Source organism: Bradyrhizobium sp. cir1 (genome assembly GCF_014198245.1).
Classification (GTDB): Bacteria; Pseudomonadota; Alphaproteobacteria; order Rhizobiales; family Xanthobacteraceae; genus Bradyrhizobium.
On the sequence record NZ_JACIHE010000014.1, the window covers coordinates 1 to 57,096 of the forward strand.

Annotated in this window: 49 protein-coding genes and 1 tRNA gene; 26 read left to right on the forward strand and 24 right to left on the reverse strand. The window is 63.7% G+C overall.

Annotated features, from left to right (window positions below; genetic code table 11):
- Positions 1 to 182 precede the first annotated feature (182 nt).
- The 3 genes from GGD63_RS25245 to GGD63_RS25250 all read right to left on the reverse strand — a co-directional run bounded on the left by GGD63_RS25245 (position 183) and on the right by GGD63_RS25250 (position 2,291).
- Positions 183 to 1,721, reverse strand: coding sequence for a heme peroxidase family protein (locus GGD63_RS25245; RefSeq protein ID WP_183245867.1), 1,539 nt, complete (start codon positions 1,719 to 1,721; stop codon positions 183 to 185).
- 81 nt (positions 1,722 to 1,802) lie between these two features.
- Positions 1,803 to 2,009 carry a hypothetical protein gene (locus GGD63_RS39995; RefSeq protein WP_210315965.1) on the reverse strand — a complete coding sequence of 69 codons (207 nt, stop codon included), beginning with the start codon at positions 2,007 to 2,009 and terminating at the stop codon, positions 1,803 to 1,805.
- 48 nt (positions 2,010 to 2,057) lie between these two features.
- Positions 2,058 to 2,291 (reverse strand): DUF3551 domain-containing protein, encoded by a 234-nt coding sequence (locus tag GGD63_RS25250; protein ID WP_183245868.1) that lies wholly within the window; start codon positions 2,289 to 2,291, stop codon positions 2,058 to 2,060.
- Positions 2,292 to 2,606: 315 nt separating this feature from the next.
- On the opposite strand from GGD63_RS25250, the gene GGD63_RS25255 reads away from it, so the two are divergent.
- The 7 genes from GGD63_RS25255 to GGD63_RS25285 all read left to right on the forward strand — a co-directional run bounded on the left by GGD63_RS25255 (position 2,607) and on the right by GGD63_RS25285 (position 10,090).
- Positions 2,607 to 2,939: a hypothetical protein gene (locus GGD63_RS25255; RefSeq protein ID WP_183246035.1), complete on the forward strand. Its 333-nt coding sequence runs from the start codon at positions 2,607 to 2,609 to the stop codon at positions 2,937 to 2,939.
- A gap of 240 nt (positions 2,940 to 3,179) precedes the next feature.
- Positions 3,180 to 3,662 carry a hypothetical protein gene (locus GGD63_RS25260; protein ID WP_183245869.1) on the forward strand — a complete coding sequence of 161 codons (483 nt, stop codon included), beginning with the start codon at positions 3,180 to 3,182 and terminating at the stop codon, positions 3,660 to 3,662.
- Between the two features lie 150 nt (positions 3,663 to 3,812).
- Positions 3,813 to 4,295: a transcription elongation factor GreA gene (gene greA, locus GGD63_RS25265; RefSeq protein ID WP_183245870.1), complete on the forward strand. Its 483-nt coding sequence runs from the start codon at positions 3,813 to 3,815 to the stop codon at positions 4,293 to 4,295.
- 42 nt (positions 4,296 to 4,337) lie between these two features.
- Positions 4,338 to 5,015: a hypothetical protein gene (locus GGD63_RS25270; protein ID WP_183245871.1), complete on the forward strand. Its 678-nt coding sequence runs from the start codon at positions 4,338 to 4,340 to the stop codon at positions 5,013 to 5,015.
- 148 nt (positions 5,016 to 5,163) lie between these two features.
- Entirely contained in the window at positions 5,164 to 8,742 is a 3,579-nt protein-coding gene (locus tag GGD63_RS25275; RefSeq protein ID WP_183245872.1) for a GAF domain-containing protein, read from the forward strand.
- On the forward strand, positions 8,739 to 9,128 hold the full coding sequence (locus GGD63_RS25280; RefSeq protein WP_183245873.1) for a response regulator: 390 nt from the start codon (positions 8,739 to 8,741) through the stop codon (positions 9,126 to 9,128). Before GGD63_RS25275 ends, GGD63_RS25280 begins: the two co-directional genes overlap by 4 nt.
- 122 nt (positions 9,129 to 9,250) lie before the next feature.
- Positions 9,251 to 10,090: a universal stress protein gene (locus tag GGD63_RS25285; protein WP_183245874.1), complete on the forward strand. Its 840-nt coding sequence runs from the start codon at positions 9,251 to 9,253 to the stop codon at positions 10,088 to 10,090.
- A gap of 215 nt (positions 10,091 to 10,305) precedes the next feature.
- Here the strand turns inward: GGD63_RS25285 and GGD63_RS25290 are convergent, their stop codons facing one another.
- The 4 genes from GGD63_RS25290 to GGD63_RS25305 all read right to left on the reverse strand — a co-directional run bounded on the left by GGD63_RS25290 (position 10,306) and on the right by GGD63_RS25305 (position 18,890).
- On the reverse strand, positions 10,306 to 16,245 hold the full coding sequence (locus tag GGD63_RS25290) for a DUF3320 domain-containing protein (RefSeq protein WP_183246036.1): 5,940 nt from the start codon (positions 16,243 to 16,245) through the stop codon (positions 10,306 to 10,308).
- 396 nt (positions 16,246 to 16,641) lie between these two features.
- Positions 16,642 to 16,716, reverse strand: a tRNA-Val gene (locus GGD63_RS25295).
- Positions 16,717 to 16,874: 158 nt separating this feature from the next.
- Complete coding sequence (locus GGD63_RS25300) at positions 16,875 to 18,167, reverse strand: hypothetical protein (RefSeq protein ID WP_183245875.1); 1,293 nt, start codon at positions 18,165 to 18,167, stop codon at positions 16,875 to 16,877.
- A 117-nt stretch (positions 18,168 to 18,284) separates the two neighbouring features.
- A complete protein-coding gene (locus GGD63_RS25305) occupies positions 18,285 to 18,890 on the reverse strand; it encodes a DUF1134 domain-containing protein (protein ID WP_183245876.1) in 606 nt (201 codons plus the stop codon).
- Between the two features lie 139 nt (positions 18,891 to 19,029).
- On the opposite strand from GGD63_RS25305, the gene GGD63_RS25310 reads away from it, so the two are divergent.
- The gene (locus GGD63_RS25310) at positions 19,030 to 19,515 is read left to right on the forward strand and encodes a YHS domain-containing (seleno)protein (protein ID WP_183245877.1); all 486 of its coding nucleotides are present in this window, start codon (positions 19,030 to 19,032) and stop codon (positions 19,513 to 19,515) included.
- Here the strand turns inward: GGD63_RS25310 and GGD63_RS25315 are convergent.
- Positions 19,509 to 20,336: a 3'(2'),5'-bisphosphate nucleotidase CysQ gene (locus tag GGD63_RS25315; RefSeq protein ID WP_183245878.1), complete on the reverse strand. Its 828-nt coding sequence runs from the start codon at positions 20,334 to 20,336 to the stop codon at positions 19,509 to 19,511. The two genes, GGD63_RS25310 and GGD63_RS25315, sit on opposite strands and share 7 nt — an antisense overlap.
- A 202-nt stretch (positions 20,337 to 20,538) precedes the next feature.
- Between GGD63_RS25315 and chpT the strand changes: the two genes are divergently transcribed.
- From chpT to GGD63_RS25350, 7 genes are all read left to right on the forward strand, one after another.
- Positions 20,539 to 21,192: a histidine phosphotransferase ChpT gene (gene chpT, locus GGD63_RS25320; protein ID WP_183245879.1), complete on the forward strand. Its 654-nt coding sequence runs from the start codon at positions 20,539 to 20,541 to the stop codon at positions 21,190 to 21,192.
- 199 nt (positions 21,193 to 21,391) lie between these two features.
- Positions 21,392 to 24,205, forward strand: a complete 2,814-nt coding sequence (locus GGD63_RS25325; RefSeq protein WP_183245880.1) for a hybrid sensor histidine kinase/response regulator — start codon at positions 21,392 to 21,394, stop codon at positions 24,203 to 24,205.
- A gap of 31 nt (positions 24,206 to 24,236) precedes the next feature.
- Entirely contained in the window at positions 24,237 to 24,704 is a 468-nt protein-coding gene (locus tag GGD63_RS25330) for a chemotaxis protein CheW (RefSeq protein WP_183245881.1), read from the forward strand.
- 72 nt (positions 24,705 to 24,776) lie between these two features.
- The gene (locus GGD63_RS25335) at positions 24,777 to 25,142 is read left to right on the forward strand and encodes a PleD family two-component system response regulator (protein WP_007600538.1); all 366 of its coding nucleotides are present in this window, start codon (positions 24,777 to 24,779) and stop codon (positions 25,140 to 25,142) included.
- Positions 25,143 to 25,217: 75 nt separating this feature from the next.
- Positions 25,218 to 26,417 (forward strand): chemotaxis response regulator protein-glutamate methylesterase, encoded by a 1,200-nt coding sequence (locus tag GGD63_RS25340; protein ID WP_183245882.1) that lies wholly within the window; start codon positions 25,218 to 25,220, stop codon positions 26,415 to 26,417.
- Positions 26,414 to 27,286: a protein-glutamate O-methyltransferase CheR gene (locus tag GGD63_RS25345; protein WP_183245883.1), complete on the forward strand. Its 873-nt coding sequence runs from the start codon at positions 26,414 to 26,416 to the stop codon at positions 27,284 to 27,286. The genes GGD63_RS25340 and GGD63_RS25345 overlap by 4 nt, the downstream gene beginning before the upstream one ends.
- Before the next feature lie 269 nt (positions 27,287 to 27,555).
- Positions 27,556 to 28,026, forward strand: coding sequence for a hypothetical protein (locus tag GGD63_RS25350; protein WP_183245884.1), 471 nt, complete (start codon positions 27,556 to 27,558; stop codon positions 28,024 to 28,026).
- A gap of 57 nt (positions 28,027 to 28,083) precedes the next feature.
- On the opposite strand, the gene GGD63_RS25355 is transcribed toward GGD63_RS25350, so the two are convergent.
- The 4 genes from GGD63_RS25355 to ctrA form a co-directional block, all read right to left on the reverse strand.
- Complete coding sequence (locus tag GGD63_RS25355) at positions 28,084 to 29,244, reverse strand: glutathionylspermidine synthase family protein (RefSeq protein ID WP_183245885.1); 1,161 nt, start codon at positions 29,242 to 29,244, stop codon at positions 28,084 to 28,086.
- 3 nt (positions 29,245 to 29,247) lie between these two features.
- Positions 29,248 to 29,652: a hypothetical protein gene (locus GGD63_RS25360; RefSeq protein ID WP_183245886.1), complete on the reverse strand. Its 405-nt coding sequence runs from the start codon at positions 29,650 to 29,652 to the stop codon at positions 29,248 to 29,250.
- Between the two features lies 1 nt (position 29,653).
- Positions 29,654 to 30,058 (reverse strand): DUF350 domain-containing protein, encoded by a 405-nt coding sequence (locus tag GGD63_RS25365; RefSeq protein WP_183245887.1) that lies wholly within the window; start codon positions 30,056 to 30,058, stop codon positions 29,654 to 29,656.
- Between the two features lie 428 nt (positions 30,059 to 30,486).
- The gene (ctrA, locus tag GGD63_RS25370; RefSeq protein ID WP_008138878.1) at positions 30,487 to 31,188 is read right to left on the reverse strand and encodes a response regulator transcription factor CtrA; all 702 of its coding nucleotides are present in this window, start codon (positions 31,186 to 31,188) and stop codon (positions 30,487 to 30,489) included.
- A 446-nt stretch (positions 31,189 to 31,634) separates the two neighbouring features.
- Between ctrA and fliI the strand changes: the two genes are divergently transcribed.
- From fliI to GGD63_RS25400, 6 genes are all read left to right on the forward strand, one after another.
- Complete coding sequence (gene fliI, locus GGD63_RS25375; RefSeq protein ID WP_183245888.1) at positions 31,635 to 32,960, forward strand: flagellar protein export ATPase FliI; 1,326 nt, start codon at positions 31,635 to 31,637, stop codon at positions 32,958 to 32,960.
- Between the two features lie 133 nt (positions 32,961 to 33,093).
- Positions 33,094 to 33,513: a flagellar export protein FliJ gene (gene fliJ / locus GGD63_RS25380; RefSeq protein ID WP_183245889.1), complete on the forward strand. Its 420-nt coding sequence runs from the start codon at positions 33,094 to 33,096 to the stop codon at positions 33,511 to 33,513.
- A 388-nt stretch (positions 33,514 to 33,901) separates the two neighbouring features.
- Positions 33,902 to 34,447: a sigma-70 family RNA polymerase sigma factor gene (locus GGD63_RS25385; protein WP_183245890.1), complete on the forward strand. Its 546-nt coding sequence runs from the start codon at positions 33,902 to 33,904 to the stop codon at positions 34,445 to 34,447.
- A 182-nt stretch (positions 34,448 to 34,629) separates the two neighbouring features.
- Entirely contained in the window at positions 34,630 to 35,694 is a 1,065-nt protein-coding gene (locus tag GGD63_RS25390; RefSeq protein WP_183245891.1) for an anti-sigma factor domain-containing protein, read from the forward strand.
- 248 nt (positions 35,695 to 35,942) lie between these two features.
- Positions 35,943 to 36,902 (forward strand): AraC family transcriptional regulator, encoded by a 960-nt coding sequence (locus GGD63_RS25395; protein ID WP_183245892.1) that lies wholly within the window; start codon positions 35,943 to 35,945, stop codon positions 36,900 to 36,902.
- Positions 36,903 to 37,020: 118 nt separating this feature from the next.
- A complete protein-coding gene (locus GGD63_RS25400) occupies positions 37,021 to 38,241 on the forward strand; it encodes an NAD(P)/FAD-dependent oxidoreductase (protein WP_183245893.1) in 1,221 nt (406 codons plus the stop codon).
- Between the two features lie 303 nt (positions 38,242 to 38,544).
- Here GGD63_RS25400 and GGD63_RS25405 read toward each other — a convergent pair whose 3' ends face one another.
- The 9 genes from GGD63_RS25405 to GGD63_RS25445 all read right to left on the reverse strand — a co-directional run bounded on the left by GGD63_RS25405 (position 38,545) and on the right by GGD63_RS25445 (position 47,592).
- On the reverse strand, positions 38,545 to 38,745 hold the full coding sequence (locus GGD63_RS25405; protein WP_183245894.1) for a hypothetical protein: 201 nt from the start codon (positions 38,743 to 38,745) through the stop codon (positions 38,545 to 38,547).
- A 295-nt stretch (positions 38,746 to 39,040) separates the two neighbouring features.
- On the reverse strand, positions 39,041 to 41,182 hold the full coding sequence (gene flhA, locus GGD63_RS25410) for a flagellar biosynthesis protein FlhA (RefSeq protein ID WP_183245895.1): 2,142 nt from the start codon (positions 41,180 to 41,182) through the stop codon (positions 39,041 to 39,043).
- A gap of 710 nt (positions 41,183 to 41,892) precedes the next feature.
- Positions 41,893 to 42,669 (reverse strand): hypothetical protein, encoded by a 777-nt coding sequence (locus GGD63_RS25415; RefSeq protein ID WP_183245896.1) that lies wholly within the window; start codon positions 42,667 to 42,669, stop codon positions 41,893 to 41,895.
- A gap of 521 nt (positions 42,670 to 43,190) precedes the next feature.
- On the reverse strand, positions 43,191 to 43,493 hold the full coding sequence (locus GGD63_RS25420; protein ID WP_183245897.1) for a copper-binding protein: 303 nt from the start codon (positions 43,491 to 43,493) through the stop codon (positions 43,191 to 43,193).
- Positions 43,494 to 43,508: 15 nt separating this feature from the next.
- Positions 43,509 to 43,964, reverse strand: a complete 456-nt coding sequence (locus GGD63_RS25425; protein WP_183245898.1) for a cupredoxin domain-containing protein — start codon at positions 43,962 to 43,964, stop codon at positions 43,509 to 43,511.
- A 32-nt stretch (positions 43,965 to 43,996) separates the two neighbouring features.
- Positions 43,997 to 45,334: a multicopper oxidase family protein gene (locus GGD63_RS25430; RefSeq protein ID WP_183245899.1), complete on the reverse strand. Its 1,338-nt coding sequence runs from the start codon at positions 45,332 to 45,334 to the stop codon at positions 43,997 to 43,999.
- A gap of 13 nt (positions 45,335 to 45,347) precedes the next feature.
- Complete coding sequence (locus GGD63_RS25435; protein WP_183245900.1) at positions 45,348 to 46,787, reverse strand: TolC family protein; 1,440 nt, start codon at positions 46,785 to 46,787, stop codon at positions 45,348 to 45,350.
- 9 nt (positions 46,788 to 46,796) lie between these two features.
- Complete coding sequence (locus GGD63_RS25440; protein WP_183245901.1) at positions 46,797 to 47,078, reverse strand: hypothetical protein; 282 nt, start codon at positions 47,076 to 47,078, stop codon at positions 46,797 to 46,799.
- Between the two features lie 73 nt (positions 47,079 to 47,151).
- Complete coding sequence (locus tag GGD63_RS25445; protein ID WP_183245902.1) at positions 47,152 to 47,592, reverse strand: hypothetical protein; 441 nt, start codon at positions 47,590 to 47,592, stop codon at positions 47,152 to 47,154.
- A gap of 150 nt (positions 47,593 to 47,742) precedes the next feature.
- Between GGD63_RS25445 and GGD63_RS25450 the strand changes: the two genes are divergently transcribed.
- The gene (locus GGD63_RS25450) at positions 47,743 to 49,008 is read left to right on the forward strand and encodes an MFS transporter (protein WP_183245903.1); all 1,266 of its coding nucleotides are present in this window, start codon (positions 47,743 to 47,745) and stop codon (positions 49,006 to 49,008) included.
- Here the strand turns inward: GGD63_RS25450 and GGD63_RS25455 are convergent.
- Positions 49,005 to 49,409, reverse strand: a complete 405-nt coding sequence (locus GGD63_RS25455) for a DUF4864 domain-containing protein (protein ID WP_183245904.1) — start codon at positions 49,407 to 49,409, stop codon at positions 49,005 to 49,007. The genes GGD63_RS25450 and GGD63_RS25455 overlap by 4 nt on opposite strands.
- A 345-nt stretch (positions 49,410 to 49,754) precedes the next feature.
- On the opposite strand from GGD63_RS25455, the gene GGD63_RS25460 reads away from it, so the two are divergent.
- Positions 49,755 to 50,606: a dienelactone hydrolase family protein gene (locus tag GGD63_RS25460; RefSeq protein ID WP_183245905.1), complete on the forward strand. Its 852-nt coding sequence runs from the start codon at positions 49,755 to 49,757 to the stop codon at positions 50,604 to 50,606.
- Positions 50,607 to 50,759: 153 nt separating this feature from the next.
- On the opposite strand, the gene GGD63_RS25465 is transcribed toward GGD63_RS25460, so the two are convergent.
- Entirely contained in the window at positions 50,760 to 51,398 is a 639-nt protein-coding gene (locus tag GGD63_RS25465) for a TetR/AcrR family transcriptional regulator (RefSeq protein WP_183246037.1), read from the reverse strand.
- 240 nt (positions 51,399 to 51,638) lie between these two features.
- Here GGD63_RS25465 and GGD63_RS25470 point away from each other — a divergent pair, with 240 nt between their 5' ends.
- Genes GGD63_RS25470 through GGD63_RS25480 form a run of 3 tightly spaced genes read left to right on the forward strand, consistent with a single transcriptional unit; the run spans position 51,639 to position 55,442 of the window.
- Positions 51,639 to 52,136, forward strand: a complete 498-nt coding sequence (locus tag GGD63_RS25470) for a (2Fe-2S)-binding protein (RefSeq protein WP_008140891.1) — start codon at positions 51,639 to 51,641, stop codon at positions 52,134 to 52,136.
- Positions 52,133 to 53,188, forward strand: a complete 1,056-nt coding sequence (locus GGD63_RS25475; protein ID WP_183245906.1) for a xanthine dehydrogenase family protein subunit M — start codon at positions 52,133 to 52,135, stop codon at positions 53,186 to 53,188. Before GGD63_RS25470 ends, GGD63_RS25475 begins: the two co-directional genes overlap by 4 nt.
- Positions 53,181 to 55,442 (forward strand): xanthine dehydrogenase family protein molybdopterin-binding subunit, encoded by a 2,262-nt coding sequence (locus GGD63_RS25480; RefSeq protein ID WP_183245907.1) that lies wholly within the window; start codon positions 53,181 to 53,183, stop codon positions 55,440 to 55,442. Before GGD63_RS25475 ends, GGD63_RS25480 begins: the two co-directional genes overlap by 8 nt.
- 78 nt (positions 55,443 to 55,520) lie before the next feature.
- Here GGD63_RS25480 and GGD63_RS25485 read toward each other — a convergent pair whose 3' ends face one another.
- Positions 55,521 to 57,032, reverse strand: coding sequence for a lysozyme inhibitor LprI family protein (locus GGD63_RS25485; RefSeq protein ID WP_183245908.1), 1,512 nt, complete (start codon positions 57,030 to 57,032; stop codon positions 55,521 to 55,523).
- Positions 57,033 to 57,096 lie beyond the last annotated feature (64 nt).

Sequence of the window (57,096 nt, forward strand, 5' to 3'; positions counted from 1 at the left end):
TCTCTCGCCAAGGCATCGGCTGGTCCTCCCAGCCGACAGAGAACTGTCACCCATCCATCCGGTCTACTGTGTTACCTCTCTATCCGGTCTGGACACCTCGGTTCACCTCTCCCCGTCGGGGAGAGGTGGACCACAAGGCCGCCCGTGCAACGCGGACGGCCTTCGTGTCACCCCTCACGCGCTCAGTGCAGCGGATCGCCCTGACCGAGCGCGTAGGCGACGAGGTCCTTCAGCGCGAAGCCTGAGCCGGTCACCGGCGTCCATTGCGGGTCGAGCGACAGCACGGAGGAATTGTCGCCGAACAGCATGCCCAGGAAGACCTCGGCGACGATGCGGCCACCGACGGGGCCGAGCTGCGGCGTGTTGATTCCGCCTGCCGGCGCGCCGGTGGCGGGGATGGTCACGGCGGTCTGGAACTGTCGCGCCTCGGCCAGGATGTAGGTCCAGAGCGGGCAGTTGCCGGCGAACACGCCGTTCGCGATGGTCGCGATCGGCACCTGCGGATCGTCAGGGCCAGGCTCGTCGACGGCCTTGCCGATGAGGATCTGATCGTCGGCGAGCGGCGTCAGGTTCATCGCCCTGGCGACCGCCTGGCCCGAGGGCAGGCCGAGCCGCCAGCCGCGCTCGAGATTGCGCAGCGCCAGCGACGCCGGATTGGAGGCGACCTCCGGCGGCAGCTTGCGCAGCGGATCGACCAGCGAGGTGTCGATGCGATAGGCGAACTGCAGCCGCCGCTTGTTGTCGGGATTGGTGTCGTCGTCCTCGACGCCGTAAGCGCGCGTGTCGAGATCGATGAAGCGGCCCCAGTCGATGGCGCGTCCCGGGCCCATGGCACGGAAGCCGGTCAGTGCGTTGTGATCGGGATTGTTCGGATCGGGGAAGATCTGCAGCAGCATGTTGTCCGCATCGTTCAGCCGATAGCCGGGGCGGATCATGGAGTGCCCGAGCCGGTAGGCCGCGACCGAGAACTCGACCGGCATGAACGGATAGGTCTTCCAGTGGTAGTGGGCGAGCTTGCTGCGGTCGTAGTGCCCTGAGGTCTTCAATTCGTCCAGCACGCTGGCGTGAACGATGCGCGGCAGGAAGTCGTTCAGCACGACGTATTGATAATGGAAGCGGACGCGCTGCTGCACCTCCTCGAACGACAGGCTGTCATTGTCGTCGACCATGCGGTTGTGAAAGCGCAGCATCAGGGCCTGGAACTGCGAGACGATGCTGTTCTCGTCGTTGCGGGGATCGCCGATCAGCGCGCGGCCCTTGAAGCGCGGCAGGTCGCTGGTGTCGGCTACGCCCGTGCCGCTCAGCTTCTCGCCGAGGCGGAACTTGATGCCGTCATACATGTAGGGCTGGTCGTTCGGCCCGCGGCCGTAGACGTTGTCCAGGTCGAACGACGGCGTGCGGAAGTCGACGAGCCCGTCGGGATCCTGCTGCCTGGTCAGCGAGCTGACCGGGTCGAAGGTGATGTCGTGGTCGATGAACTGGCCGAAATAGGTGTAGAGCGAGGGAATGCCGCTCTCCTCCGCGTCCGGTCCGTCCTTGGGCGCATCGAACTTGCCAACCATCTTGTCGGCCAGCGCCGAAAGGTTGGCGATGTTGGCGGAGTCGCTGGCGCCGAATTTTGCCGGCGTGAGCTTGCGGAACATGCGGCCGAAGCGGCCTTGCGAAAGCGGCGAACGGGTTGCGTTCAGACCGCGCGGAACAATTGCGTGGCGGCTGCTCATTGAAAACACCTCCATGAAAAAGTCACGACGGGACGAATAAAGCTAAAGTTGTTCGCAACAGAATATGCAGGCAAAGCTAGATCAGGGATTTTGGCGCGCCACAAGCCGCAGCTTCACACTGTGCGCGATGTCGATGCTGTTCCGAAGCGGAGGGGCGTGAGCAAGCTGCGGCAGCGCTTTGCAAAATTTTCCCGGAGCGGTGACGAATAACATTCTCGTCATCGACGCGCGCGAGCCGCGGATGAGGTGTCGACTCGCCGCGCCGTCGGTGCGGCGGATCGTCTTCACGTGAAAATTGTGGCGGCGCGCGCGTCACGCGCGCACGCCGCAACCACGTCAGTAATAGCGCTGCTGCGAGAACGCGTAGCGCGGATTGATGCCGCAATAGGCCGACGTGCCGGAGGCGGAGGCCTGGCACTGCTGATAGGTCGCGAACTGGCAGTTGCCGGGATAGCCCCAGATGCGGCCCTGCAGGCAATATCGATCGTTTGCAGGATGCGCCTGGGCTGCCGGGGATGCTACGGCGATCAGCGCTGCGAACGATGCGAGAGTGAGGATGGTGCGACGCATTTCAGTCTCCTTCGAGAATGGTGGGATGAGGAACACGAGCTCAATCTGCGTGTTCCCCGACTTGTCCGACACTTTGTCGTGCTCGTCTTGGTGTCCGCAGTGGGCGGCGCGTTCAACATGCGTCTATGATGAAGCAAGCCGCGGCGAGCAATGTGATCTCGGCCACAGTTCGCCACTTGGTTCCGACCTATCGTGAGCGCACTTGCGTGAGCGGACTTGCCTTTAACGGACTTGCCGTCGGCGGACTTGCACGCGCCACTCCCGAAAGCCTACGCTTTTCCTCATTCGGGTCAGGGTCAATTTTTGGAGGTTATGATGCAAAGGTCATATTTGCTGGCTGCGACAGCAGCGCTGGCGCTTCTTGCGCAATCATCGTTCGCTCTGGCGCAGAACGCACCGGCCGCCGGCGGGACCGCTGCGCCTGCGGCGACAACCACTGCGCCAGCCGCGACGACAGCGCCGGGAGCCACCACCGATACCAGCCAGCCATCCGACTCCAAGAAGAGCGCATCGAAGAAGCCGGCAAAGAAGAAGATGACCCGGCAGCAGGAGATCGATCATTCGATCGACAGCGGCACCGTGCCCGCGCGCTATCGCAGCTCGGTACCGAAGCAGTACCAGCAATATATCCCGTTCGAGAAGCAGTGACGGATGGCATGGCCTGCATGGTTCGAGACGCCCGCTTTGGCGGGCTCCTCACCATCAGGGTCTGACATCTCGCCGCAAGACGTGACCTCATCCTGAGGGCCCGCCGCAGGCGGGCGTCTCGAAGGATGGACCGCAGGCGAGCTGGCTTGGTCAAGCAAAGGCGGACTGCATAACCATTGTGGCGGTCTGCCGGAGCGGTGCTAAAGTAAGCCAAGGCCGAGGGGAGTGCCGGGGGACGTAATGAGCGACGACGTGAAGGATGCTGGCCTCGTGGCCATGATCAGCAGCATCCTGGGAGGCAACAAGCGCGCAGACATCGTTGCTCCGCCGCCGCTCACCGAGGTTCCACCGACCGCCCCGACGCATGGATCTGAGCCGGTCGCGGTGTCCGTCCCCGACGCGGCACCGGCCCAGCCTCCGGCTTCCGATGCCGTACCCGCTGCCGCTAAGCCGGCCGAACCGCCCATGAAGATCGCCACGACGCCGGACGGCAGGAAATTGCTGCCGGCGGAAGCGATCGCCGATCTCGTGCTCGGCGAATTGCGCAAGATGGAGGATTTTCCCGCGACCGGCGCGTCCGTCACGGTCTACGGTTACCGGCACTGGAACGCGATGATCACCTTTGCGCCGTTCTCCACTTCGTTCCAGAACGCGACGCGGTTCCGCCAAGCCATGCCGGACCTGGTCTTCAAGCTCCGCCGTTTCGTCGCACTTGAGATATAAAGCGTTTTCAAGCGAAGTGGAAACCGGTTCGCGTCAAGAAAACGCGTTAAACTAAAGAAGCTAGAGCCCCGTTCCGATTCCATCGGAAAGGGGCTCTAGTCTCAGGTCATCGGCGCCGTGCGGCGTCGCTACGTAGACAGGATTCTTGAATTGAGCGTCGCCTTTACCAAGGAAGAAAGCGCCGAGACCGCGTCCGAGACGCTGTTGCCGGAACGCCCGATCTCGCCCCATCCGAACCTCGTGACCGAAGCCGGCCTGCAGGCCTTGCAGACGCAGCTTCAACAAGCGCGCGAGGCCTATGAGGCCGCGCAAGCCATCGACGACGTCAACGAGAAGCGCCGCCAGTCGGCCGTGCCCTTGCGTGACGTCCGCTATCTGACCGAACGCCTGCGCACGGCGCAGGTGATGCCGAATCCGGCCTCGACCGACATCGTCGCCTTCGGCAGCACGGTGACCTTTAGCCGCCCGGACGGCCGCGTGCAGACCTACCGCATCGTGGGCGAGGACGAAGCCGATCCGAAGGCCGGCTCGATCTCGTTCGTCTCGCCGGTGGCGAGGTCGCTGATGGGGAAGGCGGTGGGGGATGTCGTGGGGGCAGGCGCGCAGGAGATCGAGATTGTATCGATTGCGTAAGATGCTCTCCGCAGTGCCCGCCAAACAAAGCGCGATGATTGGATGAGACGGTTTCTGTCGGGAGCCTTGCCGTTCTACGCGCTGGCGGGCCTCGCCATGTGCATGTATCTCGTCCTGTACAGGACGAGCTTGTTCGACTTGAACGCCATCGTTCAGGGTGCGACCGGTTCATGGTGGTTTCCGGTCTTCATGTTCGCCTGCGTGCTCCTGGAGTCGGTCTTCCCGTATTTTGGTTATTTTCCCGGAACCGCCCTTATCCTGATGTCCGTGGCGCTCAATCCGAAGCCCGCGGATGTCTCCGTTTTTGTCGTGGCCTGGCTCGCCATCATCGTAGGCGCCGTCTTGAGTTACGGACAGGCCCGCTTCTTCAGGCCGCTCCTGCAGCGGGTCGCCTCAAAAGCGGCACTGAGCCGATGCGAGTCCCTGCTCGACACCTACGGTCCTTACGCGCGCGTTGCCTTGTTCGTGCACCCCAACGCTTGCGCGATGTATTTTACGGCACTCGGGCTTCTCGGCCGCAGCCTGACGCGAGAGCTCGCCCATCTCAGCGTGGGCGCAGCGGCCTCTGTGGGCGTTTTGTTCGTCGTCGTGACCAGGTTAGTGTCGTCCGTCGGCGCCACCGATGACGGGGAATTGCAGGTGCTGCTGGCGGCAGCCCTGGTCGTCATCGGGACCCTCGTCGGTCTCTACGCGGCCTGGCGGCCGGGCCAGCCCGCCTAAGCCTGCCCGGGGCTGACGCGCAGTTGGTCGAAAAATCAACTCCCGATACGTCTGGTCGGAAGGACCCGGGAGTGGAATAATTCCCGATGTTTTCTTGATCATATTTTGACGCCGGCCCCCGAACCGGCTGGCGACGTGGATTTTCATCATGGCCGCGCTTCCTCAGGACGTGGTGGCGGATTTGCAGCAAGAGAACGCGCGGCTCCTGGCCGAATTGCGCGCCGCACAAGATCGCGAGAGCGCCACCACGGACATTCTCAAGATCATCGCCAGTTCGCCATCAGAGGTGAAGCCGGTATTCGAGGCAATCGCGAAGCGGGCCAATGCCTTGCTCGGCGGTTTTTCGACGACCGTATTCCGATTCATCGACGGCACTGCCCATTTGGTTGCATTCACGCCGACGAATTCTGCCGCCGATGAGGCTCTGAGCAATATGTTTCCGAGGCCGATTGCCGATTTTGAGAGTTTCGGACAAGTCCACGCGGGTAAGGTGGTACCGACCCCCGACACTGAAGCGCTGACGAACGAAATCAAATTTGTCGCGCGCGCCCGCGGCTTTCGCAGCATGTTGTTCGTTCCGCTCACGACCGGGGGCGTGGTGATCGGCATGATCAGCGTAACGCGAGTCGAGCCCGGTACCTTCGCTCCACATCATGTGCAACTTCTGCAGACCTTCGCCGATCAGGCCGTGATCGCCATTGAGAATGCGCGGCTGTTCAATCAGGTTCAGCAACGCACCAATGACCTGAGTGAGGCTCTGAAACAGCAGACCGCGACCGCCGATGTGTTGAAGGTGATCAGCCGGTCGACGTTCGACCTGCAAAAGGTTCTCGACACGCTGACAGAATCAGCGGCGTGGCTGTGTGGTGCCGATATGGCGGCAATCGTCCGGCAGGACGCCGACGGCGCCTACCATCATGCAACTCGGTACAATTTCTCGCCCGAGTGGGCCGAGGTCTCGGCGGGCATTCGACTCAATGCCGGACGCGGCAGTGTCGTGGGGCGCGTCCTGCTGTGCGGCAAAGCCGTCCAGATTGAGGATGTCCTGGTCGATCCCGAATACGCCTATCCCGAGCAGCAGAGGGCCGGCGGTTATCGCACCCTCCTGGGCGTACCCTTGCTTCGGTCCGGGGAAACGATCGGCGTGCTGTTCCTGGGTCGCAAGGTCGTGAACTCGTTCACGGACAAGCAGATCGACCTGGTCTCCACTTTCGCCGATCAAGCCGTGATCGCGATTGAGAATGTCCGGCTGTTTGATGAGGTCCAGGCGAAGACGCGCGATCTCGCCGAATCGCTTCAGCAGCAAACAGCGACTGCCGATGTGCTGAAGGTGATCAGCCGCTCGACCTTCGACCTGCAAACCGTGCTCAACACGCTGGTCGATTCGGCGGCGCGGCTGTGCGAAGCGGAGATGGCATTCATCATGCGCCGCGAGGGCGATGAATATCTGGCCGGAGCAGCGGTAGGGTTCTCCGAGGAATACATCGAGTTTCTGCGGGGGCATCCGATTACCCCCGGACAGAGCACGGTCACAGGTCGGGCCGTGCTCGAGCGCCGTCCGGTGCAAGTCCTCGATGTCGCAGCCGATCCCGAATACGGCCTGCGCGAGTCCGTTACCATGGCTGGTCAGCGCACGGCGCTCGGTGTTCCCCTCCTGCGCGAGAATGAGCCGATCGGCGCGATCGTGATCGCTCGCAGGCGTGTGCAGCCTTTCACGGAAAAGCAGATCGAACTCGTCGCGACGTTTGCCGACCAGGCCGTGATCGCCATCGAGAATGTACGGCTCTTCGAACAATTGCAGACCAGGACGCGAGACCTGTCGGAGGCGCTGACGTACCAGACCGGAAGCGCCAATATCCTGCGGGTTATCGCGTCCTCCCCGACCGAGGTCGGCCCGGTGCTCAAGGCCATCGTGGAAAGCGCATGCGGACTTTGCGAGGCATATGATGCGCTGGTCGTTCTGAGGGACGGAGACGATATCGTCATCCAGGCGCACCATGGACAAGTTCCCGTGGTGTGGAGCCGACGATTGCTCACTGTCAAATCGCCCACCGGCCGCGCCATAATCGATCGCCGCACCGTTCATGTGTACGACCTGCTCGGGCCCGAAGGGGAGGAATTCCCGACAGGACGCGAATATGCGCGTCGCTCCAGCGTTCGGACCGTTCTGAGCGTGCCGCTCATGCGCGATGGCGAGAGCATGGGCGCGATCGTGCTCCGTCGCACCGAGGTTCGCCCATTTGACGAGAAGCAGATCGCCCTGCTTCAGACTTTTGCAGATCAAGCCGTTATCGCTATCGATAATGTGCGTCTGTTCGAGCAATTGAACGAATCGCTGGAGCGACAGACTGCAACGTCCGAGGTCCTGGAAATCATAAGCGCTTCATCGGGCGCATTGACACCGGTCTTCTCCAAAATGCTGGAGAATGCGACCCGGATCTGTGGCGCCGGCTTCGGCACCATGAATCTCTACGAGGATGGCGGCTTTCGCACGGTCGCGCTGCACAACGCGCCGCAAGCCTACATTGATACCCGGCTATACCAGAGCATTCGCCCACATCCCGCGAGCGGCCTGGGTACCGTCGAGAAAACTCATCAGACGGTTCATATCGACGATATCAGGACCGAGCCGCCCTACATCGAAGGCAACCTCAATGTTCGCGCGCTTGCCGACCTTGCCGGCGCAAGGACCCTCGTCATTGTGCCCATGCTCAGGGAAGACGAACTGATCGGCACCATCACGATCTTCCGCCAGGAAGTGAAACCATTCACTGACAAACAGATCGAACTCGTATCGAATTTCGCACATCAGGGCGTGATTGCGATCGAGAATGCACGCCTCCTGAATGAGCTGCGAGAGCGCACCATGGAATTGTCGCAGTCTTTGGAGGAGCTGCGGAATGCGCAGGATCGGTTGATCCAGACCGAAAAGCTTGCCTCGCTGGGGCAGCTCACCGCCGGCATAGCGCATGAGATCAAGAATCCGCTCAATTTCGTCAACAATTTTGCAGCGCTTTCCGCTGAACTGATTGATGAACTCGGCGACGGACTGCGCTCAGCCGCACTCGGCGAGGCAGCGAGGCGGGACATCGACGCGCTGATAGAAATGCTGCAAGGCAATCTGGAAAAGATCGTGCAGCACGGAACGCGCGCCGATTCCATTGTCAAGAATATGCTTCTGCACTCTCGCGAGGGGTCCGGCGAGCGCCGCTCGGCCGATATCAACGCCATCATCGAGGAAAGTCTCAATCTTGCTTATCACGGGGCGCGCGCTGAAAAAGCGGGCTTCAATATCACGCTTGAAAGAAATCTCGATCCGTCTGCGGGGGCGCTCGAGCTGTATCCGCAGGAGATCACGCGGGTGTTCCTCAATCTCATTTCAAATGGATTCTACGCGGCGAGCAAACAAAAGGACGCCGTCGGCGACGGCTTCGAGCCAAGGCTGCGCGCGACGACCACAAGTCTCGGCGGCGCCGTCGAAATCCGGATTCGCGACAATGGCGCCGGCATCCCGGCCGACGTCAGAGAGAAGATATTCAACCCATTCTTCACAACCAAGCCCGCGGGCGAAGGAACCGGACTTGGCCTTTCAATCTGCCACGACATCGTTGTGAAGCAGCACGGAGGCCGCATCGAGGTCGATACCGAGCCTGGCGATTATACCGAGTTCATCATTACGCTGCCGCGTACGCTGGCGGCACCATTGCAGACCGGAGGCAGAAGTTGAGCGTCTATATATTGGTCGTCGACGACGAGCCTGATGTCGAGGCGTTGTTTCGCCAGCAGTTTCGGCGCGATTTGCGGGCCGGCCGCTTTCTCATGGAGTTCGCATCGTCCGCACCCGCGGCGCTGGCGCGTGCGGTCGAGATAGAGGATGCCAATTTGATTCTGATCCTGTCCGACATCAACATGCCCGGAATGAGCGGGCTGGAGATGCTGCCTATCGTGCGCTCTGCCCGCCCCGACGTACCGGTCATCATGATCACGGCCTATGGTGACGCCGAGACCAGGCGTAAAGCGCTGGCGAGCGGCGCAGCCGACCTGCTGACCAAGCCAATCGATTTTGCGGTGCTGCGCCAGGAGATCGATACGAGGCTTGTGCAGGCCGCATGATCGGACCTTGTCGTGGTCGATGACAGACCGGAACGGCTCGCAAGGTGACATCATCGTAGCCACTAACCCAGGTGAAATCAGGCATACTGCGCCAATGTTCACCGAAACACCGGGAGTTGAAAATGAAGACGCTCTTGGTTCCGCTTCAAAACATTTCGATGATGACATCCACGCTCGATGTCGTCGTAGGCCTCGCCCGACGCTCCGGCGCCTATATCGAAGGCTTTCCACTCCGGCTCGGCATGCCTCAATACGTAGCGGCAGAATTGGCCACCGGCATTCTCATGGATTCGCAGCTGGCGAAGAGCGAAGCCGAACTGAACGACATGCGCAACTTTTTCGAAGCATTCATGCTGAAGCACGATATTCCTCGAGCCACTGCGGCATCGAATAGACCATGCTTCGGCTGGCTTGAGACCGCGCCTGAGGGCGAAGACTTTGTCGGAAATCACGGGCGCGCTTTCGATCTGATCGTGATGGCACGATCTGATAATGATGCTGCGGGCCCTCACCGCCGCGCGATTGAAACCGCGCTGTTCGAGAGCGGCAGGCCCGTTCTACTGGCGCCACTGAGGGCACCAAGAAGCATCGCGACGAACATCATGATCCACTGGAATGGCAGCACCGAGCAAGCTCGGGCAAACGCATTTGCCATGCCGTTGCTTCGTTCGGCCGAAAGGGTATCGGTGCTAACCGTTATTGGCGGCCAAGCGGTACCAGGACCATCTGCCGATCAGATCGCCCGACAATTGCGGTACAATGACATTGCAGTCAGCTTGCTCAGCGTTGAACTAGAGGGGCGCGAAACTGGTGAGGCGGTCCTCGATGCCGCCAGAGCTCACGGCTGCGATCTCTTGATCAAGGGAGCCTTCACCCGCACTCGGCTGCGGCAAATGATATTCGGTGGGGCGACCAGCTATATCTTGGAACACGCGGACTTGCCTGTCCTGATGGCTCATTAGAGCGCGATGAGATTTGGATGAATCGTCATCGCGCTTTAGTTGATGTTCGAGCACGATCTTTTCGGAAAACCGCTGCGCAAGTTGCGAATCCTGTCCCCGCAGCCAAATATCTGTCTGATATGTGGAGATGAAATGGCCGTCCGCTGGGCGGTGTTTCACTCCATTGGGATCGTCACCTGGTCGCCAGAGGGAATATTGGTCTAGGCCTGATCCCATTAGTCATTCAACGATCGGGCCCTGGCGATTGCCTCCTCAAGGCGTTCGCGTGTAGGAGCTGCCAATCTCTCCACCTGAAGCAAGCGTGCATATACCAACGGTGAATCTTCTTCTTCCAGGGCTTCCCAATTCAAGAGTACGAAATCTGTAAGTTCCGCGAGCGCTATTTCGGAAAGGGGGCGGCGGTGATCGGGGCCATGCGGCGGACGGAATGCGAGGCGGTGCGCGACCGTTCCGGGCATCCAAAGGAATGAGCCCGAAGTTTCTTCTGTTCTATCATAACCCTTCAGATGACGCGCGATCTGCTCGCGAATGCGTGCTCCGGTCCTGAGCCATCCATGAGCGCGCGCGATACGCTGGGCAAGGATGTCTTCGCGGACCGGCGCTTCTGCCTCCATGACGACCTCGACCATGGACTGCAAGCTTGAACGATAGGAAAACTCAAAGAAGCGCTCGGGATCTACTTTGATGTCAGACAGATCGGCCACCCGGAAAGTCGCTTCCGAGCGTGCTTCGGCCTCGGTTAGCGAGGCAATTCGCTGTTCTCCGACTGGCACCGGAACATCGGACGTCACCGCTATAACGCTGGCCTCATCCGCGAGACGATCCGCCGCATCGCTGACGCCCATATCGTTCGGGGACGTATCGGTGTCATACGGGATGTCGGCCTGGAGGGCACCGCCGATATTCGCAGCGCCTTCGACTTCGGCAGCACCAGCCCGGCTCGTTTCTAGCGCTGTATTCAACGTCTCATCAATGCGTTCAATCGTCTCTGCGGCGTTAAACCACCAGTCCGTCGACCATATCCGCAGGATGTTCCAGCCGAGGCCGCGCAGCACCTGCTCGCGAATCTTGTCGCGGTCGCGCGCTGTAGCCGAGCTGTGATAAGTGGCGCCATCGCATTCGATACCGGCGAGATACAGTCCTGCGTGATCGGGATGGCGGATGCCGAGGTCGATTCGGAAGCCGGAGACGCCAACCTGCGGCACGATCTGCCAGCCACGTGCCTCAAGCGCCGCGGCGACAGCTTGTTCGAAGGGCGATTCCATATCGCCAAGCGAACCGGAATCCTGCGCCGGAAGCGCGATTGCGCCACGCGCGGCATAGTCCAGAAACGCCTTGAGATGACGAACGCCGAGCGCCTTGCTGCGATCTAGATCAATGTCGTCGGCGCGGAGACCGGAGAAGACTTTCAGCTCAGTTCGTGCGCGCGTCACCGCGACATTCAATCGCCGCTCGCCGCCTTCGTTGTTGATGGCGCCGAAGTTCATCGGCAGTTTCCCGGCAGCGTCGCGGCAGAAAGTGATCGAAAAATAGATCACGTCGCGCTCGTCGCCCTGGATGTTTTCGAGATTTTTGACAATCACCGGTTCGATACGGTCGTCGGAAAAGAACCATTCGAGGTCGGGATTGGCGCGCAGTGCGTCGTCGAGCAGATCGAGGATTAGCGCCTGTTGCTGGGCGTTGAAGGTGATCACACCGATGGTCGGTCGCCTTCCTTCCGGCAAAACGAGCCACGATTGCAGCTTCCTGCGGATGTCGGCGGCGATCGCGCGTGCTTCTTCACGATTGGTCCGGCTCTTGCCACGGTCATAGACGCCGGTCGGCACAAGATTGAGCGAAACGGCGCGGTCATCCGTCACCGGGCTCGGGAAAGTGATGAGGTGATTGTCGTAATAATGCCAGTTAGAGAATGCGATCAGCGATTCGTGACGGCTTCGGTAATGCCAGCGCAGATGACGAACCGGCAGCCCGGAGGCTCTTGCTTCGTCGAGAATGCTTTCGAGGTCGCGGTCGTGCTCCGGTATGCCGTCGTCGCCATCGTCCGCGCGGCCGAAGAAGTTGGTCGGTGGCAGCTGCTTGGGGTCACCGACGATGATGGTCTGCTTACCGCGCGCGATCGCGCCAACGGCATCCCAGGTGGCGATCTGGGACGCTTCGTCGAAGATCACGACATCGAACAGCGCCTGATCGGGCGGCAGATATTGCGCGATCGAGAGCGGCGACATCATCACGCAAGGCGCCAGCTTGCTGAATGTCCCCGGCATGGCCGCGACCATCTCTCGGATCGAGCGGCTTGGCCGCTGTAGACCCATCTGATGACGTAGCTGTCCGAGCTCCGACTGCCGGGAGACGGCTTCGGAAGACGGCAGGCCGTGCGCCAGCGCGCTGACGATTCGGGCGCTGGCATGGCTGCGTACGAGATCATCAATGGCCCTGAAGTCGATGATGGCGTTTTCGTGCTCGAAGCGCCGAAAATTGCGCAGCTCGGGGCTCTCGTCGATCGCCAACGGCAGCCACCAGCGCGCATAGCCTAGCCGGAATGCCGCAACGCTCCGATCCGGGGGCACTGCGTTGTTCTGGATATCTTCAACCAGGGGACCAAGCCCGCGGGCGATCGCGCGTTTTCGAACCGCGCACCAGGACGACCAGTCGCGAAAGAGCGAGCGCGCTTGCTCGAGATCGTCCATCTGCCCGGCAACGCTGCCAAGGAAGTCGTCGCTTTCGCCGTTGAGTGGCAAACCGGCAATGGCTTCGAATGCGTGGATCGCCTCCTGGAGGTCCTGATAACGTGCCAGATATTCTTTGGCGGCTGACAGCTGCGGTTGGTTGATTTGTCCCTTGAGACCGCCCGCAATACTGGCCGCGACCCTTTGGACGTCGCCGGCAAACTCGCCTAGCTGCACCAGCGAAGTGCGAAGCCGCTCTGCTTTCTGCATGTGGCTGGCCAGCGCCTTGCAGTCCGTATCGAGGCCTGCGAAGCGGAGCGAGGTCTGCGCGACCGCATTGTTGTCAATCGAGCGATGCGTCGCCTGCAATTGGCGAAGCAGCGTTAGGTCGGTGTTCGGGTTGGCTGTCTTGGTTCCGGCATACGATCCGAGCAGGCGCCGGACGCGCCGCGCCGATAGCCAGGACTTAGGCCAGATGGCAGCATTGGCTTCGTGCCAGTCGCGCTCGATATCGGCCAGTGGCATGCGAGCCACGACATCAGGAGCGTAACGTGCGGACAGGCCGGTTTCGTTCTGGCGATAGGTCGCGATTGCGGCATCGAGTTCGGCCAGCGCGCGCGTCAGCGTTGCAAAGTCGCGATGCAGGATGACCGTTAGATCCTCGCCTGCTGAGGCGACAAGGTCGCGGGCGAGATCGGCGAAATATCTCAATCCGTCGACGCGGCAGTCGTGCAGGTCTTGAAGACCAAGACGGGGGCTTACCGCCATCAAGGCTGCCTTTGTCGCTGTCGCCGCATGCCTTAGCTCTCGCGCCGCGGCGATCAGCCTTTCCTGCCAGCCATTACTCCATTCGTCGACATGAACGAGGCGCAGGATGGGGCGGACCGTAACGGCGGCATATGTTCGTCCAAGACGATCGGCGAGGTCTTCCAACTCGGCATAGCTGGCGGCATCGTGGGTGTCCTTGCTGGGCCACTGAAAACCCGGCGCATGATCGTCGTGACCCGATGCGGCGATCCCGATCGCTATGTAAGGCGTCAATTCGTTGGACGATTTGTGGTGCAAGGCGGCGACATATGAATTCAATTCGTCGCGCCGGACTTGCAAGCGGTCGTTGAGCGTGACCCATTGCGATCCGGTCTGCGGGCCGCGCTTCTCCCATGAATTCTTCAACTGATTGAAGAATTGTTTGCGATCTGCCTTGTTCGAATGCAATTCGAGGCAATGATCGCCGAGGCCGTGCTCGCGCAGACGGCGGTGGACGACATCGAGAGCGGCGGTTTTTTCAGCGACGAACAGCACCGTCTTGCGGCCGGCAAGGCACATTGCGATCATGTTGGCGATCGTCTGGCTCTTGCCGGTGCCGGGCGGTCCAACGATCACAAAATCTCGCCCCTGCGCGGCGGCGAGACTAGCTGCGACCTGCGAAGAATCCGCTGGCAACGGCATGACGAGGTCGGCGCAAGAATAATTGCGATCGATATCGCTCTCGTTGGGGAAGGGTTGATCGGCTCCATCGAATGCGCGCTCGGGATTGTCGATCAGATGCTTGACCACGCGATTCTGCCGCAGCCCTGCGACGCGATCGGTGAGATCCTTCCACATCAGGTATTTGGCGAAAGAAAAGGTCGATAGGGCTATATCGTCAGCAACCTCAAAGCCGGGCACGTCACGCACCGCCCGGCGCATATGCGTCAGCACCTGTGCGACATCGATGCCATTGTCGTCTGCCGGCAGACCGTCGCGAAAGTCAGGCAGGTTGAGGTCGAAGTCCTTCTTCAGGAATTGCAATAGGGTCGCGTTGAGACGCGGTTCGTCCTCGTGAAACTTGAGGCGAAAGCGATCGGATGCGCCCGATCGCTCAAGCTTGACGGGCAGTAGAAGAATTGGTGCACGATAAACCCGTTGGTCGGTCGGTGTCTTTTTCCATTTGAGAATGCCAACGGCGAGAAAGAGCGTATTGGTGCCGCCTTCGGTTAGATCGCTTTTGGCAGAGCGAAAGAGTTCAGTCAGGCGTGCGGACAGGTCCTTGGCATCGAGCATCGACGAGAGTTCGTCGCGCTGCAGCGCCTCCGCAGCAAAGATCTGGTGTAGATCCTGGCCGCGACGCTCGCGGTGTAGCGAGGCATCGCGCTCACCCAGCGGATTCTGTTGCGGAAGGGAAATCAGTTTGATAGCGGCGCCATCCGCCAAACGATCTTCGAGATAGGCGACGTCGGGGCAGACAAACGGAACCGATCGCTTGCCTTCTGTGAAGTTGAGCAGGCGGTTGCGCAGCGACAGATCAAGCAGGCGCGATTGCCAGCGTTCGATGCGGCCCGCTGCGGTGGTCGGCTTCACGTCCACGATGTCGGCCGGCGCGAGAATGTCGGGCTCCGCCGGCAGCGGGATGTCCTCGAATGTGCCGGCGTCTTCGGTAGCGGTCGCCACGCGGGCTTCATGAGACGCTAGCGGCATGATGCCCGACGACCGCGATCGGGCGATATCGATTGCGGCAGAGAAGGGCTGTGCAGCGTTATCGCCTAATTTGGCCTCGCCGTTCTTCTTGGCCTGTTCGAACACCATGGGCGGTTTATGCGTGACCCCGGTGGTCTCGAACACCACAAGCTCGCGCGCCGCAATACCCTTGCGTAGCTCGGTGACATCGTCCTCGACCGTCTTGGGGAGCGTACGCTTAACCAGCCAAACGCCGACCAGGGCATGCCCATCCAGTAACACGGTCACCGCGTTCAGTCCGACCGCCTCCAGTGCCGCAGCGAAGAGCAATGTAGTATCGAGGCAGGTCGCGATGGTATCTTGAACGATCTTGCTCGGCCCGCGGACTTTTTGCCCGCGTGATTCGAAACTCGCAGGTGGCTCCGCATAATGGAGGCCAAGTCCAGCGACCGCCGAGTAGATGGCTGCTGCCAACATATAAGCGCGTTTTGGATCGTTGCTCTGATAGCCGTCGAGCGCCGACGAATGTCCGTGTGCGGCAAGCCGTTCCGCCGCAGATTTCAGAATGCGGAAGACAGCTGGATCGTTCGGCATGACGAAGGCTGGAAGTAGCTGCGCCATGTCTGACACGCCGCCCCATTCGTCTCGGGCCAGAAGGCGGACCGGAACGACAGTCTCGGTGAGCAATTCTTCGCCTCGGATTAGGCGGAGTTGGATATCACCGCTCTCGGCTTCGTCGAGGTTCGCGAGATAAGCAGGATCCAGATCGATGCGGCGGTCGGTCAGGGCGATCTCGTCGCCCGCGAGCAACCGGTCGATCGTCCAAGTCTTAGGCCTGAGGAATGGAGGGTTGGCGCTGAACTCAAGCCTGAGGCGCTCGAGTGCATCTTTGGTCGGATTCCGAATGGCGATACTTCTGACAACGGGGAAGGAGTTTTGGTGCGATGCAAACGTAAATTTAGCCGCAAGATCGGCGATCACGGCGATCTTGGGTTCTTCCGGTGTCTCAATCGAAATTTCGTTTGCCGAACCATCCAAGTGTGAGCCGCTCATTGCCCCGCCCAGCCAAGCCTTCAATGAAAACCATTCTGATATTATAGGCTTGATGGCAAGCCGAGATTCAACTTTTACGAGCTGAAGCACGCTGCGCACGAAATTGTCGTAACCCGAACAGTGCTAGTGCCACCACGGTCTATCTTCTATTGGGCTCCGATATCGCGGCGAATCGTAGGAAGAGGCTGGCGCGTGTGCCATGCCTCTTCCGGATCATGCCATCATGCCCCTGTTTTGCCCGACGGAGCAAGAAAAATTCGGAAAATTCGCAACCCATTGATCCGACTGATGCCGGCTACTGTGCATGGGGTTGTTTTCGACATCTTTGATTTGGACGCGCCAAACGCCTCCAAGCGTCGATGATCGCTCGCTACCGGTCAGGTTCTGGAAAATGGATGGTGGGCGCACAAGGGATCGAACCTTGGACCTCTCCCGTGTGAAGGGAACGCTCTCCCGCTGAGCTATGCGCCCGGGACCATCATGCAGGCGGCCGGACTTTCGGCCGGCCGACGCATTGGAGCCCGCGATTTAGAAGTGCGGGCTTGAGGTGTCAAGTTTCCAGGCGCCCTGGGGCCGGAAAACCTTGCTCGATCACGCAATTCGCCGAGGAAACCGCCTTTTCGGCCCGCTTACGCGCCCTGCTGGCGGGCGCGGGAGGCGTGGGCCTGGAGCGCGCGGATGCGCTCGGCCAGCGTTCCGCCGCCCTCGGGCAGGCTCGGCGTGCCATTGGTCGCGGCGTCGTTGGCCGGGCGGGGCGCCGGCTTCGGCGGCTGGCCGGCCTCGGCCGCCAGCAGCGCCTCGATCGGCGAGTTCGGGCCTTCGAGCTGCATCGCGAGCTTTGCCACCTCGGCGGCGATGTCGTTGATGCGCTCGCGCAGCAGCGCGTTCTCCATCCGCTCGGTGGCCCAGGAGCTTTCCGCCTGCTGCTGGATCGCGTTGACGTCGCGCTGGAGTTTTGCGCGCTCGTCGCGCGCGGAGCGGAGCTGCTCCTCCAGCGCGGTCTTTTCCGCGCGCAGCGCCTCGAATGCCGCCGACGACTTGCCGCCGCTCAAGGCCGCGATCTCGACGCGCAGTTCCTTGACGGTGCGCTCGGAGGTCTCACTGGCCTGGCGGAGCTGGTTGTTCTCGTAGTCGCGCTCGGCGAGCAGCTTGCCCTGCGTGGCGAGACGGCCCTCGAGGTCGGCGACGCGGCCCGACAGCATCTCGGCCTCTTTCACCTGCACGATCAGCTGGCGATCAAGGTCGGTGACGCGCTGGCTCAGATTTTCGACGCGGCCGCGCGCGTCGCCGAGCTCGCGCGAGGCGGTCTCGGATTCGGTGCGCTCCTGCGCGAGACGCGCTTGCGTAGCGGCAAATTCCTTCTCGGCATCGCCGACGCGGTTCTTCAGTTCCTCGATCTGCGCGCGCACCACGACCAGCTCGACCTGGCGGCTCTCCGCCATCAGCGAGCGGTCGGACAGTTCGGAGTTGATCTTGGCGAGCTCGTTCTGCTTGTCGGTCAGCGCATTCTCGGCGGCGCGCAAGGATTCGGTCTTGGCGTTGAACTCCTCCTCGGTGGCGCGGAGCTGCTCCTTCACCGCCTTCTCGCGCGCCTCCAGCGCGAAAATCGTGGCGTTCTTCTCGCCGAGCTCGATTTTCATGCGGTTGATGGCGTCGCTCTTCTTGCCGAGCTCGGCGAGCTGGCTGGTGGTCTTGTTCTTGAGCTGCTCGACGCTCATCTCGAGCCGGCGCGCCGACATGGCGAATTCGGCGCGGAGCTGGTCCTTGTCAGCCTGGATCTCCGCCATCGACAGCGGGGTGGCGGCCTCGAGCCGGCGCGTGGTCAGGCGCACCGCGCGGTTATGCACCAGCGGCACGATGGCAAGCCCGCACAGCATCGCAAGCAGGAAACCGATCGCCAGGTACATGATCGGTTCGACCATGGGCCAGAACTCCCAAGCTTAAGGAAAAATTCACCAACGACAATGCATGCGGGGCTGGCAAAAAGCCAGCCCCGGCCTGTCGTTAACCTTGATCCGTCACAGGATGGGAGGGAGCTCTTAGAACGGGTTCCAGGTCGCGCGCGGCGTGTATTTGAGATAGCCGATATTGGCGCCGAGCCTTAAGCCCAGGCCCGAGCGGATCGGCACCAGCACGATGTTGTTGGCGGTGAGCGCCGTCATGCCGAAGCCGCCGATGATATAGGCCGAGCCGTCGATGCCGGCGAAGCGCTGGTAGATCGCGTTGGTGGCGGGCAGGTTGTAGACCAGCGTCATGGTGCGCGCGCCGTCGCCGCCCCAGTCGAAGCCGAGCGAGGGACCTTGCCAGTAGACGCGGAGGTCGCCGGCGTTCTTGGTGTAGAGCGTGCCCTCGCCGTAACGCAGGCCGGCGACGAACGCGCCGGAGCCTTCCTCACCCAGGATGTATCCGTTCGGCAGGCCCCATTGGCTGACCGCCTTCTCGATGATCGAGGCGAGCCCGCGCGAGACGTTGCCGAAGAAGCGGTGACCGGCGGTCACCAGCTCGTCCGGCCCATAGGTATTGGGCGTCGGGCTGCGCTGCGGCGGCGGCAGATTGGGCGGCGGCGCCTGCTGGGCCGAGGCCGGCGCGATCCAGCCGACCATGGCGGCAAGCGCGAGCGCAGCAAGGCGTGATGCGAAAGTCATAAAAGAACCCCTGGTATCGAATCCGGTCGCTTCCTTAACCTGACGCCAACAGGCACGGCCCTAGGTTGCGCCGGATGTCCCCTCGACTCGGATGTTATCCGCAGCAACTATGACGGCACAACGGCAGGAAGATAGCCCTTTGCGCCCCGGAATTGCCTTGATCGGCCGGCTCGTCTGCCTGCTGGTGGGCGTCTGGTTCGCTTGCCCGGAGCTGCCGGTCGAGGCCGCCACCACCGAGCGGATCGTCGTCAACCGTTTCTCGGGCGTTGCCATCGAGGGGTTCGACCCGGTCGGCTATTTCGTCGACGGCGCCGCCGAGCAGGGCACGGCGGAGTTCGAGGCCAACCTCTGGGGTGCGGTCTGGCGCTTCCGGAACGAGGGCAACCGGGCCTCCTTCCTGGCCCATCCCGAGATCTATGGTCCGCAGTTCGGCGGCTATGACCCCGCCGACATCGCCCGCGGCGTCACCGTCGCCGGCAACCCCCGCTTCTTCGCGATCGTGGCGCAGCGGCTCTATCTGTTCAGCCGGGAAGCCAATCGCGACGCCTTCGCCGCCGATCCGGAACGCTTTCTCTATGAGGTCGGCAAGCGCTGGCCGGCGCTTCAGGAGCAGCTCGGTCAGTAGCAGCCTACCGCCTGCGGGTCGCCCCAGGCGATGAATTCCGGGATGATGAAGCCGGTGCCGCTTTGCTGGCCGAAGCTGAGCTCGCCGCCCTTGCCGTCGGTCACCCTGCCGCCGGCCGCGGTCACGACCGCGCAGCCCGCCCCGACGTCCCATTCCGAGGTCGGCCCGAACCGGGGATAGATGTCGGCAGCGCCTTCCGCGATCCGGCCGAATTTCACGGCGGAGCCGCAGGTCTTTCTCACCGCGTTGGGCCGGCCGTCGATGAACGCTTCGCTCTTGGGATCGGCGTGCGAGCGGCTCACCGCCGCGACCCAGGGCTCGCCCGGCGCTGGCAGCTTGCGGGTGTGGATCGGCTCGGCGGCACCGATGTTAGCGCCGTCAAACCTCACGCGCTCGGCGCCGCGGCCGACGATGCCGCGCCAGAGCAGCCCGAGCGCGGGAGCGCTGACGATGCCGAGCAAGGGAACGCCCCGGGTCACGAGCGCGAGATTGACGGTGAACTCGTCACGGCCGGCGACGAACTCCTTGGTGCCGTCGAGCGGATCGATCAGGAAGAAGCTGCCGTGAAACGGCGGGGAGGCGAGCTGGGTTCGCTCCTCCGACAGCGTCGGGACGTCGCCCGCAAGCTGCGCCAGGCCGTCGGCGATGATGCGGTCGGCGGCGAGGTCGGCCTCGGTCACCGGCGAGCCGTCCTGCTTGCCGTCGATCCGCATCGCCGCGCGGTTGACGCCAAGGATCGCTTCGCCCGCCTTCACCACCAGCGCAGTGAGCGGCTCCATCAATCCGGATGCGGCCTCGGCCTCGATGATCCTCACCTGCATGCCTCATTCATCGGCAAGTCTCTTTTGTCAGCAAGTCTCGCCCCTCAGTTGATTCGCCCGCAGCCTTTATGGCCGCTTCGAACCTATCGCAAGCTAGCTGCCACCGGCTGGCGAATGTTAGAACCCGCAGCATCCGTCAAGCATGCGTGATTCGCGGCGTCCAGCGCCGTGCAATTCCAGGAACCCTCCAGGACCCCATTATATGTCTGACGCCTCGTCGCCCGCGACCGCTACTGCTCCCGATATGCTCGAACTCGCAGCGCTCTTGTGCTCGCGGGTCTGCCACGATCTCATCAGCCCCGTCGGCGCCATCGTCAACGGGCTTGAAGTGCTCGACGACGATCCCAAGCCGGAAGACCGCGAGTTCGCGCTCGACCTGATTCGCAAGAGCGCCAAGACCGCCTCCGCCCGCCTCCAGTTCTGCCGTCTCGCCTTTGGCGCCGCCGGCTCCTCCGGCGCCCAGATCGACCTCGGCGACGCCCAGACCATGGCACGCGGCCACATCGAGGACGGCAAGTGCTCGATCACCTGGAATCTGCCGCGGCTCCTGCTGCCGAAGAATCGCGTCAAGCTGCTGCTCAACATGCTGGTGGTGGCCCAGCACACGATCCCGCGCGGCGGCATGCTGACGGTCGATCCGATCGGCGAGGGCGAGGCGATCAGCTTCCGCATCACCGCGACCGGGCACAATGCGCGCCTGCCGCAGAACATCTCCGAGCTCCTGAGCGGCGAACGGGGACCTGCCGCGGACGCGCACGCGATCCAGCCCTACTATACGCGGCTGCTCGCGCAGGCCTGCGGGCTCACCGTTACGCTCAAGCCGGAGGGCGAAGCGATCATCGTTACCGCTTCGTAAACGCGCGCCGCTGCGCGCTCAGAGGTTAAGCCAATCTTGACGAGGCGCTTCGGCTTGTCCGGAGCGCCTTATCTCTTTGTTGGTTCCGTTCTTTTCCACATACTCAACCATTATTAAACGCTTTGCGGTGAAGCTGGCCCCATTCCGAAATGGCGCATCACGCCTCGTGCGCGCCCGCCCTGTATGAAGGCCTGTTTTCATGGATGATCTGTTGCGGGAGTTTTTGACGGAGACCAGCGAGAGCCTGGACACCGTCGACAATCAGCTGGTGAAGTTCGAGCAGGAGCCGAACAACGCCAAGATCCTGGATAACATCTTCCGCCTGGTCCACACCATCAAGGGCACCTGCGGCTTCCTCGGCCTGCCGCGGCTCGAAGCGCTGGCGCATGCCGGCGAGACGCTGATGGGCAAATTCCGCGACGGCATGCCGGTCACCGCCGAAGCGGTGACGGTGATCCTGTCCTCGATCGACCGCATCAAGGAGATTCTGGCCGGCCTGGAGGCGACCGAAGCCGAGCCGGAAGGCAACGACCGCGATCTCATCGACAAGCTGGAAGCAATGGTCGAGCAGGGCATGGCCGCGATGTCAGGCTCGGCGCAGCCGATGCCGGCGGGTTCGGCTCCCGTTGCCGACGCGCCGCCGCTGGCGCCGGAAGCCCCTGTTGCCGCTGCGCCGGCAAAAGAGATGACCACGGGCACGCTGATCGACCAGACCCTGGAGCGCCCGCTGCGTCCGGGCGAAGTCTCGCTCGACGAGCTCGAGCGCGCCTTCCGCGAGACCGCGATCGAAGCGCCGGTCCCCGCGCCCGTTGCGAAAGCCGAAGCAAAGGCTGAACCTGCGCCCGCGTCGGTCGCTGCGGCCCCGGCCGCGAAGGAAGCCGCCAAGCCCGCCAGGGAAAAGGCCGCGCCGAAGAAGTCGATGGCCGACGAGAGCGCCGGCGAGGGCGACCGCGTCGCCAACCAGTCGATCCGCGTCAACGTGGATACGCTGGAGCATCTGATGACCATGGTCTCCGAGCTGGTCTTGACCCGCAACCAGCTGCTGGAGATCAGCAGGCGCAACGAGGACACCGAGTTCAAGGTGCCGCTGCAGCGTCTCTCCAACGTCACCGCCGAGCTGCAGGAGGGCGTCATGAAGACGCGCATGCAGCCGATCGGCAATGCCTGGCAGAAGCTGCCCCGCATCGTCCGCGACCTCTCGAGCGAACTCGGCAAGCAGATCGAGCTGGAGATGCACGGCGCCGACACCGAGCTCGATCGCCAGGTGCTCGACCTGATCAAGGACCCGCTCACCCACATGGTGCGCAACTCCGCCGATCATGGCCTCGAGACCCCCGCCGAGCGCCTGGCGTCCGGCAAGGGCGAGCAGGGCACCATTCGCCTCTCCGCCTATCACGAGGGCGGCCACATCATCATCTGCATCGCCGACAACGGAAGAGGCCTCAACACCGAGAAGATCAAGGCCAAGGCCATCTCCTCGGGTCTCGTCACCGAGGCCGAACTCGAGAAGATGAGCGAAGCCCAGATCCACAAGTTCATCTTCGCGCCGGGCTTCTCCACCGCGGCCGCCATCACCTCGGTGTCGGGGCGCGGCGTCGGCATGGACGTGGTGCGCACCAATATCGACCAGATCGGCGGCACCATCGACATCAAGTCGGTGGCGGGCGAAGGCTCGAGCGTCACCATCAAGATCCCGCTGACCCTCGCCATCGTCTCCGCCCTGATCGTGGAAGCCGCCGGCGACCGTTTTGCCATTCCGCAGCTCTCGGTGGTCGAGCTGGTCCGGGCCCGCGCCAACTCGGAGCACCGCATCGAGCGCATCAAGGATACGGCCGTGCTGCGCCTGCGCAACAAGCTGCTGCCGCTGATCCACCTGAAGAAGCTCTTGAAGATCGACGACGGCGCGGCTAGCGATCCCGAGAACGGCTTCATCGTGGTGACCCAGGTCGGCAGTCAGACGTTTGGCATCGTCGTCGACGGCGTGTTCCACACCGAAGAAATCGTGGTCAAGCCGATGTCGACCAAGCTGCGTCACATCGACATGTTCTCCGGCAACACCATTTTGGGCGATGGCGCGGTGATCATGATCATCGACCCCAACGGCATTGCCAAGGCGCTCGGCGCCGCCGGCTCCTCGGCCCATGACATGGGCGACGAGAATGGCGCGCACCACATCGGCACGGGCGAGCAGACCACCTCGCTCCTCGTCTTCCGCGCCGGCTCGTCCCAGCCCAAGGCGGTGCCGCTCGGGCTGGTCACGCGCCTGGAAGAGCTGCCCGCCGACAAGATCGAGTTCAGCAACGGCCGCTACATGGTGCAGTACCGCGAGCAGCTGATGCCGCTGGTGGCCATGGAAGGCGTCACCATTGCCAGCCAGGGCGCCCAGCCGATCCTGGTGTTCGCCGACGACGGCCGCTCCATGGGCCTCGTCGTCGACGAGATCATCGACATCGTCGAGGAACGCCTCAACATCGAGGTCGGCGGCTCCAGCCAGGGCATCCTCGGCTCGGCCGTGATCAAGGGCCAGGCCACCGAGGTGATCGACGTCGGCCACTTCCTCCCCATGGCGTTCGCCGACTGGTTCACCCGCAAGGAGATGAAGCCGTCGATGCACTCGCAGTCGGTGCTCTTGGTCGACGACAGCGCCTTCTTCCGCAACATGCTGGCGCCGGTGCTGAAGGCGGCCGGCTACCGCGTCCGCACCGCGCCGACCGCGCAGGAGGGCCTCGCCGCGCTGCGCGCGCAGAGCTTCGACGTGATCCTGACCGACATCGAGATGCCCGACATGAACGGGTTCGAGTTTGCCGAGACCATTCGCTCCGACAACAACCTCGCCGCGACGCCGATCATCGGCCTTTCGGCGCTGGTGTCGCCGGCGGCGATCGAGCGCGGCCGTCAGGCCGGCTTCCACGACTATGTCGCCAAGTTCGACCGTCCCGGTCTGATCGCGGCGCTGAAGGAGCAGACCGCGGGCGCCGCCGGCGCCTCCGAGCTGAGCCGGGCGGCGGCGTAACCTCAAGCGGGATGGATCAGGAGAAACGCAGATGAGCAAGACGCAAGTGAGCGAAGGCGCCATGGTCGAATACGTCACCGCGATGATCGGCGGCCAGCTGTTCGGCCTGCCGATCTCCCGCGTCCAGGACGTGTTCATGCCCGAGCGCGTCACCCGCGTGCCCTTGTCCTCGCGCGAGATCGCGGGCGTGCTGAACCTGCGCGGCCGCATCGTCACCGTCGTCGACATGCGCTCGCGTCTCGGCCTGCCCAGGGACGAGGACGGCAAGACCCCGATGGCGGTCGGCGTCGACCTGCGCGGTGAATCCTATGGCCTCCTGATCGACCAGATCGGCGAAGTGCTGCGCCTGCCCGAGGCCGGCATGGAAGAGAACCCCGTCAACCTCGACCCCCGCATGGCCAAGCTCGCCGGCGGCGTCCACCGCCTCGACGGCCAGCTCATGGTCGTGCTCGACGTCGATCGCGTCCTCGAGCTTGCGCCCGAGATGATGGCGGCCTGATACGGCGGCATTGCCGCCGACGTGCCAGTAATTGGAAGTGTCCCCGCAAGGGGACAGGAAGCAGAGGTTCACATGCGAACTTGTCTCGTCGTTGATGATTCCAGCGTCATCCGCAAGGTTGCGCGCCGGATCCTGGAGGGACTCGACTTCCAGATCCTCGAAGCCGAGGACGGTGAGAAGGCGCTGGAAGCCTGCAAGCGCGGCCTGCCCGACGCGGTGCTGCTCGACTGGAACATGCCGGTCATGGACGGTTACGAGTTCCTCGGCCATCTCCGCCGCATGCCCGGAGGCGACCAGCCGAAGGTGGTGTTCTGCACCACCGAGAACGACGTCGCGCATATTGCGCGTGCGCTGCACGCCGGCGCCAACGAGTACATCATGAAGCCGTTCGACAAGGACATCGTGACGGCGAAATTCCAGGAAGTCGGCCTGATCTGAGCGTCCGCCCGGAGGCTGAGCGGATCCTTCGGCGATTGTTTTCAACTGAACCGTTTCAGTCTGAGTTGGTGAGTAATGAGTGTTGCGTTCGCAGGTAATTCGACCACGGGCACGTCGCGCGAAGCCGGACCACTGCGGGTGATGATCGTTGACGACTCCGTCGTCATCCGCGGTCTGATCTCGCGCTGGATCGGCGCCGAGCACGACATGGAGGTCGCTGCTTCCTTGCGCACCGGGCTCGAGGCGGTCAACCAGCTCGAACGCATCAACCCCGATGTCGCCGTGCTCGACATCGAAATGCCCGAGCTCGACGGCATCTCGGCGCTGCCGAAATTGCTGGCGAAGAAGCGCGATCTCGTCATCATCATGGCCTCGACGCTGACCCGCCGCAACGCGGAGATCAGCTTCAAGGCGCTGTCGCTCGGCGCGGCCGATTACATTCCGAAGCCGGAATCGACGCGTGAGGCGTCGGCCGCCGACACCTTCCATCACGACCTGATCCAGAAGATCCGCCATCTCGGTGCGCGGCTGCGCCGCAAGCCCGCCGTTGCCAGCCCGCCGCTCGCGCCGGCGACCCCGGCTCCGGCTGCGCGCGCACCGGCCGTCGCGCGGCCTGCCGCGCCGGCACCCGCTCCGGCCGTGCATGCTCCGTCGTCAGGATCGCTATCGACGCGTCCGTTCTCGACGCAGGCACCGAAGGTGCTGCTGATCGGCTCCTCGACCGGCGGTCCGCAGGCGCTGATGTCGCTCGTCACCGAGCTCGGACCTGTCATCGATCGCTTCCCGGTGCTGATCACCCAGCACATGCCGCCGACCTTCACCACCATTCTTGCCGAGCATCTGGCGCGGTCGAGCCGCCGCCCGGCAGCCGAGGCGGTCGACGGCGAGCCGGTGAAGCCCGGACGGATCTATCTCGCGCCAGGCGGCAAGCACATGCGTCTCGCGCGCAGCGGCGCGGACATTGCGATCGCGCTCGACGACGGCCCCGCCGTCAATTTCTGCAAGCCTGCGGTCGATCCGCTCTTCTCCTCCGCCATCGACATCTGGCATGGCGCCATCCTCTCGGTGATCCTGACGGGCATGGGCTCGGACGGCATGCGCGGCGGCAAGGACATCGTCGCGGCCGGCGGCAGCGTGATTGCACAGGACGAAGCCTCCAGCGTGGTCTGGGGCATGCCGGGCGCGGCCGCCAATGCCGGCATCTGCGCGGCGATCCTGCCGCTCAACCAGATCGGCGCCAAGGTCAACCGCCTGTTCGCGGGAGACCGCTCGTGACGCCCGCGGATTACGACTATCTGCGCAAGTTCCTGAAGGAGCGCTCGGGCCTCGATCTGTCGCCCGACAAGCAGTACCTGGTCGAGAGCCGGCTGTTGCCGCTCGCCCGCAAGGCGAGTCTATCGGGCATTCCCGATCTCGTGCTGAAGATCAGGAACGGCGACGGGCGGCTTGCGACCGACGTGGTCGAAGCCATGACCACCAATGAGACCTTCTTCTACCGCGACAAGATTCCGTTCGACCATTTGCGCGAGACGATTTTGCCCGGCCTGATCCAGGCGCGCGCGGCACGCAAGTCGCTTCGCATCTGGTCGGCGGCCTCGTCGACGGGGCAGGAGCCCTATTCGATCGCAATGTGCGTGAAGGAGATGGGCGCAGTCCTCGCCGGCTGGCGCATCGAGATCGTCGCCACCGATCTGTCGCAGGAGGTGCTGGAGAAATCCAAGGCCGGCATCTACAGCCAGTTCGAGGTGCAGCGCGGCCTGCCGATCCAGCACCTGATGAAATACTTCACGCAAGTCGGCGAGCTCTGGCAGCTCAATGCCGACATTCGCGCCATGGTGCAGTTCCGCCAGCTCAATCTGTTGCAGGACTTCTCCCATCTCGGCACGTTCGACGTGATCTTCTGTCGCAACGTGCTGATCTATTTCGACCAGGACACCAAGGCGGTGATCTTCGAGCGCATGGCGAAGGCGCTGGAGACCGACGGCACACTGCTGCTCGGGGCTGCCGAATCCGTCGTCGGCATCACCGACGCGTTCCGTCCCATCACCGAGCGCCGCGGTCTCTATCAGCTCAACCCCACGCGCTCCGGCCGGGCGATGGGCGGGCTGATGCCGCAGCCGCTGAAGGTCGCCGCGGCGAGGTGAGTGGCCGAACGGTGGGCGCTCCGAGAGAGCGCCGTCGTGGCGGATGATCGGCAACATCTGACGAGATATCTTCCGTCATCGTGCGCGAGGCTGCACGAGCGTTTGAGCACCCGCGAATTACTCCGCTACCGCGCAACAGAGCTTGCGCCGCGATGCAGCATGATCGCGGACGCTGATAATCATCTGAAGGTTGTGCTATGCTGCCGATGGTCCCGCCCAACCGAGACGGGATTTTATTCCATCATGAACGAATTTGAGGAGCACATATCATGCGAATGTCTTGTGCCTCGTACTTTTTGTTGGTTGCGCTTGCGCTGCCGGCGACAGCTCGCGCCGGTGAGCAAGTGCTCGAATTCAGGCTCGTCACCAGGCCGGTGGACGTCAAGGTGACCGAGGTCGCGAATGTCGAAGGTCAGACGGTCATGTCCGGCAAGATGTTTGGCGTGGCCCTGTTCAAGGATGGCCGCATTGCCGTGAAGGATTTCGTCAACTCCAGTGATTTGCTCAAGGGCTCGGGGCCCATGTTCGGCTACAGCACCTACACCTTCGACGATGGCTCCTCGATCACGGCGCGCTACACCGGTGCGATCAAGGACGGCAAGGCGAAGGGCGAATATACGATCCTGTCGGGCACCGGAATGTACGCAAACGCGACGGGCACGGGCGGGTTCGAAAGTGCGCCAAGCGGGTTCAAGGGCGCCTTCCTGTACGACGGACGATTCATCGTCAAGACACCCTGATCCGGCACGAGAACCTTCGCGCTCGCGTGCCCTCACCAACGGGGCCGCGAGCGCGTTTCACAAAATCGCATGCGGCAGAAACCGCGAGCTGTTGCCCGTGATCGGGCTCTCGTCCTCGCGGATCGACAAGCCGCACGGCTCGTGATTCACCAGCCAGCTTCCGATCACCGGATAGAAGCCGGAAAAGTTCGGCAGCGGTGACAGCGCTTGCCGTATGAAACCTTCGGCGCCGTAGGGGCCCGCCTGCTCGTCGAGCGGCATGCCGTCGGAGACCAGCGTGACATTGGCGCCTTCGCGCGACAGCAGAGGCTTGCGCACATAGGAGCTGCCGAGCTCGGCTGCGCGTGGATCGTCCTCGAAGAAGGCCGGCAGCAGATTGGGATGGTTCGGAAACATCTCCCAGAGCAGCGGCAAAATGCCCTTGTTGGAGAGCACTGCCTTCCATGGCGGCTCGATCCAGCGCGTCGGAGCCTCTTTCAGCTTTGCGCCGAAGGCGTCCTGGAACATCCATTCCCAGGGATAGAGCTTGAAGGCGAGCGCGATGTCGGCATCGTCGAGATCGACGAAGCCGCCGCCCTCGTCGCGCCAGCCGACCTGCTCGATGTCGAGCAGCGTGGTCGAGAGCCCGGCCTGGCGCGCAGTGTCCTCGAGATAGGCGAGCGTGCCGGCGTCCTCATCATTCCCAGTGGTGCCGGTGAGATGCAGGTGACGGCCGGCGGCGATCGCCTTCCATGCCTCGATCAAGCGCTCATGGATGGAGTTGAACTGATCGGCGCGCGATGGAATGATGCGGCGTTCGATCGCCTGTTCGAGCCAGGTCCATTGGAAGACGGCGGCCTCGAAGATCGAGGTCGGCGTATCCGCGTTGTATTCGAGCAGCTTTGCCGGCCCCTTGCCGTCGAACTTCAGGTCGAGCCGGCCATAGAGGCTGCGGTCGTCGCGCGCCCAGCTCTCGGCGATCAGGCTCCAGAACGCTTCCGGAATCTTCAGACGTCGCAGATGCCGTTCGTCGCCGATCACGCGGCCGGCAAGCTCGAGGCACATCGCGTCGATCTCGCCGGTCGGCGTCTCGATGCCGCGCTCGATCTCGTCGAGCGTGAAGGCGTAATAGGCGCGCTCGTCCCAATAGCGGTCGCCGCCGATGGTGTGGAAGACGAAGCCGCATTGCGCTGCGGTCTCTCGCCAGTTGTCGCGCTCGAGACAAACGATGCGCTGCATGGGTCAGCCCCCGCCCGAAAAGCCGTGCCCGAACGCGCCGAAGCCGCCGCGGCTCACGCTGCTGTGGCCGGAGTCGGATGACGTGCTCGACGAAGAATGGCTCGAGGAATCGCTGCTGTAGAAGCTCGATCGCGAGGATGAGCCCGAGCCGCCGCTCGAAGAGCTGCTTCTGCTGCTGCTGTTGCACGCGGTGGTCGTCTGCACCGCCGGATCCGCCCCGGGAGGAGAGGGCTCGCAGGTCTGCCGCGGCATCAGCGTGTAGGCGGTGGTGCCGACCGCGATCGTGCCCATCACGAGCAGCGCCACATGTCCGGAGCGCTTCACCGGCTCCCTCGGCGGCAGCGGCAGGTCCGCCGGCAGGCGCGGCCGGCGTCTGCCAAACTCCTTGCTGGTGGGTTTGTCGGCCATGTCAGTAGATCATGCAGGCGGCGTTGAGGAGGCCTGCGGCGAGCGAGGACAGGCCGAGCCAGATGGCGGGCGCCAGCTCGCCGGCGGCGATCCGCACCGACAAGTTCGGCACCGGCACTTTGACGAGAAAGAACACGATGACCTGGACGATCAGCGCGATCATCGCCCAGATCAGACAGTCCAGCACATTGGCCGAATGCGCGATCGCGCTGACCAGCGGCGCCACGAAGCCGAGCAGGCTGAGGCCGAGCGCGATCGCGGCGGCCGGCTCGTTGTCGCGGATCAGCTGGAACTCGTTGTAGGGGGTGATGCGGGTATAGACGAACAGATACGCCACGATCGCAATCAGCCCGGTGCAGAAATAGACCAGGAAGGCGGGCAGGCCGGCGAGTGATTGCAGGATCATCGTTCCCCCATCGTGCAGCGACCATTCGTCGGCGGGGAGAGCGTACCGGTTCAACGTTAGAGGTGGGTGAAGCCGTATCAGCACGGCTGCTGCACCCTCCCGCTTGCAGGCAGGGCAATCGCATATGGGGCGATTTCCCTTTGGCCATCCTTCGAGACGCCCGCCGTTGGCGGGCCCTCAGGATGAGGACCGTGTGCGCTGCGCTAGTTTCAATGAGCACCGACGCCCCTTAGCCTCATCCTGAGGAGATCGCGAAGCGGTCGTCTCGAAGGACGAGGCGCGCACACAGGTCGCGCAAAATGCCATCTGCGATAACCCTACGCTTGCGGGTGAGGGAGAACACGTCCGCAAAAACGAAAACCCCGCCATTTGCGGCGGGGTCCAGGCTGGGAGGAGCGAGCCCCGATGGGCTCGCGACGTAAACCGGATCAGGCGGGGATGCGCTCTTCGTGCTCGTGCGGCTCGCGCAGCACGTAGCCGCGGCCCCACACGGTCTCGATGAAGTTGCGGCCTTCGGAGGCGTTGGCAAGCTTCTTGCGGAGCTTGCAGATGAAGACGTCGATGATCTTCAGCTCCGGCTCGTCCATGCCGCCATAGAGGTGGTTGAGGAACATTTCCTTGGTGAGGGTCGTGCCCTTGCGGAGCGAAAGGAGCTCCAGCATCTGGTATTCCTTGCCGGTCAGATGCACGCGCTGGCCGCCGACTTCCACCGTCTTGGTGTCGAGGTTGACGACGAGGTCGCCGGTCTGGATGACCGACTGGGCATGGCCCTTTGAGCGGCGCACGATCGCGTGGATGCGGGCCACCAGCTCGTCCTTGTGGAAGGGCTTGGTCATGTAGTCGTCGGCGCCGACGCCGAGACCCTTGACCTTGTCCTCGATGCCGGCGAGGCCGGAGAGGATCAGGATCGGTGTCTTGATCTTGGAGACCCGGAGCTGCTTGAGCACGTCGTAGCCGGACATGTCGGGCAGATTGAGGTCGAGGAGAATAATGTCGTAATCGTAAAGTTTACCGAGATCGACGCCTTCTTCCCCCAAATCGGTCGTGTAGACGTTGAAGCTCTCAGACTTCAGCATCAGCTCGATCGACTGCGCGACGGCGCTGTCATCTTCAATCAGCAAAACGCGCATGCCAGTTCCCCATAGTCGCCGCTCCTGGGCGTCAGGTCGGCCGCATTCGCGGCACTCAACAAAACGCCTTTGAACAACTGATTCGGATCCTGACAACAGATGGTTAACAAACTCTGATTCTGGAACGCAAGTCCTCCCGGTGCAATTTTTGTCGAATCGCCCTAAGGTCTTGTGCAGGAAGCAGCTTTCGTTACCCCGATCCGTTCAAGTTCCACTTTAAGAGACGGGCCTAACCGACTCCCGCGACTCAGCCTTCTTCTGAAAGGGAGTCACGCTCAGTCACAAAGACAGTGACGCAATGATTAACGATGCGGGTAAACACGAAGTTAAGCGGCGTTCAGAAATATGGCGAAACTTAAGAGTTTCACCGTGAAGGCCCGGAGCACGACGGCGATCACCTCATGAAAGCCCTCTTATGAAGGCGCGCCCCTTATGAAGGCTCTTGTATGAAGGCTCTTGCCGAACAGATCGGCGATATCGACGGCGTCAACATCTATGGCCGTGTGGTCGGCGTGCGCGGCCTGATGGTCGAGGTGGCGGGTCCCATCCATGCGATGTCGGTCGGCGCGCGCCTCGTGATCGAAACCGGTGCCAACCGTTTCATCCCCTGCGAGGTGATCGGCTTCTCCGGCAACAACGCTGTCGTGATGCCGTTCGCCGGGCTCGATGGCGTGCGCCGCGGCTGCAAGGCGGTCATCGCCAATGCGGCCAACCAGGTGCGGCCCTGCGCGGCCTGGCTCGGCCGCGTGGTCAATGCGCTGGGCGAACCGATCGACGGCAAGGGGCCGCTGCCGCAGGGCTCCTCGCCGATGCCGTTCCGCAATACGCCGCCGCCGGCGCATTCGCGCAAGCGCGTAGGTAGCCCGCTCGATCTCGGCGTGCGCGCGATGAACACTTTTCTCACCTGCTGCCGTGGCCAGCGCATGGGCATCTTCGCGGGCTCCGGTGTCGGCAAATCGGTGCTGCTGTCGATGCTCGCGCGCAACGTCGATGCCGCCGTCAGCGTCATCGGGCTGATCGGCGAACGCGGCCGCGAGGTGCAGGAATTCCTGCAGGACGATCTCGGCGAGGAGGGCCTCGCACGCTCCGTCGTCGTGGTCGCGACCTCGGACGAGCCGGCGCTGATGCGACGGCAGGCCGCCTACCTGACGCTCGCGGTCGCCGAATATTTCCGCGACGAGGACCAGGACGTGCTCTGCCTGATGGACTCGGTGACGCGTTTTGCCATGGCCCAGCGCGAGATCGGCCTGTCCGCCGGCGAGCCGCCGACCGCCAAGGGCTATACGCCGACCGTGTTCACCGAGCTGCCGAAGCTTCTGGAGCGTGCCGGGCCTGGCCTCGGCGAGGGCGCCATCACTGCGATCTTCACGGTGCTGGTTGACGGCGACGACCACAACGAGCCGATCGCGGACGCCGTCCGCGGCATCCTCGACGGTCACATTGTGATGGAGCGTTCGATCGCCGAGCGCGGCCGCTACCCCGCCATCAACATCCTCAAATCCGTCTCCCGCACCATGCCGAAATCGGCCGATCCGCAGTTCTGGCCGGTCATCCAGAAGGCGCGTGCAGTGATGGCGACCTATGCCGACATGGAGGAGTTGATCCGGCTGGGCGCCTACCGGGCCGGCTCCAGCCCCGAGGTCGACGAGGCGATCCGCCTGCACGAGCCGCTGGAAGCGTTCCTGCGGCAGGGCAAGGACGAAAATGCCTCACTGGCGGACGGCTATCGGCAGTTGGCGCAAATCCTCGGCAATTTGGAAACGGAACGCTAACTTTGTCGGTTCATCATCCGATCCCACAGAGTAGCAGAGCCGGTCTTGGCCCTAACAGGGCCTGTGGGGAGACCGGTGCCGTCCCAATGTGCGTGTGTCTTGCAGCTAAGGGACTTCTGGGGAGTACGAGTCGATGAAGTCACGTGATACCCTCATCCGCCTGAAGAAGTTTCAGGTCGACGAGAAGCGCCGCCGGGTCACCCAGATCGAGACCATGATCGCCGACTTCCAGCGGATGTCGGTCGATCTCGAACGCGAGATCCAGACCGAGCAGGAGCGTGCCGGGATCAATGATCCCTCGCACTTCGCCTATCCGACCTATGCCAAGGCCGCGATCCAGCGCCGCGAGAACCTGACCCGCTCGGCCGAGGAGCTCAAGGGCCAGCTCGACGAGGCCAAGGCCGCGCTGGCCGAGGCCTTCGAGGAGCTGAAGAAGGTCGAGCTTCTCGACGAGCGCGACCAGGCCCGTGAACGCGCCGAGGAGAACGCCCGCGAGCAGGCCGACCTCGACAGCATCGGCCTGATGCGCGCCCGCATCGGCGCCGTCGCCTAGGGGCGCTAGAGCATGATCCGGAAAAGTGCGCAGCGGTTTTCCGAAAAGATCATGCTCAAACAATAACCTAAGCAAGAACCGCCGAGAATTTGCAAAACCCGGACCCGCAAGGTCCGGGTTTTCGTATGAGCTGTCCACAGCGCAGCGCCACGCCCCTTGGTGGTCGGCTTTGCCGCGCGCTATGGTAGCGGGTGGTTTACCTCGCCCCGCTTGCGGGGAGAGGTCGGATCGCTCCCGGCGATGCGAAGCAGCGTCCGGCGCGATCCGGGTGAGGGGGACTCTCCGCGAGTCCGTCTGCAACCTCCCTTGCGGAGACTCCCCCTCACCCCAACCCTCTCCCCGCAGGCGGGGAGAGGGAGGAAGAAGCGACGGGGCATGAGGGGGCTGAATGCTGACGCCGGCAGAGCTGGTCGGGCTGATCGAGGCGGTCGCCAGGGGCGATCAGGCCGCGTTCGAGCGCCTCTACGTCGCCACGCGCGCGAAACTCTATGGCGTCGTGCTCCGTATCTTGCGTCGGCAGGATCTCGCAGAGGAGGTCATTCAGGAGGCCTACGTCAAGATCTGGAACGGCGCCGGCCAGTTCAATCCGGCGCTCTCGTCGCCGATCACGTGGATGGCATCGATCGCGCGCAACCGTGCAATCGACATCGTGCGCAAGAAGTCGGAAGCCTCCATCGAGGAAGAGCCTCAGGCGATGGAGGTTGCGGCCGACAGTCCCGATCCGCTGGCGCGCCGCGAGATGACCGAGGAGCTGAAGCGGCTCTTGGAATGCATCGGCCGGCTCGAGCCGGACCGTCAGAAGCTCGTGCTGCTCGCCTATTACAACGGCTGGAGCCGCGAGCAATTGGCGGAAAAATTTTCCGCGCCCGTCAACACGGTGAAGACGTGGCTGCGGCGCAGCATGCTGGATATCCGGGAGTGCCTCGGACTTTAGAGGATGATGAGAGTGTATAAGTCGGCGCAGCGGTCTCGCTTCACCTCTCCCGCAGGGAGAGGTCGGAATGCATCGCAAGATGCAATCCGGGTGAGGGGTTGCGCTCTCTCATGGGACCTGAGCCCCTCACCCGATTTGCTGCGCAAATCGACCTCTCCCTTCGGGAGAGGTGAAGGAATGTGATGGCCTACACGGAGGACCATATCGCGCTCGCCGCGGAATATGCGCTCGGCACGCTCGACGCCGACGAGCGCGCGCAGGTCGAGACCATGATGGCGGTGGACGAGGCGTTCGCCGAGATCGTGCAGGCCTGGTCCTATCGGCTCGGTGTCCTCAACCAGATGGTCGGCACCATCGAGCCGCGCCCGATCGTGTGGGAGAACATCAGGGCCGAGCTCGCGCGGACGGATTTTGCACAGGCGCCGCCCGCTCAGGCCGAAGCCGCGCCGCCACCCGCACCTCTGCCGGAGTCTTCCTCGTTTGAAGCCGTGTCGCCGCCGCCGCCTTCGGACAGCGCGCCGCCGGCCGAGCCGGCGCCTGCCGCAGCCGAGTCGCCGGAGGCGGCGCGGCCGGCCTCCGATGCACTATCCGACGTCGCGCCGGTCTTCATGCCGCAGGTCCATGCGCCCGATCCGGACGTCGTGCATGCGCCGCCAGCGCCGGTCGTGGACAACAGCAATGTGATCCGGCTCGAGGGCCGCGTGAAGCGCTGGCGCACCATCGCGTCCGCCGTCGGCGCGCTCGCGGCCGCGCTGCTGGTGACGCTGTCGCTGCAGATCTTCCAGCCCGACGCGCTGCCGGGCGCGTTGCGTCCCACGCCGCGCATCCAGACCGTCGAGGTGAAGACGCCGGGCGCGCCGCTCGCGGCCTCGTCGCAATATGTCGCTCTGCTGCAGGGCCAGGGCGGTGGCCCGGCCTTCATCCTCACCATCGATGGCGCGACGCGGAATTTCACGGTGCGCAAGGTCGGCGCGACGCCGGAGCCCGGCAAGAGTTTCGAGCTCTGGCTGATCTCCGACAAGCTGCCGCGCCCGCGCTCGCTCGGCGTGATCGGCGCCGGCGACTTCACCGCGCGTCCGGTGCTCGCCGGCTACGATGCCGACCTCGTCAACGGCGCCACCTATGCCGTCACCATCGAGCAGGCCGGCGGCTCGCCCAACGGCCAGCCGACCTCGGCGCCGGTCTTCACCGGCAAGCTGATCGAGACCGTGCCGCCGGCGCAGCCGCAAGCGCCTGCGAAGAAGTAGGTGTCGTAGCGGTACCGTAGCCGGGATGAGCGAAGCGACATCCGGGGACAGTGGTCCCGCATGTCGCTTCGCTCCTGCGGGCTACAAGGGCGCGTTTCCTGTCGCCCCCGTCCATCCCGCCGTCGCATTTCGACAAGCCCGGTCAAATCCGCTTCCCCTTTGAACCTCCCCGCAATTCGCCGCGTCAAATCCCCGGAATTTGCAGTCGGCGCGGCCGATCATTGTGCCGAAGAGGGGCGAGACATCAGATGGATGCAGCGAAAACGCCGGGCATCTTCGTTCACCAATATGCAGGCCTGCCGCAGGGTGTGGCCTTCGAACATTGGCGCGACAGGGCCTTCGGGGCCTGCGGCCTCGACATCGGGCCGAGCCAGGGCGACAGCATCGATTGCCGGCTCCAGGTCAGCGTGGTCGACAATATCGTGCTGGCCATTCCCGAAGGCGCCTCCGCGCAATATTCGCGCACGCAGAGCCGCCTTGCCGACGGCAGCGACGATCTCGTGCTGATCGCGGCGCATGCGGGTCTCGTCCGCGTCGGGCAGAACGGCCATACCGTCGAGCTCGCGCCGGCGCAGATGGTGCTCGTCGACATGGGCATCACCGGCACCGTCGGTCACACCATTGAGGATCGTTTCACCAGCATCCGCATGCCGCGCCGCGCGCTGCTCGACATCAGCCCGCGGGCCGAGGACAAGCTCTCGCAAGTGCTCTCTGACGGCGCGGTCGCCGAGACCATCTTCCGCTACCATGCGCTCGCCGCCAATCACGCGCCGCATCTCGATGCCGTCGGTCAGCGCCTGACCGCGCAGCACATGGTCGATCTCGTCGGCCTCCTGCTCGGCACCGATGCCGATCACGCTAGCCTTGCGCGCGGGCGCGGGCACGCGGCGGCCCGCCTCGACCTGATGCAGGCCGACGTGATGGCCGCGCTCGGCCGCAACGATCTCTGCCTGGCCGACGTTGCGACACGCTCGGGCTTAAGCCCGCGCCAGGCGCAGCGCCTGTTCGAGCAGGCCGGCACCACCTTCACCGAATTCGTGCTGGAGCAGCGCCTCCTGCTGGCGCGAAAGCAGCTCGGCGATCCCCGCGCGAGGGCGCGCAAGATCAGCGACATCGCGCATTCCTCGGGCTTCTCCGACCTGTCCTATTTCAACCGCGCCTTCCGCAAGCGGTTCGGCACGACGCCGTCGGAACTGCGCGAGGCGTGAACCCACGTTTTTGCGCAGCGGCCCGGCGCCACCGCAGTTGGTCGATCCGGACGAATGGGCTATATCTAGCCGCGCGGGCAGGCCGCAGGATCTCTTTGGAAAGTGCGAGTAGGCGGACATGGCGCGTATCGTCGTGCTCGGCGCCGGGTTTGCAGGTCTGTGGGCGGCCATCGGCGCCGCGCGCAAACGCGACGAGATCGGCGCAGGCAGCCGTGACATCGAGATCCGCCTGATCGACCGCAACCCCTATCACAACATCCGCGTGCGCAATTACGAGAGCGACCTCAGCGAGGTCGCGCTTCCGCTTGCGCAATTGCTCGATCCGATCGGCGTCGCTCACGGCCTCGGCGAGGTCGAAGCAATCGATTCGGCACATCGTCAGATATCGCTCGTCACCAGCGGTGGCGAGGAGACGCTGGCCTATGACCGCCTCGTGCTCGCGCTCGGCAGCGAGGTGATGCGTCCCGACATTCCAGGCCTTGCCGACCACGGGTTCGATGTTGATACCTATGCCGCTGCGCTTCGCCTCGAGGATCATCTCGCCTCGCTTGGGCGCAGCGCGCCGTCGCCGGGGCGTTCGTCGGTCGTGGTGGTCGGCGCCGGCTTTACCGGCATCGAGGTCGCGACCGAAATGCCTGACAGGCTGGCGCGGGTCGGCATCACCGGCAGCCGCCGCATCATCCTGGTCGATCCCAATCCGAGCGTGGGCGCCACCATCGGCGCGCACGCGCGTCCCGTCATCGAAGCGGCCTTGTCGTCGCTCGATGTCGAGACGCGGCTCGGCGCGCGCGTCGTCTCGGTCGAAGCCGCCGGCATTCACCTGAGCTCGGGCGAGTTCATCCCGACCCAGACCGTGATCTGGTGCGCGGGCATGCGTGCGAGCCGGCTGGCCGAAAACTTTCCGGGCGCGCGCGATCGCCTCTGGCGCCTGCTGGTCGATCCCTTCATGCGCGTTGCGGATCTGCCTGGCGTGTTCGCGGCCGGCGACGTCGCCTCCAGTGTCGTCGACGGACTGCATCCGACCGTGATGTCCTGCCAGTTCGCCCGGCCCATGGGCCGCTTCGCCGGCCACAACGTGGTGGCCGATCTTGCCGGCGAGCCGATGCTGCCGCTGCGAATCGACTGGTACGTCACCGTTCTCGATCTCGGCAGCTGGGGCGCGCTCTATACCGAGGGCTGGGATCGCGAGGTCCGGGCCACCGGCGCGGCCGCGAAGGCGACCAAAGAGACCATCAACCGCAAGCGTATCTATCCGCCGCTGACCGGCAGCAAGGACGATCTGTTCGCCGCCGCCGCGCCAATCGTGCAGGCGCCGCCGCCGACTTATGGAGGGCGGTAGCGCCAGATATTCGGTGTCATCGCCCGCGAAAGCGGGCGATCCAGTATTCCAGAGACAGTAGTTGGAGACGGAGAAGCCGCGGCGTACTGGATTCCCCGCTTTCGCGGGGAATGACAGCGGTGTTTCGGGCGGCATCCCGTGCAACACCTGCAGTGCAAACACTACCCCAGACGTGAGAAAGCGCCCGTGGGGGGCGGGCGCTTTCTGTAGTCGACTTGGGGTTGGGGTCGTCTACATATCCACGTGGCGACTTTGGGGGGCTGGTAAAGAGCCGCGTGAATTCACAAAACTTGTCAGATCTCCTTAGCGAACGAGAGACGCGTTCGAGCTGGTGATAACGACCGGCTTGCCGGCCTTGATGACGCGGGCCGTCTGGGTCAGACCTTCATCCGAACCTGAGCGTGCCGTGATGCCGAAGCCCGCCACCACGATCCCTGCGACGAAGGCGACGACCACAACCTTCAAATGGGTCGCGCGATCGGCGCTGTAGATCGAGTGGTTCATGGAAGCCTCCTGCCGCCACCTACCCGAAGTAGTCGCCGGCCGTTTGAGGCAGGTTCATGCTTCCGGTGCCCAACAACCTAGTATTGGCTGGATTCGTTCCCAAGAGGCGATCACAAGAGCGTGATATGACGTGAAAGATCGCGATCAAAAACCGGCTCTTGATCGTTCTTTTTTATAATTATTTCAAAGCTGTAATGTGCTTGCTGAGCGCCTTTTCGGCCTTTGGTCGACAAGGCGCCGGGAACTCAAAAACCATTTGCCTGTGGCCGAAAAACACACGGCTTCTTAAGGCAAATCAGATGCTTCCGACCGTTTTCAACCTTGCCCTGGGGTGGATTTCAGCCTGCGACAGCACGGTGGTCTGGGCGCGGAACCGCTCCACGAGAGAGCGCACGAAGGGACGAATTGCCGCAGAGGTGACCAGCACCGGCGCCTCGCCTTCGCGGGCGGCGCGCTCGAAGGCCTCGCGCACGGCGGTCATGAATTCCGACAGCTTCGAGGGCTGCATGGCGAGGCTGCGCTCCTCGCCCTGGCCGATGATGGATTCGGCGAAGGCCTGCTCCCACCGTGCCGACAGCGCGATCAGCGGCAGATAGCCGTTGTAGGAGGTGTTCTGCGCGCAGATCTGCCGGGCGAGGCGGGCACGGACGTGCTCGACCATGGTGGACGGATTGCGCGAGAAGGCGAGCGAGTCCGCGATGCCTTCGAGGATGGTCGAGAGATCGCGGATCGAGATGCGCTCGGCGAGCAGCAGCTGCAGCACGCGCTGGATGCCGGAGACTGTGACCTGGCCGGGGACGATGTCCTTGACCAGCTCGCTCTGCTCCTTCGGCAGCTCCTTGAGCAGCTTCTGCACCTCGCCATAGGAGAGCAGGTCCGACATGTTGGCCTTGAGCAGCTCGGTGAGATGGGTCGAGAGCACGGTCGCGGCATCGACGACGGTGTAGCCCTTGAGCGAGGCCTCCTCCTTGAGGCTGGCATCGACCCAGGTCGCGGGCAGTCCGAAGGTCGGCTCGGTGGTGTGGATGCCGGGCACCTGAACCTGGCTGCCGCCGGGGTCCATGACCATGAACTGGTTCGGCCAGATCTTGCCGGTGCCGGCGTCGACCTCCTTGATCTTGATGATGTAGGTGTTGGCCTCGAGCTGGACGTTGTCGAGGATGCGCACCGCCGGCATCACAAAACCCATCTCGATCGCGAGCGAGCGGCGCAGCGCCTTGATCTGCTCGGTGAGGCGGTCGGTGCCGTCGGGCCCGTTGACGAGCGGCAGCAGCGCATAGCCGAGCTCGATCTTGAGGTCGTCGATCTTCAGCGCGGCGGAGATCGACTCTTCCGCCGCGGCCGCGCCGGGCGCACCCGGCATGCCCGGAGCGGGCGCGGCGTTGGCGGCTTCCTCGGCCTTCACGGCGGTGCGCTTGTGGTTGCGGGCGTGCCAGGCCAGCGCGCCGGCGCCGGCGCCGAGCGCCAGGAAGGGGATGGTGGGAATGCCCGGCAGGGCCGCCAGCACCAGCATCACCGCCGAGGACATCGCGAGCGCCTGCGGATAGCCGGAGAACTGCTTCATCAGCGCCTTGTCGGCGGCGCCGGACACGCCGGCCTTGGAGACGAGGAGGCCCGCGGCGGTCGAGACGATCAGCGCCGGCACCTGGGTGACGAGGCCGTCACCCACGGTCAGCAGCGTGTAGCTGCGTCCGGCATCGGCAAACGACATGCCCTGCTGCGCCACGCCGATGATCATGCCGCCGACGACGTTGATGAAGACGATCAGGAGGCCCGCGATGGCATCGCCGCGGACGAATTTGGAGGCACCGTCCATGGCGCCGAAGAAGCCGCTCTCGTCCTCCAGCTCCTTGCGCCGCTGCTTGGCGACCTTCTCGTCGATCAGGCCGGCGGAGAGGTCGGCGTCGATCGCCATCTGCTTGCCGGGCATGGCGTCGAGGTGGAAGCGGGCGGCGACTTCGGCGATACGGCCCGAACCCTTGGTGATGACGACGAAGTTGACGATGATCAGGATGGCAAAGACGATGATGCCGATGACGAAATTGCCGCCCATCACGAAGCTGCCGAAGGCCTCGATGACGTGACCGGCGGCGTCCGTGCCCTCGTGGCCGTGCGACAGGATCAGGCGGGTCGAGGCCATGTTGAGCGACAGGCGCAGCATGGTCGAGATCAGGAGGATGGTCGGGAAGGCCGAGAATTCCAACGGCGCCTGGATGAACAGCGAGGTCATCAGGATCAGGATCGAGAGCGTGATCGAGATCGCCAGGAACAGGTCCAGCACGATCGCGGGCAGGGGAAGGATCAGCACCACCAGGATGGTGAGGATGCCGAGTGCCAGCGCGATGTCGCCGCGCTTGAGGATGTTGACGATCTCGTTGAGGGAGGGGACGCCGGGCTTTGCTGCGCCTACGCCCTGTCCCGCGGTGACGTCGACCATGGTAGCTGCCTCCCCGCGCGACTGCCGTCCGCGCGCCCCAAACGTCTGCGCGGCGGCCGATGGGCCGCCGTTCCGAAAGTGAGGCACCGCACTGGCGTCCACAGGGGATCCCCCGTTCTACGCGGCCGACGACACTCGACTTCACCCGGCAATTTTTGCCCGGTGTATGGTTAGCAAAGGGTTAACGTGGTGGGAGGAGGTCAGGCAGGGGGCGCCCTTCTGCAAAATGTGAAAAACAACCCCATGCACAGTAGAGCCGCGGCTGCCGGCCGGCGCTGGGCCTGCTCTGTCAAGTCGTTGCTGCGTCGGGCAAATCAGACGGAAGCCGGCAGGGATCGCGGCAACTGCGGCGCGGGGGGCGTTTTCGCGACAGGGCACGTCGTCAGCCGGGCGCGGCTCAAGGCTCGCGCGAATTTCGTATTTTACGAATTCTATTGAAGCGTCGGGCAAAACAGTGGCACTATGGCACGCTGGCCCCGTTCGGAAATCGCTACCGGCTTGTCGCGATGCGACAGCTCCCGCTTTCCAATGGATGCTTCGACAAACATCGGCAGAACGGTCCAGCGCACTTGATCGCCTTTTTGAAAGCCGTCGGAAACTGACGGTCCTTTTCTCGTCCTGCCACAGGCCTTCCTCGAAATGCCTGTCACTGTAATTATCGTGTCTCACTTCAGGGGTGCAGTCCAGCACTGTCACCGTAATCGCCATTTTTACTGCTCGACTTCGCCCCAGAGAAATTTTGGTGTCGAATAGACATAGTTCGTTCCTTTGCTCAAATCGAAGAACGCGTTTTCTGAGATATGCCTTTTCACTTCCTTCTTCCGATTTTCGTAAGCGAAGTCTTCGCAAGAACCAATATCCTCGAATAGCTTCATCAATATCGAGCCATTGCCAAGCTCTTGAACTTGAAAAGCCGGAGCCGAAAGTAGTCGGTCCCTAGAAAAAAGGTCCACATAGGGTTTGCCAAAAACAGTAATCCAATAGATATCTGGCAAGCATTTTCTTATCGTGTGAGTCGTGAGGAAGAGGCTCTTCCTCAATCTTTTAGTATCGAGAAATGCTACCGACTCAGTGGCAAGGCCGACGTCGATGTCAAAGTCGTTTGGCGAGTGAATGAACCCAAAATCTGCTGAAAATTCGACCGAGGAAGCAGAGATAAGATTTTCCATGGACCGCATATCAATATGCTTCCTGTCAGAGACAGAGATGGACCAAGTTGAGTGCTTTCTGTGGGGGCCATACTGCATGAAAATCGAGGACGTTAACTTCGGCTTGGCAACCCGCTTCAACAAAACATGATGCTCCCAGATACTGAACGCTGTTTCGAGATCGGCTATTGAAAAGTCCAGCCGAAGTGGCTCATGATTGCCAATGCGATCAGGTAAAGTATCCGGCGCAGCATCTCTCCAGACAGCAAACAGCTTGCGGGCATCAAGCCGGCGAGTCAAAGGAAGCGGACTAAGAATTTCGAAGAATAGCTGTGTCATGGAAATGAAGAAAAGACCCCGGTTATCAGATCGAAGCGTTGAATTGTGCCGCCGGTCGCAGAAATGGCCTGTTGCAGCGACCCGCTAACTCTTTGAGTGATCGGACTCACGACAAGATTGAGCGGCTGTCCAGCCCGTAGGATGGGTTGAGCTCTTCGCGAAACCCATCACCACCATAACTCAGATCGTTGAGTTTCGCTTCAGCTCTACTCATTCTACGCACAATCCAGCCGGGTGGGCGGACGGTCAGTCGGACGACGATCACGATTATGGAGAGCGGTGATCGGGAAGAGATGGGTTTCGCAAGGGCTCAACCCATCCTACGCACTGTTCCGATGGCGGATTGCTGGGTCTGCAACAGCCCCCCTTAGGATCGTAGGGGGCCGTTGCAAAGGGCGAACCCGGAATCCATCGTGCTGCAGGCGTTGTTGAGGCACGGATTCTATGATGCGCAATTGCGCATCATAGCGCGCGCCAAGGGGCGCGCCCCGGAATGACCGTCGAGGGGGAGGCGGACTACCCTACTTCGCCTTCTGCATCTTGGTCACCGTGTACCCCGAAGTCGCTTCCTCGGCCTCGAAGGTCACCTTGTCGCCGACCTTCACCTGCTTGAGCATGGCGGGGTCCTTGACGCGGTAGACCATGGTCATGGGCTCCTCCATGCCGAGACTCTTGGCGGGGCCGTGCTTGAGCGTGATCTTGCCGGCGCCCTCGTCGATCTTCTTGACCTCGCCGCTGATCGAAGCGCCTTCGGCCGCGATGGCTCCGGCAGCAAGGCTCACGGTCAGCGCCAGCGCTGCAGCGATGCGGATGATGCGGTTCATGGAAATCTCCACTGTTTACTTGACGGTGACCTGGCCGACCATGCCGTACTCGCGATGGTCGGGGATCAGGCAGGAGAACTCGAAGGTGCCTGCCTTGGTGAATTTCCAGACGATCTCGGCCGTCTTGTTCGGCGAAAGCCGCACGCCGTTCGGCTCGTCGTGCTCCATGTGCGGATGCTTCTTCATCACCTCGGCATGCGCGAGGTTCTCCTTAGGTGTCGCGAGCAGGAACTCGTGGTCCTCCTTGCCGACATTACGCAGCACGAAGCGGATCTGCTCGCCGCGCTTCACGTTGATCTTCGACGGCTCGTACGACATCTCGCTCAGCGAGATCTCGATGGTGCGCGCCGGCTTCCTGGGATCGCCGGGCTCGCCCGCTGAAAAGGACGCATGGCCGTGATCTTCGTGCGCGCCGGCGGACGAGATCGAGAGCGCTGCCAGCGCGAGGACGAATGTGACGGTCTTCTTCATCGTAGTCTCCAGTTGGTGGTTCATCGAAACGCTCACATCTTCATGTTCTTCATCGGCGGGCTGCCGGGTTTCTGCCGGGCCGGTTCTGCGGCCGGTGCGGTGACCTCGTAGGCGACGGTGCCTTGCGGGAATTTGTACGGACCGGGATCGCGGTAATCGTCTCGCCCGAGGCCCTCACGGATCTTCATCACCGTGAACATGCCGCCCATCTCGATCGGCCCGAACTGGCCGGTGCCGGTCATCATCGGCAGCGTGTTGTCGGGCGCGGGCATCTCCATGTTGCCCATCGCCATGCCGGTCGAACCCATCGCCATGCTGTCTGGCGCGAGCTTGCCGACGGCCTTGGCGAGATCCTTGCGCGACACGCCGATGAGGGTGCGCACCTCGTGTCCCATTGCGTTCATGGTGTGGTGCGATTTGTGGCAGTGGAACGCCCAGTCGCCGGGATTGTCGGCGAGCACGTCGAACACCCTGACAGCGCCGACGGGGACGTCGGTGGTGGTTTCGGGAATCTGCGCGCTCTCGGGAATCCAGCCGCCGTCGGTGCAGGTCACCGCAAAGCTGTGGCCGTGCAGGTGGATCGGATGGTTGGTCATGCTGAGATTGCCGATGCGCACGCGCACCTGGTCGCCGAGCCGCACCGGCAGCGGATCGATCCCCGGAAACACCCGCGAATTCCAGGTCCACATGTTGAAGTCGGTCATCTCGTTGACCTGCGGCAGATAGCTGCCGGGGTCGACGCGATAGGTGCTCATCACGAAGACATAGTCGCGGTCGACGGGCCGGAAATTCGGGTCGCGCGGATGCACGACGAACATGCCCATCATGCCCATCGCCATCTGCACCATCTCGTCGGAATGCGGGTGGTACATGAAGGTCCCGCTCTTCTTCATCTCGAACTCGTAGACGAAGGTCTTGCCCGGATCGATGTGCGGCTGGTTCAGCCCGCCGACGCCGTCCATGCCGCTCGGCACGATCATGCCGTGCCAGTGCACGGTGGTGTATTCGGGCAAGCGGTTGGTGACGAAGATGCGGACCTTGTCGCCCTCCACCGCCTCGATGGTCGGGCCGGGCGACTGGCCGTTATAGCCCCACAAATTCACCTTCATGCCTTCGGCGAATTCGCGCACCACGGGTTCGGCGACGAGATGGAATTCCTTCCAGTCGCCGTTCATGCGGAACGGCAGCGACCAGCCGTTCAGCGTGACCACGGGACGATAGTCGGGGCCGCTGGTCGGATGCAGCGGCGGCTGCATCACCACCTTGTCCATGGTGGGCGCTTCCGGGATCGATGCGGCCTGGACGCGGCCGCTGATGGCCGACGCGCCGGCAAGCGCGGCAGTCCCTAAAAATCCTCGGCGGGAAAACATGCTGGCCTCCATCTCAGTGGTCGCCATCGGCAGACGCTGCCGCGGCGATGGTGGTTGAAGTGTCGCCGCCGGAAGCAGGCGAGCCGCCGCCGTTGACGGCGGTCTGCAGGTCGGATTGCGCGAGGAAGAATCTCTGCCTGGCATCGATGGCGCCGCGCAGCGACGCCAGACGCTGCCGCGCCTCGGTCAGCAGCGCAAAGATGTCGACCTGCATGCTGGAGAAGCGCAGCTGCATCTCCTCGGTGATGATCTTGCGCAAGGGCACGATCTCGCGCTGGAAGTGGCTGGCGATGTCGTAGGTGGACCGGTAGACGCGATAGGCGTCTCGCGCCTCCGAGCGAACGTTCACGGCCCGCTCGGTCAGGCGGTTGAAGGCGAGATTGTAGGTCTCCGCCGCCTGCCGCACGCGGACCTCGCCGCCGTCGAAGATCGGAATCTGGAATTGAACGTCGAAGCCGCGTTCGCGGAACGGCGGCCCTTCCGGATCCTGGGTGCGGCGGGAGATGCCGGCGAGATCGAGCAGCGTCACGAAGCGCGTCGCCTCGGTGAGGTTCAGCGCCTTCGCCAGCGCGGTCAGCTCAAGCCGCGCGATCTGCAAGTCGATGCGATGGGCGACCGCGTCGGCCTCGATCGAGGGCAGGGCCTGCGGCCGGCGCGGCAATGGCGGCAACTGATTGGGCAGACGGAAGTCGAGGCCGTCGTCCCACAGCCCCATCAGGCGCGCGAGTCTTTCGCGCGTGCTCGCCGCAGCCTGCCGCGCGGTCGCGAGGTCGGCAGTCGTCTCGGCGTAGAACACCTGTTCGCGGGCCTGGTCGAGCTTGTTGATCGAGCCGGTCTCGCCGAGCTTGACGGCGAGTTGCGCGGTCGATTCCGCCGTGGCCTTCGCGTCCGTCAGCAGCACCACGAGCTCGTTGCAGGTGACTGCGCGGACATAGGCGCGGCGCACGTCGGCGGCAAGCCGCAACGTCGCCAGCGCCGCGCGCAGTTGCGCCTGGCGGAAGCGGTCGCGGGCGATCTCGGAGCGGAACGGCAGCGTGGCCAGGGCGAGGATGTCGCCGACCACCTGGCGCTCGATCTCGTTCGCGCCATTGCCCGAGATCCGCGAGATCGAGAACACCGGATTTGGCGGCAGGCTCTGCTCCACCAGATCGGTTTCGGCCAGCGCCAGTTCGTTGTACGCCGCTTGCAGTCCCTTGTTGTTGAGCAGCGCGATCTGCACGGCGGTCTCGATGGTCAGCGTGCGCGCCAGCAATCGGCGGACGGTCGCGTCGACGGCCTCGGCACCTTCGGCCGATCGGACGAAGGCGACGTCCTTGTTGATGGTCTGGCTGGTGAGGTCAGAGACCGTCGTCATGCCGCCGTCCGGCGAGAACGCCATGCAGCCGGCAAGACTTATTGACGAGAGTCCGAACGCGGTGAGCAAGAGCAGGCCGCGCGCAAGATGATGTGTCATGGCGCGTTCCTACCGGTCTTGCTTCGGTTGCGGCGTGACGGCGTCGTTGCGGTCCCGCCATGGCGCCGGCGTTGCGGGCCGCAGGCTGGTATAGGGCGCGATGGTCGAGCGATAGCCGACGCGTGCCACCTTCGCCGCCGGATCGGCGGGGTCGGCGCTGGCGACTTGTGTCGTTGCCGGCATGCAGCCGGACAGCGCCAGCGCGGCAAAGGCCAGCAGCCAATTGAATCGAAAGTGTCGTCCACCCACCGCAGATGCGGCGGCGGACTTCGCCCCGGAAAGCGTAGACATGACTTATCCCTGATCTGGAGACCACAGGTTCGCACGCGCAAATGCGCGCTCGGCCCGATGTCGTTACGTCAGATCAGGCGATGGGGGGGCGGTAGTGCTGGGGCGGCGCCGCGCTGTGCAGGCTGGCCACGATCTCGGGCGCGCAGGCCGACGTCGGCTGGACCGGCGTGGCGACGCTGGGCAGATCGGCCGGCAGCGCGCTGACGCACATCATCGCGCAGCACGGACCCACGGTTCCCTTGCCGCCATGATGATGCGGAGCGGGTGCGTCCTTCGCGGCGGTCTGGTGATGTGCGTGGGTTCCCGCATGTTCGTGCGAGGCATCGCCATGCAGATGGCTCGTCATCTGGTGATGCGCCGGCACGAGATCGGCGAGGATCGCGTCGTCTAGGCATGGTGTGGGACCAGTACCCCAGGCGAGGCTTGCCGCCGGCGCGAGCACGCAGAACAGATAGGCGAGGGCGATGATCCGCCCCACCCTGATCCGCATCGATCGCGTCAACCGCAACAACATTCCGCCGATAGGCTCCTCGCGCGGCAAGGTTGCACACGCTGATTGCAAACTAATCGCAAAACGCGCATTCGCCAAGCTCATTTTACCGCAGTGCACCGCGCATGCCCAATATATCGCCACGTTGCTTGACCCTCGGTTGATCCGCGGGCCATGTTCCGACCCGTGCACGCGCCAAATCATCCCGAACAAAGACCAGACTCATTCAGCCCTGATTCCCGTCAGGCCTGGGTGCGGCTCGTGCTTGCGCTTCTGATCGGCTCGATCGGTGCCGTCGGCATGTGGGCGGTCGTGGTTGTGATTCCTGTGGTGCAGGCGGAATTCGGTGCCACACGCGGCTCGGTGTCGCTGGCCTTCACGCTGATGATGTTCGGTTTCGGGCTGGGCGGCGTGATCGCCGGCAAGATCACCGACCGGTTCGGCATCGTGCCCGCGATGGCGATCAGCATTGCTTTTCTCGCCGTCGCCAATGTGCTCGCGGGCCTGTCGAGTCAGCTCTGGCAGTTCGTCGCGGCGTATTTCCTGATCGGCCTCGGCACCTCCGCGACCTTCGCGCCGCTGATGGCGGAAGCCTCGCATTGGTTCGAGCGCTATCGCGGGCTTGCCGTGACCATCGTCGCCAGCGGCAATTATGTCGCCGGCACGATGTGGCCGCCGATCGTGAGCTGGGGCACGCAGACCGCCGGCTGGCGCTACACCCATATCGGCATCGGCATCGTCTGCGCGAGCACGATGGCGCTTCTGGTCCTCGTTCTGCGCGCACAGATGGGCGACGACCATATTCGCGATCATGCCAAGGCACCGCCGCCGCGAGTCGATCTCAAGCTGTCGACCAACACGCTGACGGTACTGCTCTCGATCGCGTCGATCTCCTGCTGCGTGGCGATGGCGATGCCGCAGGTGCATATCGTCGCCTATTGCGGCGATCTCGGCTATGGCGTCGCGCGTGGCGCCGAGATGCTATCGCTGATGATGGGCTGCGGCATCGTCAGCCGCATCGGCTCGGGCTATCTCGCCGACAAGATCGGCGGCATCCGTACGCTGCTGATCGGATCGCTCGCGCAGGGCTTTGCGCTGGTGTTCTATCTGTTCTTCGACAGCCTCACCTCGCTGTATCTGATCTCCGCGATGTTCGGCCTGTTCCAGGGCGGCATCGTGCCGAGCTACGCCATCATCGTGCGCGAAGCGATGCCGGCGCGCGAAGCGGCCACCCGCGTCGGCATCGTGATCTTCGCTTCCGTGTTCGGCATGTCCTTCGGCGGCTGGGTGTCGGGCGTGATCTTCGATGCCACCGGCTCGTATGGTGCGGCGTTCGCCAATGGCGTGGCGTGGAATGCGCTGAACATCGGCATCGTCGTGCTGCTGCTGATCCGCGCGCGGATGGGCTCGGTCAAGACCGGCCCGGGGTTTGCCACTTAAACGGACTGTCCTGCCTTCAGCAGCGAGCAGCCGGTGATCTTGTAGCTGCCGTCGCCCTGCTGCTCGAGCGTGTAAAACGCCTCCCAGGCCTCGCCGTTGGCATCGATGATATGGACGCGCTGGACGATCCAGCCGCCATCAATCTTGCTCTCGCCAAATTCAAAACTCTTGTGACGATAGACCGGCGCGTAGCCGTTCCGCACCATGGACATGAAGATGTCGGGGGCGGGAAAGATTTCCTTGATCGCAGGTGCCGCATAGGAATAGGCCGCCGTCGCATCGTCGCGAACGAAGGCCTGCTCCTGGGCGCGGATGACGCCTTGGGCCGTCGCGACATCGCCGGCAAACGCTGCGTGATGACAAACAACAATGAGAGCGACCAGCAAGGCTGCGATGCGCATGACAGGCTCCACGTTGATATCCCGGCGGAAGCGACCCTAGCACATCTGCGGCGCCAGGGCGTGTACTCATAGATCACGCGCTTAGCTTGGGTGCGCCAGATGCCGGCTCGTCGCTCAACAGCGGCACGAACAGCGGACTTCGTTGAAGGTCGCCGATGGGCCATTCGCGTCGATTTGGCCGCGCGTCGACCATTTCCGGTCCACCCCCCTGAAAGCCGACATGAGGACAGGCGTTCGTTCGTTTACGCCGGCCATAAGTGTCTGTGGAGTTCTTAGACTTACGGTGTGGATGGGCGGACATGAGCCTGCTACGCTCACTCCGTTCGGGAAGCGGAGGGAAGGAAAATGGTTACACGAGCCAAAGCATGTCTCGGTGTAGCAGTGTTCGTTGCATACCTTTCCACCAACGCCGCCACCTTGGCAGGAGAATTGGTCAGGTTTGAAAGTGCTCCCGTTCACGTCGGCCAACTCCAGCAGCGCCTGGCGCGCGAACGTGGCGAAACGTCGAAAGCAGCGTCTGAAACGATTGAGGGTTACCTGTCGAAACCTGAGGGCGACGGCCCATTTTCCGCCATTGTGTATCTCCACGGATGCGATGGACTTTCGGAAGACGCCCGAACGTACAACGCGCGGGGCTATGTGTCGCTTATGCTGGATAGCTTTGCGACCCGTGGCATCAAGAACGCCTGCACCCAGGTGACGCCGGGCCTGCTGCTTACCCGCCAAGGTGATGCTTTAGGCGCGCTATCCTATCTTTCCAAGCTTCCCTTCGTCGATTCTCAACGTATCGCGGTTATTGGATATTCGCAGGGTGCAATGGTTGCGCTGCAGTTGGCGTCGAACCAGCAGGCGGAAATCTTTGACGTCCCCCGGGATCGAAAGTTCAAGGCCGCCGTGGCCTACTACCCGCTTTGCGGCGTTGCCTCCGAGGAACTCATCGTTCCTGCATTGATCATGATCGGCGAACTCGACGACTGGACGCCCGCGACGGACTGCGAGCGTTGGATGAAGCGGCGGGCCGACAGGGGAGCACCCGTAAAATTGATCGTCTATCCCGGTGCCTATCACGCCTTTAATTCCCCCGCCTTCGCCGATGGCAGGGAATATCTCGGACATTGGCTCAAATATGATCCCACCGCGGCCGCCCAGTCAGTCCAGGAGATGCGGAGTTTCCTCGCTGCTCAATTTTCCCATTGAGTGACGGCGAAGCGAGTGCGCGGCATCGGCATCACGCATCGTCCGCTGTGGGTCACAAGCAGTAATGCTCTGGCCGATCAGCAGATTTCCGCTCGGTCCTCAGGAGTCGACATTTCTTTTATGAGTACACGGCTCTTTTAGGAGTACACGCCGCTAGCGCTTTCGGTTTGTCGCCGGCTTTGTCGTCTTGGACGAGCGGGCCTTGACCTTGCTGGGCGGCTGCACCCGCAAACCATCCACGAACACGTCGAGCATCCGCAGCACCGAGGACTGCCAGCCGGGTTGGTCGTGCATGTAGCACATGCCGACGAGCGCCCTGAGCAGGTCCTCCGGACTGATATCGCCACGCATCTCGCCGGCCGCGACTGCGCGGTCGAGCAGCGAGCCGATCGCCTTGGTCAGCCGGTCCATCGAGAATGCCGCGAGTTCCGACGTGCTCTGGAACGTCAGCGCCAGCGCGGCCGACATGCCTTTCTTGGTGGCGACGAATTCGACGTTGGAGCGCAGCCAGCGACGCAGCGCGTCGACCGGGTCCTTGGCATTCTTCAACTGCTCGGCGAGCTCGCTGAGCTGCTCGACTTCACGCCGGTACACCGCCTCGAACAGATCCTCGCGGGTCGGGAAATGCCGGTAGAGCGTGCCGATGCCGACGCCGGCGCGTTTGGCGACGGCCTCCAGGCTCGCCTCGGGCCCGCCGGCGCTGAACACGAGTTTCGCCGCCTCGAGCACGCGCTCGCGATTGCGCACGGCATCGGCGCGAGGCTTCCGGATCTGGTCGGTGTGGTCGTCCATATCAGGCAATGTAGATCACGAATTGGTTAGATTGAACCCTTAGCTGGCTACATCGCGTTGTACGCGCATGGGCTTTTGACGAATTCCAAATATTTCTCGGCGGCCCTTGTTAAGCGGAGGGTGCCTCCGTATCTTCGTTGATGTCGGCCCGGGCCACGTCCGGACGATGCGATATCGACGGCGGCCACGGAGGTGGCGCGCCGCGCGATGAGCCGTGTCCATATCTGATCGGAGCCTTGTATGAACCACTCCATCAGCCTCACCGTGAACGGTGCGCGGCGCGACTTCGTCCTCGACGATCCGCGCGTCACGCTGCTCGATCTCCTGCGTGAGCGCCTCCATTTGACCGGAACCAAGAAGGGATGCGATCGCGGCCAATGCGGCGCCTGCACCATTCTCGTCGACGGCAAGCGCATCAATTCCTGTCTCGCGCTCGCCATCAGCCATGACGGCGCCGACATCCTCACCATCGAAGGCGTTGCGCGCGGCGACCAACTGCATCCGGTGCAGGCGGCCTTCATCGCCCATGACGGATTTCAGTGCGGCTTCTGCACGCCCGGCCAGATCATGAGCGCGATCGGCATGATGCAGGAGGCGCAGGCCGGCAACGATCCCGAACGCATCCGCGAATGCATGAGCGGCAATCTCTGCCGCTGCGGCGCCTATGCCGGCATCGTTGATGCCGTGCTGGAGGCGCAGGCCGGCATGGATGAATCCAACCAGAGGCGCTCAGCATGAAACCGTTCGATTATGTCAGGCCGGCCACGGTCACTGAAGCCGTTGCTGCCGCCGCCCAGCCGGGTGCTGCGTATCTTGCCGCCGGCACCAACCTGCTCGATCTGATGAAAGGCGGCGTCAGCCGTCCGGATCGCCTGGTCGACGTCACGCATCTCGATGGGCTCGATCAAATCGAGACGCTCGCCGACGGATCGTTGCGGATCGGTGCGCTGGTGAGCAACGCTGATCTCGCGCATGATCCGGAATTCGCAAGGTCCTATCCGGCCGTCGCCGAAGCGCTGCTCTCCGGCGCGTCGGCGCAACTGCGCAATGCTGCGACCGTCGGAGGCAATCTGCTGCAGCGGACACGCTGCGTCTATTTCTACGACACTGCCAGCCGCTGCAACAAGCGCGACGCCGGCACCGGCTGCGACGCCAGAGACGGCGAGAACCGCACCCATGCCGTGCTCGGCTGGAGCGAGAGCTGCATCGCCACCCATCCGTCCGACTTCTGCGTGCCGCTGGTCGCGCTCGATGCCGTCGTCGAGATCGAGGGCAGGAACGGCCGGCGCGAGATCGCCCTCGACGCGCTGCATCGCCTGCCGGGCAATACGCCCGAGCGTGACTCCGCGCTCGAACCCGGCGACCTCATCGTCGCGGTACGCCTGCCGCCCCCCGCGCGCGGATTTTCCGCGCATGCCCGTTACCTCAAGGTCCGCGAGCGCACCTCCTATGCCTTCGCGGTCGTCTCGGCTGCAGCCGCGTTGCGGATCGAGAACGGCAGGATCGCGGAGGCGCGGCTTGCGCTCGGCGGCGTCGCCGCCAAGCCGTGGCGCGCCCGTGCTGCGGAGGACGTTCTGAGGAACGTTGCGCCGACGGCGGACGCGTTCCAGGAAGCCGCCTGGCGCGCGCTCGCCGACGCAAAGCCGTCCGGCGACAACGCCTTCAAGATCGAGCTTGCGCGCCGCATCGTCGTGCGCGCGCTGCTGCTCGCCGCCGCGGGTACGCCCGCGCGCCTGCCGGCGCTGCCGGCCTCTCCCTTTGCCTCGACCTCCGGAGCCATTCATGCCTGAGCTCAATCTCACCAGCGCTCCCGCCCATCTGCGGCACGGCTCGAACATCGGCCAACCGCTGACCCGCCGCGACGGCGTCCTCAAGGTCAAGGGGCAGGCAACTTACGCCGCCGACAATCATCCGCCCGGCATGCTGTTTGCGGTGATGGCCGTCTCCAGCATTTCGCGCGGCCGGGTGGCCTCGCTCGATGTTGCGGCGGCCAAGCGTCATCCCGGCGTCGTCGACGTCATGACGCCGAGCCACAAGCCACCGCTCGCGATCGACCCCGAGCTCAAGACCAATCCGTTCGTGTTCCGGATGGAGGTGTTGCAGAGCGACGAGATCCGCTACGCCAACCAGCCGATCGCGGTCGTAATCGCCGAGACGCTGGAGGCGGCGACGGAAGGCGCGCTGCTGCTGGCGCCGCGCTACGAGACGCTGCCGGCGCTCGTGGGGCTCGATGTCGGCGAAAGCTTCGTGCCGCCGGTCGTCGGTGTCGGCAATCCCACGGAGGTTCACCGCGGCGATGTCGAGGCGGGCCTCGCCTCGGCCGAGAAGCAGATCGACGCGATTTACGAAACGCCGCCGCAATATCACAACGCGATGGAGCCGCATGCGATCGTTGCCTCCTGGGACGGCGACCGTCTGCAGATCGACATGCCGACCCAGGGCCTGATGCTGTCGCTGGCGCGCATCGCCGAATTGTTCGGCATCGCGCACGACAAGATCCACATCCGCAGCCCATTCCTCGGCGGTGGCTTCGGCTCCAAGGGATTGATGGCCGGGCCGCCAACGCTCGGCATCATGGCGGCAAAGCTCGTCGGCAGGCCGGTCAAGCTGGTGCTGCGCCGCGAGCAGATGTACGGCCCGGTCGGTCATCGCGCACCGACGCGGCAGCGCTTACGCATCGGCGCCGACGGCGAGGGACGCCTGACCGCGCTCGATCATCACGCCAGGACCGTGTCGAGCACGTTCGACGATTTCTACGAGCCCGCGGCCGATGCCTCGCACACGCTCTATGCGGCGCCTGCGATCCGCACCTTGCACGATGCCGTGCGCGTCAACACCGGCACGCCGCTGTTCATGCGCGCGCCGGGGGAGGCGACCGGCTCGATCGCGCTCGAGAGCGCGATCGACGAGATGGCCTGGGCCTGCGGCATCGACCCGCTGGCCTTCCGCCTGAAGAACTATGCCGAGGTCGAGCCGATCTCCGGCAAGCCGTTCTCGTCCAAGGCACTGCGTGCCTGCTACGAGCAGGGCGCGGCGCGGTTCGGATGGGCGAAGCGCTCGCTCCAGCCGCGGCAGATGCGCGACGATGCCGGTCTTCTGGTCGGCTGGGGTGTGGGCACGGCGACCTTCCCGGCGCTGATGTTCCAGGCCCAGGCACGCGCAGCGATCCGCCGCGACGGTTCGGGCGTCATGGAGATCGGCGCGCATGACATGGGGCAGGGCGCCTGGACGGCGCTGGCCCAGATCGCGGCCGATGCGGTCGGCCTCGATATCGACCGCGTCGAATTCAAGGCCGGCACGTCCGACCTGCCCGATGCCGGCATTGCCGGCGGTTCGGCCCATACCGCGACAGCGGGGGCTGCGATCCACAGCGCAGGCGCGGCCGTGATCGCTGAGCTCGCCGATCTCGCTACGAACGACGAGCGCTCGCCGCTGTTCGGCGCCGGCAACGCCGGCGTGATCGCGCGGGAGGGCAGGCTGATCCGTCGTGATGACGAGAGCCGCAGCGAGAGCTATGCCGAGATCCTCGCGCGCGCCGGCGTTGCCGAGGTCGAGGCGCGCGGCACCGGCGCGCCGAATCCTGCGGCAATGGAGGAATATGCGATGCACGCCCACGGCGCGGTGTTCGCGGAAGTGAAGGTCGATCCCGAGCTCGGCCAGGTCCGCGTCACCCGCATGGTCGGGGCCTTCGCCGCGGGGCGGATCGTCAATCCGCATCTGGTAAAGAGCCAGCTGTTCGGCGGCATGATCTGGGGCCTGTCCTTCGCGCTGCACGAGGAAGCCATCACCGACCGCCGCAGCGGCCGCATCATGAATGCCAATCTCGGCGAGTACCACATCCCCGTGAATGCCGACGTGCCGCCGCTCGACGTCATCACGGTCGAGGAGCACGACCCGCATGTCAATGCGCTCGGCATCAAGGGCGTCGGCGAGATCGGCATCACCGGCAGCGCCGGTGCGGTCGCCAACGCCGTCTGGCACGCGACCGGCGTGCGCGTCCGCCGCTTCCCGATCCGGATCGAGGAGCTGCTGACGCAGCATTGAGGAGCTTTGCGGCACTGGGCCCCGCGCGCTCAGTGCCGCAAAGAGAGGACCTCGTGAGCTTTCGCCGCGAGCCGCCGGCTAGCGGATCGAGCCGGCAAAATTGTCGATGTCGGGCGAGGCGCGCGCCGGAAACAGCCGGGCGGTCGAGGAGTTGTCGAGCCGTCGCTTGCACTTCGCCTCGTCGTCGTCCTCCTTGCCGGTGCGTTTCTTTGCGAACGCATCGTCCAGACGGTTGACGATCAGCATGGCGCGATCGCGCTCCAGCGTGTCCGGATTCTTGCGCTGTTCGTCGGAGCGGAAGGTGCCGCCGACGATCTTGCCCTTCATGTCGTAGTCGCAGCCGGCCTTCCAGTCGCCCTGGTCCCATTTCCAGCCCTGCGCGGTCAGCCGGCCGTCCTTGTCGACCGTGATCTTGATGATGGCGTTGGAGGCGAGCCAGACGCCGGCAAGGCCCGCGCGCTTGTCGTCAAAACCCTCGAGCAGCGCGATCCGCTCACGCTGGAGGGCATCGACATGGTCGCGCCCGTCGGCCGTGAAATGCATCTCTGCGGTCCGCTTCTCCCAGGCCGGGTGGAGAAATTCGGGGAATTCCACCGCCTGCGCCTGCACCCAGTTGCGCTGATCTTCCATCAGCGCACGCCGCGTCGCATCGTCGAGGCGCGGCAGCAGCGCCTTCCAGGCGCGGTTCAGTCGCTGATCGTTCTCGGCGAGGTCCGGGTCGGAGCAGATCTCTTCGTCCGTCGCCGTCACCGGACGCACGCAATCGAAGCTCGGCGCGACGAACGACGTCTCGACCTTGTCGGCCACCTCGGACCTGCCGCTCGCGAAATAGGTGCCGGTGATCTGCCACAGATAGTCGCAATCATCGCGATCCCCGGTCGTATCGTCGCCGCCGAAGGTGACGACGCGCAGGGTTTCGCCCTGGCGGCGGAGCTTGATTGCCGGCGGTCTTGCCGGCTTCGCGTCCGGCCCGCTCGTCGATGATCCCGCATTCGCTGGCGGGATCGCCCCGCTCAGCCAGTCGCCCGCCGATGTCACCGTCGCGCTCAGCCTGCATTGCCGGTGCTTGTCACTGCCGTAATAGGCGCTCATGTCGATAGTCAGTTGCCGGGTGCCGTTCGCAGACGGCGAGATGGTGACGCTGCCGAAGGCATTGGCCCATTTGCCGGTGAGACCGACGCCGCCAAAACCGCCTGCGATCTCGCCGAGCACAGCGGCGCGCTGGCGCAGCGTCGCGATAAAGCTGTCGCGCAGCTCGGCTTCGTCGACCTCCTGCACGGTGTCGGCGGCCTGCAGGATCATCTCATTGAACCAGGCCTGGTCGCGCTTGAGGAGCGGCCGGATGTTGGCGGGCGTCCTGGCGAGCGCCGCGTCGAATGATTTGTCGATCGCCGCGACGAGCTGGTCGTAACCCCTCTCCTTGCAGGCGGCGGCCTTGCTCCGGCTGTCGTCGCCATTGATCGCGCCGCACAGCGTGATTGCTGTCGGCGCGCTGCTGGCAGCGCGGAGATCGTCATCCATGGCGCGGCAGGTGGCCGGAGCAAGCAGAACTGTCGCGCTAAGGAGCACGAGGCGGAAGGGGACGAACATCGGCGGCTCTCGGGAAGCGGAATCATGCCTCCTGCTTGGTCGTCCGCTGCGTCAGGCGGGTTCA

Bases quoted from the DNA above. Each gene is read 5' to 3' on its own strand.
- GGD63_RS25245 (WP_183245867.1), bottom strand. From the start codon at position 1,721: ATGAGCAGCCGCCACGCAATTGTTCCGCGCGGTCTGAACGCAACCCGT.
- GGD63_RS25250 (WP_183245868.1), bottom strand. From the start codon at position 2,291: ATGCGTCGCACCATCCTCACTCTCGCATCGTTCGCAGCGCTGATCGCC.
- GGD63_RS25255 (WP_183246035.1), top strand. From the start codon at position 2,607: ATGCAAAGGTCATATTTGCTGGCTGCGACAGCAGCGCTGGCGCTTCTT.
- GGD63_RS25260 (WP_183245869.1), top strand. From the start codon at position 3,180: ATGAGCGACGACGTGAAGGATGCTGGCCTCGTGGCCATGATCAGCAGC.
- GGD63_RS25270 (WP_183245871.1), top strand. From the start codon at position 4,338: ATGAGACGGTTTCTGTCGGGAGCCTTGCCGTTCTACGCGCTGGCGGGC.
- GGD63_RS25275 (WP_183245872.1), top strand. From the start codon at position 5,164: ATGGCCGCGCTTCCTCAGGACGTGGTGGCGGATTTGCAGCAAGAGAAC.
- GGD63_RS25285 (WP_183245874.1), top strand. From the start codon at position 9,251: ATGAAGACGCTCTTGGTTCCGCTTCAAAACATTTCGATGATGACATCC.
- GGD63_RS25290 (WP_183246036.1), bottom strand. From the start codon at position 16,245: ATGAGCGGCTCACACTTGGATGGTTCGGCAAACGAAATTTCGATTGAG.
- GGD63_RS25300 (WP_183245875.1), bottom strand. From the start codon at position 18,167: ATGGTCGAACCGATCATGTACCTGGCGATCGGTTTCCTGCTTGCGATG.
- GGD63_RS25305 (WP_183245876.1), bottom strand. From the start codon at position 18,890: ATGACTTTCGCATCACGCCTTGCTGCGCTCGCGCTTGCCGCCATGGTC.
- GGD63_RS25315 (WP_183245878.1), bottom strand. From the start codon at position 20,336: ATGCAGGTGAGGATCATCGAGGCCGAGGCCGCATCCGGATTGATGGAG.
- chpT (WP_183245879.1), top strand. From the start codon at position 20,539: ATGTCTGACGCCTCGTCGCCCGCGACCGCTACTGCTCCCGATATGCTC.
- GGD63_RS25325 (WP_183245880.1), top strand. From the start codon at position 21,392: ATGGATGATCTGTTGCGGGAGTTTTTGACGGAGACCAGCGAGAGCCTG.
- GGD63_RS25330 (WP_183245881.1), top strand. From the start codon at position 24,237: ATGAGCAAGACGCAAGTGAGCGAAGGCGCCATGGTCGAATACGTCACC.
- GGD63_RS25335 (WP_007600538.1), top strand. From the start codon at position 24,777: ATGCGAACTTGTCTCGTCGTTGATGATTCCAGCGTCATCCGCAAGGTT.
- GGD63_RS25340 (WP_183245882.1), top strand. From the start codon at position 25,218: ATGAGTGTTGCGTTCGCAGGTAATTCGACCACGGGCACGTCGCGCGAA.
- GGD63_RS25350 (WP_183245884.1), top strand. From the start codon at position 27,556: ATGCGAATGTCTTGTGCCTCGTACTTTTTGTTGGTTGCGCTTGCGCTG.
- GGD63_RS25355 (WP_183245885.1), bottom strand. From the start codon at position 29,244: ATGCAGCGCATCGTTTGTCTCGAGCGCGACAACTGGCGAGAGACCGCA.
- GGD63_RS25360 (WP_183245886.1), bottom strand. From the start codon at position 29,652: ATGGCCGACAAACCCACCAGCAAGGAGTTTGGCAGACGCCGGCCGCGC.
- GGD63_RS25365 (WP_183245887.1), bottom strand. From the start codon at position 30,058: ATGATCCTGCAATCACTCGCCGGCCTGCCCGCCTTCCTGGTCTATTTC.
- ctrA (WP_008138878.1), bottom strand. From the start codon at position 31,188: ATGCGCGTTTTGCTGATTGAAGATGACAGCGCCGTCGCGCAGTCGATC.
- fliI (WP_183245888.1), top strand. From the start codon at position 31,635: ATGAAGGCTCTTGCCGAACAGATCGGCGATATCGACGGCGTCAACATC.
- fliJ (WP_183245889.1), top strand. From the start codon at position 33,094: ATGAAGTCACGTGATACCCTCATCCGCCTGAAGAAGTTTCAGGTCGAC.
- GGD63_RS25385 (WP_183245890.1), top strand. From the start codon at position 33,902: ATGCTGACGCCGGCAGAGCTGGTCGGGCTGATCGAGGCGGTCGCCAGG.
- GGD63_RS25390 (WP_183245891.1), top strand. From the start codon at position 34,630: ATGGCCTACACGGAGGACCATATCGCGCTCGCCGCGGAATATGCGCTC.
- GGD63_RS25395 (WP_183245892.1), top strand. From the start codon at position 35,943: ATGGATGCAGCGAAAACGCCGGGCATCTTCGTTCACCAATATGCAGGC.
- GGD63_RS25400 (WP_183245893.1), top strand. From the start codon at position 37,021: ATGGCGCGTATCGTCGTGCTCGGCGCCGGGTTTGCAGGTCTGTGGGCG.
- GGD63_RS25405 (WP_183245894.1), bottom strand. From the start codon at position 38,745: ATGAACCACTCGATCTACAGCGCCGATCGCGCGACCCATTTGAAGGTT.
- flhA (WP_183245895.1), bottom strand. From the start codon at position 41,182: ATGGTCGACGTCACCGCGGGACAGGGCGTAGGCGCAGCAAAGCCCGGC.
- GGD63_RS25415 (WP_183245896.1), bottom strand. From the start codon at position 42,669: ATGACACAGCTATTCTTCGAAATTCTTAGTCCGCTTCCTTTGACTCGC.
- GGD63_RS25420 (WP_183245897.1), bottom strand. From the start codon at position 43,493: ATGAACCGCATCATCCGCATCGCTGCAGCGCTGGCGCTGACCGTGAGC.
- GGD63_RS25425 (WP_183245898.1), bottom strand. From the start codon at position 43,964: ATGAAGAAGACCGTCACATTCGTCCTCGCGCTGGCAGCGCTCTCGATC.
- GGD63_RS25430 (WP_183245899.1), bottom strand. From the start codon at position 45,334: ATGTTTTCCCGCCGAGGATTTTTAGGGACTGCCGCGCTTGCCGGCGCG.
- GGD63_RS25435 (WP_183245900.1), bottom strand. From the start codon at position 46,787: ATGACACATCATCTTGCGCGCGGCCTGCTCTTGCTCACCGCGTTCGGA.
- GGD63_RS25440 (WP_183245901.1), bottom strand. From the start codon at position 47,078: ATGTCTACGCTTTCCGGGGCGAAGTCCGCCGCCGCATCTGCGGTGGGT.
- GGD63_RS25445 (WP_183245902.1), bottom strand. From the start codon at position 47,592: ATGTTGTTGCGGTTGACGCGATCGATGCGGATCAGGGTGGGGCGGATC.
- GGD63_RS25450 (WP_183245903.1), top strand. From the start codon at position 47,743: ATGTTCCGACCCGTGCACGCGCCAAATCATCCCGAACAAAGACCAGAC.
- GGD63_RS25455 (WP_183245904.1), bottom strand. From the start codon at position 49,409: ATGCGCATCGCAGCCTTGCTGGTCGCTCTCATTGTTGTTTGTCATCAC.
- GGD63_RS25460 (WP_183245905.1), top strand. From the start codon at position 49,755: ATGGTTACACGAGCCAAAGCATGTCTCGGTGTAGCAGTGTTCGTTGCA.
- GGD63_RS25465 (WP_183246037.1), bottom strand. From the start codon at position 51,398: ATGGACGACCACACCGACCAGATCCGGAAGCCTCGCGCCGATGCCGTG.
- GGD63_RS25470 (WP_008140891.1), top strand. From the start codon at position 51,639: ATGAACCACTCCATCAGCCTCACCGTGAACGGTGCGCGGCGCGACTTC.
- GGD63_RS25475 (WP_183245906.1), top strand. From the start codon at position 52,133: ATGAAACCGTTCGATTATGTCAGGCCGGCCACGGTCACTGAAGCCGTT.
- GGD63_RS25480 (WP_183245907.1), top strand. From the start codon at position 53,181: ATGCCTGAGCTCAATCTCACCAGCGCTCCCGCCCATCTGCGGCACGGC.
- GGD63_RS25485 (WP_183245908.1), bottom strand. From the start codon at position 57,032: ATGTTCGTCCCCTTCCGCCTCGTGCTCCTTAGCGCGACAGTTCTGCTT.